Source organism: Staphylococcus sp. SM3655, from assembly GCF_016917315.1.
GTDB lineage: Bacteria > Bacillota > Bacilli > Staphylococcales > Staphylococcaceae > Staphylococcus > Staphylococcus aureus.
The window spans coordinates 115,344-173,014 of sequence record NZ_CP070305.1 but is presented as its reverse complement, the minus strand read 5'-3'; the positions used below and the strand labels follow the sequence as shown (position 1 = coordinate 173,014).

41 protein-coding genes, 7 tRNA genes, 3 rRNA genes and 1 pseudogene (2 of these 52 cut by a window edge) are annotated in these 57,671 nt (G+C 34.2%); 40 read left to right on the top strand and 12 right to left on the bottom strand.

The features are described 5' to 3' along the window. The 15 genes from JQN76_RS00885 to fmtB form a co-directional block, all read left to right on the top strand. Positions 1 to 1,142, top strand: a 16S ribosomal RNA gene (locus JQN76_RS00885); it begins 411 nt to the left of the window's first position. Positions 1,143 to 1,236: 94 nt separating this feature from the next. Further along, a tRNA-Ile gene (locus JQN76_RS00880) sits at positions 1,237 to 1,313 on the top strand. Between the two features lie 290 nt (positions 1,314 to 1,603). After that, positions 1,604 to 4,526 (top strand): 23S ribosomal RNA (locus tag JQN76_RS00875). Between the two features lie 72 nt (positions 4,527 to 4,598). Further along, positions 4,599 to 4,713: ribosomal RNA gene (rrf, locus tag JQN76_RS00870) — 5S ribosomal RNA — on the top strand. Together the 16S, 23S and 5S rRNA genes with 7 tRNA genes alongside form the textbook arrangement of a ribosomal RNA operon. 10 nt (positions 4,714 to 4,723) lie before the next feature. Continuing rightward, positions 4,724 to 4,798, top strand: a tRNA-Asn gene (locus JQN76_RS00865). 1 nt (position 4,799) lies between these two features. Continuing rightward, a tRNA-Glu gene (locus JQN76_RS00860) sits at positions 4,800 to 4,871 on the top strand. Between the two features lie 7 nt (positions 4,872 to 4,878). Next, positions 4,879 to 4,954: transfer RNA gene (locus tag JQN76_RS00855), tRNA-Val, on the top strand. A 29-nt stretch (positions 4,955 to 4,983) separates the two neighbouring features. Continuing rightward, positions 4,984 to 5,067 (top strand) — tRNA-Tyr (locus JQN76_RS00850). A 9-nt stretch (positions 5,068 to 5,076) separates the two neighbouring features. Beyond that, positions 5,077 to 5,151 (top strand) — tRNA-Gln (locus tag JQN76_RS00845). Positions 5,152 to 5,154: 3 nt separating this feature from the next. After that, positions 5,155 to 5,227: transfer RNA gene (locus JQN76_RS00840), tRNA-Lys, on the top strand. A 138-nt stretch (positions 5,228 to 5,365) separates the two neighbouring features. Next, the gene (gene rocF / locus JQN76_RS00835; protein WP_000167867.1) at positions 5,366 to 6,274 is read left to right on the top strand and encodes an arginase; all 909 of its coding nucleotides are present in this window, start codon (positions 5,366 to 5,368) and stop codon (positions 6,272 to 6,274) included. A 188-nt stretch (positions 6,275 to 6,462) separates the two neighbouring features. Continuing rightward, positions 6,463 to 7,272: a diadenylate cyclase CdaA gene (gene cdaA, locus JQN76_RS00830; protein WP_001836708.1), complete on the top strand. Its 810-nt coding sequence runs from the start codon at positions 6,463 to 6,465 to the stop codon at positions 7,270 to 7,272. A 1-nt stretch (position 7,273) separates the two neighbouring features. Then, positions 7,274 to 8,206: a CdaR family protein gene (locus tag JQN76_RS00825; RefSeq protein ID WP_000894032.1), complete on the top strand. Its 933-nt coding sequence runs from the start codon at positions 7,274 to 7,276 to the stop codon at positions 8,204 to 8,206. A gap of 26 nt (positions 8,207 to 8,232) precedes the next feature. Further along, complete coding sequence (gene glmM, locus JQN76_RS00820; protein ID WP_000521495.1) at positions 8,233 to 9,588, top strand: phosphoglucosamine mutase; 1,356 nt, start codon at positions 8,233 to 8,235, stop codon at positions 9,586 to 9,588. A gap of 277 nt (positions 9,589 to 9,865) precedes the next feature. Continuing rightward, positions 9,866 to 17,287 (top strand): LPXTG-anchored DUF1542 repeat protein FmtB, encoded by a 7,422-nt coding sequence (gene fmtB / locus JQN76_RS00815; RefSeq protein ID WP_001048298.1) that lies wholly within the window; start codon positions 9,866 to 9,868, stop codon positions 17,285 to 17,287. A 318-nt stretch (positions 17,288 to 17,605) separates the two neighbouring features. On the opposite strand, the gene JQN76_RS00810 is transcribed toward fmtB, so the two are convergent. The 4 genes from JQN76_RS00810 to JQN76_RS00795 are packed head-to-tail and all read right to left on the bottom strand — an operon-like array spanning position 17,606 to position 22,863. Further along, positions 17,606 to 18,712, bottom strand: a complete 1,107-nt coding sequence (locus JQN76_RS00810) for a mannitol-1-phosphate 5-dehydrogenase (RefSeq protein WP_000648723.1) — start codon at positions 18,710 to 18,712, stop codon at positions 17,606 to 17,608. Then, entirely contained in the window at positions 18,712 to 19,146 is a 435-nt protein-coding gene (locus JQN76_RS00805; RefSeq protein WP_001292149.1) for a PTS mannitol transporter subunit IIA, read from the bottom strand. Before JQN76_RS00805 ends, JQN76_RS00810 begins: the two co-directional genes overlap by 1 nt. 11 nt (positions 19,147 to 19,157) lie before the next feature. Continuing rightward, entirely contained in the window at positions 19,158 to 21,290 is a 2,133-nt protein-coding gene (locus JQN76_RS00800) for a BglG family transcription antiterminator (RefSeq protein WP_001836710.1), read from the bottom strand. 34 nt (positions 21,291 to 21,324) lie between these two features. Next, positions 21,325 to 22,863 (bottom strand): PTS mannitol transporter subunit IIBC, encoded by a 1,539-nt coding sequence (locus JQN76_RS00795; RefSeq protein WP_000083807.1) that lies wholly within the window; start codon positions 22,861 to 22,863, stop codon positions 21,325 to 21,327. Between the two features lie 680 nt (positions 22,864 to 23,543). Here JQN76_RS00795 and glmS point away from each other — a divergent pair. From glmS to JQN76_RS00765, 6 genes and pseudogenes are all read left to right on the top strand, one after another. Further along, positions 23,544 to 25,349 (top strand): glutamine--fructose-6-phosphate transaminase (isomerizing), encoded by a 1,806-nt coding sequence (gene glmS / locus JQN76_RS00790; protein ID WP_000334465.1) that lies wholly within the window; start codon positions 23,544 to 23,546, stop codon positions 25,347 to 25,349. 231 nt (positions 25,350 to 25,580) lie between these two features. Next, positions 25,581 to 26,363: an ABC transporter ATP-binding protein gene (locus tag JQN76_RS00785; protein ID WP_000908182.1), complete on the top strand. Its 783-nt coding sequence runs from the start codon at positions 25,581 to 25,583 to the stop codon at positions 26,361 to 26,363. 67 nt (positions 26,364 to 26,430) lie between these two features. Beyond that, positions 26,431 to 27,288, top strand: coding sequence for an HAD family hydrolase (locus JQN76_RS00780; RefSeq protein ID WP_000370945.1), 858 nt, complete (start codon positions 26,431 to 26,433; stop codon positions 27,286 to 27,288). A gap of 1,008 nt (positions 27,289 to 28,296) precedes the next feature. After that, on the top strand, positions 28,297 to 29,433 hold the full coding sequence (locus tag JQN76_RS00775; RefSeq protein WP_000115560.1) for an SAP domain-containing protein: 1,137 nt from the start codon (positions 28,297 to 28,299) through the stop codon (positions 29,431 to 29,433). A 99-nt stretch (positions 29,434 to 29,532) separates the two neighbouring features. Further along, a pseudogene (locus tag JQN76_RS00770) lies at positions 29,533 to 30,041 on the top strand (recombinase family protein). A gap of 97 nt (positions 30,042 to 30,138) precedes the next feature. Then, positions 30,139 to 30,216 carry a hypothetical protein gene (locus tag JQN76_RS00765; protein WP_031797709.1) on the top strand — a complete coding sequence of 26 codons (78 nt, stop codon included), beginning with the start codon at positions 30,139 to 30,141 and terminating at the stop codon, positions 30,214 to 30,216. 566 nt (positions 30,217 to 30,782) lie between these two features. Here JQN76_RS00765 and JQN76_RS00760 read toward each other — a convergent pair. The 4 genes from JQN76_RS00760 to czrA all read right to left on the bottom strand — a co-directional run bounded on the left by JQN76_RS00760 (position 30,783) and on the right by czrA (position 33,800). Further along, positions 30,783 to 30,875 (bottom strand): hypothetical protein, encoded by a 93-nt coding sequence (locus tag JQN76_RS00760; protein WP_000220900.1) that lies wholly within the window; start codon positions 30,873 to 30,875, stop codon positions 30,783 to 30,785. Positions 30,876 to 31,140: 265 nt separating this feature from the next. Then, entirely contained in the window at positions 31,141 to 32,232 is a 1,092-nt protein-coding gene (locus JQN76_RS00755) for a hypothetical protein (protein WP_000495669.1), read from the bottom strand. A 265-nt stretch (positions 32,233 to 32,497) separates the two neighbouring features. Next, the gene (gene czrB / locus JQN76_RS00750) at positions 32,498 to 33,478 is read right to left on the bottom strand and encodes a CDF family zinc efflux transporter CzrB (protein ID WP_000019744.1); all 981 of its coding nucleotides are present in this window, start codon (positions 33,476 to 33,478) and stop codon (positions 32,498 to 32,500) included. A 1-nt stretch (position 33,479) separates the two neighbouring features. After that, positions 33,480 to 33,800 carry a Zn(II)-responsive metalloregulatory transcriptional repressor CzrA gene (gene czrA, locus JQN76_RS00745; protein ID WP_000003759.1) on the bottom strand — a complete coding sequence of 107 codons (321 nt, stop codon included), beginning with the start codon at positions 33,798 to 33,800 and terminating at the stop codon, positions 33,480 to 33,482. 151 nt (positions 33,801 to 33,951) lie between these two features. On the opposite strand from czrA, the gene JQN76_RS00740 reads away from it, so the two are divergent. The 6 genes from JQN76_RS00740 to JQN76_RS00715 all read left to right on the top strand — a co-directional run bounded on the left by JQN76_RS00740 (position 33,952) and on the right by JQN76_RS00715 (position 39,812). Then, the gene (locus tag JQN76_RS00740; protein ID WP_001024095.1) at positions 33,952 to 34,617 is read left to right on the top strand and encodes an SDR family oxidoreductase; all 666 of its coding nucleotides are present in this window, start codon (positions 33,952 to 33,954) and stop codon (positions 34,615 to 34,617) included. A 435-nt stretch (positions 34,618 to 35,052) separates the two neighbouring features. Continuing rightward, a complete protein-coding gene (locus JQN76_RS00735; RefSeq protein WP_001127960.1) occupies positions 35,053 to 35,991 on the top strand; it encodes a type I phosphomannose isomerase catalytic subunit in 939 nt (312 codons plus the stop codon). Positions 35,992 to 36,021: 30 nt separating this feature from the next. Then, the gene (locus JQN76_RS00730; RefSeq protein ID WP_000808817.1) at positions 36,022 to 36,252 is read left to right on the top strand and encodes a hypothetical protein; all 231 of its coding nucleotides are present in this window, start codon (positions 36,022 to 36,024) and stop codon (positions 36,250 to 36,252) included. A 673-nt stretch (positions 36,253 to 36,925) separates the two neighbouring features. After that, a complete protein-coding gene (locus JQN76_RS00725) occupies positions 36,926 to 38,299 on the top strand; it encodes an EVE domain-containing protein (protein ID WP_000123402.1) in 1,374 nt (457 codons plus the stop codon). A gap of 456 nt (positions 38,300 to 38,755) precedes the next feature. Beyond that, on the top strand, positions 38,756 to 39,169 hold the full coding sequence (locus JQN76_RS00720; protein ID WP_001123303.1) for a thiol-disulfide oxidoreductase DCC family protein: 414 nt from the start codon (positions 38,756 to 38,758) through the stop codon (positions 39,167 to 39,169). A 199-nt stretch (positions 39,170 to 39,368) separates the two neighbouring features. Continuing rightward, positions 39,369 to 39,812 (top strand): Dps family protein, encoded by a 444-nt coding sequence (locus JQN76_RS00715; RefSeq protein WP_000070866.1) that lies wholly within the window; start codon positions 39,369 to 39,371, stop codon positions 39,810 to 39,812. A 120-nt stretch (positions 39,813 to 39,932) separates the two neighbouring features. On the opposite strand, the gene deoD is transcribed toward JQN76_RS00715, so the two are convergent. Beyond that, entirely contained in the window at positions 39,933 to 40,643 is a 711-nt protein-coding gene (gene deoD, locus JQN76_RS00710; RefSeq protein WP_000160304.1) for a purine-nucleoside phosphorylase, read from the bottom strand. A gap of 314 nt (positions 40,644 to 40,957) precedes the next feature. On the opposite strand from deoD, the gene deoC reads away from it, so the two are divergent. The 3 genes from deoC (at position 40,958) to JQN76_RS00695 (ending at position 43,565) form a co-directional block, all read left to right on the top strand. After that, on the top strand, positions 40,958 to 41,620 hold the full coding sequence (gene deoC, locus JQN76_RS00705) for a deoxyribose-phosphate aldolase (protein WP_001083324.1): 663 nt from the start codon (positions 40,958 to 40,960) through the stop codon (positions 41,618 to 41,620). Between the two features lie 279 nt (positions 41,621 to 41,899). Continuing rightward, on the top strand, positions 41,900 to 43,201 hold the full coding sequence (locus JQN76_RS00700; RefSeq protein WP_001836711.1) for a pyrimidine-nucleoside phosphorylase: 1,302 nt from the start codon (positions 41,900 to 41,902) through the stop codon (positions 43,199 to 43,201). A gap of 13 nt (positions 43,202 to 43,214) precedes the next feature. Beyond that, the gene (locus JQN76_RS00695; protein WP_001024035.1) at positions 43,215 to 43,565 is read left to right on the top strand and encodes a DoxX family protein; all 351 of its coding nucleotides are present in this window, start codon (positions 43,215 to 43,217) and stop codon (positions 43,563 to 43,565) included. Positions 43,566 to 43,716: 151 nt separating this feature from the next. Here JQN76_RS00695 and JQN76_RS00690 read toward each other — a convergent pair whose 3' ends face one another. Beyond that, positions 43,717 to 44,187, bottom strand: coding sequence for an S-ribosylhomocysteine lyase (locus JQN76_RS00690; RefSeq protein WP_000164421.1), 471 nt, complete (start codon positions 44,185 to 44,187; stop codon positions 43,717 to 43,719). Positions 44,188 to 44,497: 310 nt separating this feature from the next. Between JQN76_RS00690 and JQN76_RS00685 the strand changes: the two genes are divergently transcribed. The 3 genes from JQN76_RS00685 to JQN76_RS00675 all read left to right on the top strand — a co-directional run bounded on the left by JQN76_RS00685 (position 44,498) and on the right by JQN76_RS00675 (position 47,945). Continuing rightward, positions 44,498 to 45,682, top strand: a complete 1,185-nt coding sequence (locus JQN76_RS00685; protein ID WP_001291497.1) for a M20 family metallopeptidase — start codon at positions 44,498 to 44,500, stop codon at positions 45,680 to 45,682. Then, positions 45,682 to 46,875, top strand: coding sequence for an L-aspartate--L-methionine ligase LdmS (ldmS, locus tag JQN76_RS00680; protein ID WP_000183726.1), 1,194 nt, complete (start codon positions 45,682 to 45,684; stop codon positions 46,873 to 46,875). The genes JQN76_RS00685 and ldmS overlap by 1 nt, the downstream gene beginning before the upstream one ends. Positions 46,876 to 47,273: 398 nt before the next feature. After that, on the top strand, positions 47,274 to 47,945 hold the full coding sequence (locus JQN76_RS00675) for a DUF2750 domain-containing protein (RefSeq protein WP_000120550.1): 672 nt from the start codon (positions 47,274 to 47,276) through the stop codon (positions 47,943 to 47,945). Positions 47,946 to 48,074: 129 nt separating this feature from the next. On the opposite strand, the gene coaW is transcribed toward JQN76_RS00675, so the two are convergent. Next, the gene (coaW, locus tag JQN76_RS00670; RefSeq protein ID WP_000862727.1) at positions 48,075 to 48,878 is read right to left on the bottom strand and encodes a type II pantothenate kinase; all 804 of its coding nucleotides are present in this window, start codon (positions 48,876 to 48,878) and stop codon (positions 48,075 to 48,077) included. A 423-nt stretch (positions 48,879 to 49,301) separates the two neighbouring features. On the opposite strand from coaW, the gene JQN76_RS00665 reads away from it, so the two are divergent. The 3 genes from JQN76_RS00665 (at position 49,302) to JQN76_RS00655 (ending at position 52,750) form a co-directional block, all read left to right on the top strand. Next, complete coding sequence (locus tag JQN76_RS00665; RefSeq protein ID WP_001040736.1) at positions 49,302 to 50,162, top strand: GNAT family N-acetyltransferase; 861 nt, start codon at positions 49,302 to 49,304, stop codon at positions 50,160 to 50,162. Positions 50,163 to 50,273: 111 nt separating this feature from the next. Then, complete coding sequence (gene rpoE / locus JQN76_RS00660) at positions 50,274 to 50,804, top strand: DNA-directed RNA polymerase subunit delta (protein ID WP_000701483.1); 531 nt, start codon at positions 50,274 to 50,276, stop codon at positions 50,802 to 50,804. 335 nt (positions 50,805 to 51,139) lie between these two features. Continuing rightward, positions 51,140 to 52,750: a CTP synthase gene (locus tag JQN76_RS00655; protein WP_000159960.1), complete on the top strand. Its 1,611-nt coding sequence runs from the start codon at positions 51,140 to 51,142 to the stop codon at positions 52,748 to 52,750. 108 nt (positions 52,751 to 52,858) lie between these two features. Here JQN76_RS00655 and JQN76_RS00650 read toward each other — a convergent pair whose 3' ends face one another. Next, on the bottom strand, positions 52,859 to 53,380 hold the full coding sequence (locus JQN76_RS00650; protein ID WP_000036005.1) for a DUF2529 domain-containing protein: 522 nt from the start codon (positions 53,378 to 53,380) through the stop codon (positions 52,859 to 52,861). A 217-nt stretch (positions 53,381 to 53,597) separates the two neighbouring features. On the opposite strand from JQN76_RS00650, the gene fdaB reads away from it, so the two are divergent. The 4 genes from fdaB to JQN76_RS00630 form a co-directional block, all read left to right on the top strand. Next, positions 53,598 to 54,458: a class IIb fructose-bisphosphate aldolase FdaB gene (gene fdaB, locus JQN76_RS00645; RefSeq protein WP_001131841.1), complete on the top strand. Its 861-nt coding sequence runs from the start codon at positions 53,598 to 53,600 to the stop codon at positions 54,456 to 54,458. Positions 54,459 to 54,923: 465 nt separating this feature from the next. Further along, the gene (locus JQN76_RS00640) at positions 54,924 to 56,183 is read left to right on the top strand and encodes a UDP-N-acetylglucosamine 1-carboxyvinyltransferase (RefSeq protein ID WP_000046602.1); all 1,260 of its coding nucleotides are present in this window, start codon (positions 54,924 to 54,926) and stop codon (positions 56,181 to 56,183) included. A gap of 88 nt (positions 56,184 to 56,271) precedes the next feature. Continuing rightward, positions 56,272 to 56,607, top strand: coding sequence for a winged helix-turn-helix transcriptional regulator (locus JQN76_RS00635; protein WP_000451438.1), 336 nt, complete (start codon positions 56,272 to 56,274; stop codon positions 56,605 to 56,607). Between the two features lie 237 nt (positions 56,608 to 56,844). Then, positions 56,845 to 57,671, top strand: the 5' portion of a protein-coding gene (locus JQN76_RS00630) for an aldehyde dehydrogenase family protein (protein WP_001836714.1). It continues 601 nt past the right edge of the window; the window shows 827 of its 1,428 coding nt (coding positions 1-827); it begins with the start codon at positions 56,845 to 56,847; its stop codon lies beyond the right edge, outside the window.

The window sequence follows — 57,671 nt, the reverse complement described above, 5'->3', positions numbered from 1 at the left end:
TGAGTGATGAAGGTCTTCGGATCGTAAAACTCTGTTATTAGGGAAGAACATATGTGTAAGTAACTGTGCACATCTTGACGGTACCTAATCAGAAAGCCACGGCTAACTACGTGCCAGCAGCCGCGGTAATACGTAGGTGGCAAGCGTTATCCGGAATTATTGGGCGTAAAGCGCGCGTAGGCGGTTTTTTAAGTCTGATGTGAAAGCCCACGGCTCAACCGTGGAGGGTCATTGGAAACTGGAAAACTTGAGTGCAGAAGAGGAAAGTGGAATTCCATGTGTAGCGGTGAAATGCGCAGAGATATGGAGGAACACCAGTGGCGAAGGCGACTTTCTGGTCTGTAACTGACGCTGATGTGCGAAAGCGTGGGGATCAAACAGGATTAGATACCCTGGTAGTCCACGCCGTAAACGATGAGTGCTAAGTGTTAGGGGGGTTTCCGCCCCTTAGTGCTGCAGCTAACGCATTAAGCACTCCGCCTGGGGAGTACGACCGCAAGGTTGAAACTCAAAGGAATTGACGGGGACCCGCACAAGCGGTGGAGCATGTGGTTTAATTCGAAGCAACGCGAAGAACCTTACCAAATCTTGACATCCTTTGACAACTCTAGAGATAGAGCCTTCCCCTTCGGGGGACAAAGTGACAGGTGGTGCATGGTTGTCGTCAGCTCGTGTCGTGAGATGTTGGGTTAAGTCCCGCAACGAGCGCAACCCTTAAGCTTAGTTGCCATCATTAAGTTGGGCACTCTAAGTTGACTGCCGGTGACAAACCGGAGGAAGGTGGGGATGACGTCAAATCATCATGCCCCTTATGATTTGGGCTACACACGTGCTACAATGGACAATACAAAGGGCAGCGAAACCGCGAGGTCAAGCAAATCCCATAAAGTTGTTCTCAGTTCGGATTGTAGTCTGCAACTCGACTACATGAAGCTGGAATCGCTAGTAATCGTAGATCAGCATGCTACGGTGAATACGTTCCCGGGTCTTGTACACACCGCCCGTCACACCACGAGAGTTTGTAACACCCGAAGCCGGTGGAGTAACCTTTTAGGAGCTAGCCGTCGAAGGTGGGACAAATGATTGGGGTGAAGTCGTAACAAGGTAGCCGTATCGGAAGGTGCGGCTGGATCACCTCCTTTCTAAGGATATATTCGGAACATCTTCTTAAGAAGATGCGGAATAACGTGACATATTGTATTCAGTTTTGAATGTTTATTTAACATTCAAAAAAATGGGCCTATAGCTCAGCTGGTTAGAGCGCACGCCTGATAAGCGTGAGGTCGGTGGTTCGAGTCCACTTAGGCCCACCATTATTTGTACATTGAAAACTAGATAAGTAAGTAAAATATAGATTTTACCAAGCAAAACCGAGTGAATAAAGAGTTTTAAATAAGCTTGAATTCATAAGAAATAATCGCTAGTGTTCGAAAGAACACTCACAAGATTAATAACGCGTTTAAATCTTTTTATAAAAGAAAACGTTTAGCAGACAATGAGTTAAATTATTTTAAAGCAGAGTTTACTTATGTAAATGAGCATTTAAAATAATGAAAACGAAGCCGTATGTGAGCGTTTGACTTATAAAAATGGTGGAAACATAGATTAAGTTATTAAGGGCGCACGGTGGATGCCTTGGCACTAGAAGCCGATGAAGGACGTTACTAACGACGATATGCTTTGGGGAGCTGTAAGTAAGCTTTGATCCAGAGATTTCCGAATGGGGAAACCCAGCATGAGTTATGTCATGTTATCGATATGTGAATACATAGCATATCAGAAGGCACACCCGGAGAACTGAAACATCTTAGTACCCGGAGGAAGAGAAAGAAAATTCGATTCCCTTAGTAGCGGCGAGCGAAACGGGAAGAGCCCAAACCAACAAGCTTGCTTGTTGGGGTTGTAGGACACTCTATACGGAGTTACAAAGGACGACATTAGACGAATCATCTGGAAAGATGAATCAAAGAAGGTAATAATCCTGTAGTCGAAAATGTTGTCTCTCTTGAGTGGATCCTGAGTACGACGGAGCACGTGAAATTCCGTCGGAATCTGGGAGGACCATCTCCTAAGGCTAAATACTCTCTAGTGACCGATAGTGAACCAGTACCGTGAGGGAAAGGTGAAAAGCACCCCGGAAGGGGAGTGAAATAGAACCTGAAACCGTGTGCTTACAAGTAGTCAGAGCCCGTTAATGGGTGATGGCGTGCCTTTTGTAGAATGAACCGGCGAGTTACGATTTGATGCAAGGTTAAGCAGTAAATGTGGAGCCGTAGCGAAAGCGAGTCTGAATAGGGCGTTTAGTATTTGGTCGTAGACCCGAAACCAGGTGATCTACCCTTGGTCAGGTTGAAGTTCAGGTAACACTGAATGGAGGACCGAACCGACTTACGTTGAAAAGTGAGCGGATGAACTGAGGGTAGCGGAGAAATTCCAATCGAACCTGGAGATAGCTGGTTCTCTCCGAAATAGCTTTAGGGCTAGCCTCAAGTGATGATTATTGGAGGTAGAGCACTGTTTGGACGAGGGGCCCCTCTCGGGTTACCGAATTCAGACAAACTCCGAATGCCAATTAATTTAACTTGGGAGTCAGAACATGGGTGATAAGGTCCGTGTTCGAAAGGGAAACAGCCCAGACCACCAGCTAAGGTCCCAAAATATATGTTAAGTGGAAAAGGATGTGGCGTTGCCCAGACAACTAGGATGTTGGCTTAGAAGCAGCCATCATTTAAAGAGTGCGTAATAGCTCACTAGTCGAGTGACACTGCGCCGAAAATGTACCGGGGCTAAACATATTACCGAAGCTGTGGATTGTCCTTTGGACAATGGTAGGAGAGCGTTCTAAGGGCGTTGAAGCATGATCGTAAGGACATGTGGAGCGCTTAGAAGTGAGAATGCCGGTGTGAGTAGCGAAAGACGGGTGAGAATCCCGTCCACCGATTGACTAAGGTTTCCAGAGGAAGGCTCGTCCGCTCTGGGTTAGTCGGGTCCTAAGCTGAGGCCGACAGGCGTAGGCGATGGATAACAGGTTGATATTCCTGTACCACCTATAATCGTTTTAATCGATGGGGGGACGCAGTAGGATAGGCGAAGCGTGCGATTGGATTGCACGTCTAAGCAGTAAGGCTGAGTATTAGGCAAATCCGGTACTCGTTAAGGCTGAGCTGTGATGGGGAGAAGACATTGAGTCTTCGAGTCGTTGATTTCACACTGCCGAGAAAAGCCTCTAGATAGAAAATAGGTGCCCGTACCGCAAACCGACACAGGTAGTCAAGATGAGAATTCTAAGGTGAGCGAGCGAACTCTCGTTAAGGAACTCGGCAAAATGACCCCGTAACTTCGGGAGAAGGGGTGCTCTTTAGGGTTAACGCCCAGAAGAGCCGCAGTGAATAGGCCCAAGCGACTGTTTATCAAAAACACAGGTCTCTGCTAAACCGTAAGGTGATGTATAGGGGCTGACGCCTGCCCGGTGCTGGAAGGTTAAGAGGAGTGGTTAGCTTCTGCGAAGCTACGAATCGAAGCCCCAGTAAACGGCGGCCGTAACTATAACGGTCCTAAGGTAGCGAAATTCCTTGTCGGGTAAGTTCCGACCCGCACGAAAGGCGTAACGATTTGGGCACTGTCTCAACGAGAGACTCGGTGAAATCATAGTACCTGTGAAGATGCAGGTTACCCGCGACAGGACGGAAAGACCCCGTGGAGCTTTACTGTAGCCTGATATTGAAATTCGGCACAGCTTGTACAGGATAGGTAGGAGCCTTTGAAACGTGAGCGCTAGCTTACGTGGAGGCGCTGGTGGGATACTACCCTAGCTGTGTTGGCTTTCTAACCCGCACCACTTATCGTGGTGGGAGACAGTGTCAGGCGGGCAGTTTGACTGGGGCGGTCGCCTCCTAAAAGGTAACGGAGGCGCTCAAAGGTTCCCTCAGAATGGTTGGAAATCATTCATAGAGTGTAAAGGCATAAGGGAGCTTGACTGCGAGACCTACAAGTCGAGCAGGGTCGAAAGACGGACTTAGTGATCCGGTGGTTCCGCATGGAAGGGCCATCGCTCAACGGATAAAAGCTACCCCGGGGATAACAGGCTTATCTCCCCCAAGAGTTCACATCGACGGGGAGGTTTGGCACCTCGATGTCGGCTCATCGCATCCTGGGGCTGTAGTCGGTCCCAAGGGTTGGGCTGTTCGCCCATTAAAGCGGTACGCGAGCTGGGTTCAGAACGTCGTGAGACAGTTCGGTCCCTATCCGTCGTGGGCGTAGGAAATTTGAGAGGAGCTGTCCTTAGTACGAGAGGACCGGGATGGACATACCTCTGGTGTACCAGTTGTCGTGCCAACGGCATAGCTGGGTAGCTATGTGTGGACGGGATAAGTGCTGAAAGCATCTAAGCATGAAGCCCCCCTCAAGATGAGATTTCCCAACTTCGGTTATAAGATCCCTCAAAGATGATGAGGTTAATAGGTTCGAGGTGGAAGCATGGTGACATGTGGAGCTGACGAATACTAATCGATCGAAGACTTAATCAAAATAAATGTTTTGCGAAGCAAAATCACTTTTACTTACTATCTAGTTTTGAATGTATAAATTACATTCATATGTCTGGTGACTATAGCAAGGAGGTCACACCTGTTCCCATGCCGAACACAGAAGTTAAGCTCCTTAGCGTCGATGGTAGTCGAACTTACGTTCCGCTAGAGTAGAACGTTGCCAGGCATAATATTAATCCACAGTAGCTCAGTGGTAGAGCTATCGGCTGTTAACCGATCGGTCGTAGGTTCGAGTCCTACCTGTGGAGCCATGGCTCCTTGGTCAAGCGGTTAAGACACCGCCCTTTCACGGCGGTAACACGGGTTCGAGTCCCGTAGGAGTCATTATTTTGGAGAATTAGCTCAGCTGGGAGAGCATCTGCCTTACAAGCAGAGGGTCGGCGGTTCGAACCCGTCATTCTCCACCATTTTGATTATTAAATTATATGAATAAGCTGGAGGGGTAGCGAAGTGGCTAAACGCGGCGGACTGTAAATCCGCTCCTTCGGGTTCGGCAGTTCGAATCTGCCCCCCTCCACCATCTATATATTGGGCTATAGCCAAGCGGTAAGGCAACGGACTTTGACTCCGTCACTCGTTGGTTCGAATCCAGCTAGCCCAGCCATTAGAGCCATTAGCTCAGTTGGTAGAGCATCTGACTTTTAATCAGAGGGTCAGAGGTTCGAATCCTCTATGGCTCACTACTTGCACTTTCCATTTTTGGGAAGTGCTTTTTTTTTATGAAGTAATAAGATAAACAGATTATATGTGTAGCTATTGCTTGATAATGGTAAGCGCATACATTATTCTTTAATTACATAGAGCAAAGGGGGACGCTTATGACAAAGACAAAAGCAATTGATATTATAGGTGCACCATCAACATTTGGACAAAGAAAATTAGGTGTTGATTTAGGACCAACAGCAATTAGATATGCTGGATTAATTTCAAGATTAAAGCAATTAGACCTTGATGTATATGACAAGGGGGATATTAAGGTACCTGCTGTGAACATTGAAAAATTTCATAGTGAACAAAAAGGATTAAGAAATTATGATGAAATTATAGATGTTAATCAAAAATTAAATAAAGAAGTTTCAGCATCAATTGAAAATAACAGATTTCCTCTAGTTCTTGGTGGAGATCATTCTATTGCGGTAGGTTCAGTATCAGCAATAAGTAAACATTATAATAATTTAGGTGTTATTTGGTATGATGCACATGGTGATTTAAATATACCTGAAGAGTCACCAAGTGGAAATATTCATGGTATGCCTCTAAGGATTTTGACAGGCGAAGGTCCCAAAGAACTTTTAGAATTAAATAGTAATGTAATCAAGCCAGAAAACATCGTACTAATTGGTATGAGAGATTTAGATAAAGGTGAAAGACAATTTATCAAAGATCATAATATTAAAACATTTACTATGTCAGATATTGATAAATTGGGGATAAAGGAAGTAATTGAAAATACAATAGAATATTTGAAGTCACGCAATGTTGATGGCGTTCATTTATCTTTAGATGTTGATGCTTTAGATCCGCTTGAAACGCCAGGCACTGGTACTAGAGTTTTGGGTGGTCTTAGTTATAGAGAAAGCCATTTTGCATTGGAATTACTGCATCAATCACATTTAATTTCCTCAATGGATTTAGTTGAAGTAAATCCATTGATTGACAGTAATAATCATACTGCTGAACAAGCGGTTTCATTAGTTGGAACATTTTTTGGTGAAACTTTATTATAAATAAATGATTTGTAGTGTATAAAGTATATTTTGCTTTTTGCACTACTTTTTTTAATTCACTAAAATGATTAAGAGTAGTTATAATCTTTAAAATAAATTTTTTCTATTTAAATATATGTTCGTATGACAGTGATGTAAATGATTGGTATAATGGGTATTATGGAAAAATATTACCCGGAGGAGATGTTATGGATTTTTCCAACTTTTTTCAAAACTTCAGTACGTTAAAAATTGTAACGAGTATCCTTGATTTACTGATAGTTTGGTATGTACTTTATCTTCTCATCACAGTCTTTAAGGGAACTAAAGCGATACAATTACTTAAAGGGATATTAGTAATTGTTATTGGTCAGCAGATAAGTATGATATTGAACTTGACTGCAACATCTAAATTATTCGATATCGTTATTCAATGGGGGGTATTAGCTTTAATAGTAATATTCCAACCAGAAATTAGACGTGCGTTAGAACAACTTGGTAGAGGTAGCTTTTTAAAACGCTATACTTCTAATACGTATAGTAAAGATGAAGAGAAATTGATTCAATCGGTTTCAAAGGCTGTGCAATATATGGCTAAAAGACTTATAGGTGCATTAATTGTCTTTGAAAAAGAAACAGGTCTTCAAGATTATATTGAAACAGGTATTGCAATGGATTCAAATATTTCGCAAGAACTTTTAATTAATGTCTTTATACCTAACACACCTTTACATGATGGTGCAATGATTATTCAAGGCACGAAGATTGCAGCAGCAGCAAGTTATTTGCCATTGTCTGATAGTCCTAAGATATCTAAAAGTTTGGGTACAAGACATAGAGCTGCGGTTGGTATTTCAGAAGTATCTGATGCATTTACCGTTATTGTATCTGAAGAAACTGGTGATATTTCGGTAACATTTGATGGAAAATTACGACGAGACATTTCAAACGAAATTTTTGAAGAGTTGCTTGCTGAACATTGGTTTGGCACACGCTTTCAAAAGAAAGGTGTGAAATAATATGCTAGAAAGTAAATGGGGCTTGAGATTTATTGCCTTTCTTTTGGCATTGTTTTTCTTTTTATCTGTTAACAATGTTTTTGGAAATATCTTTAACACTGGTAATCTTGGTCAAAAGTCTAGTAAAACGATTCAAGATGTACCCGTTGAAATTCTTTATAACACTAAAGATTTGCATTTAACAAAAGCGCCTGAAACAGTTAATGTGACTATTTCAGGACCACAATCAAAGATAATAAAAATTGAAAATCCAGAAGATTTAAGAGTAGTGATTGATTTATCAAATGCTAAAGCTGGAAAATATCAAGAGAAGTATCAAGTTAAAGGGTTAGCTGATGACATTCATTATTCTGTAAAACCTAAATTAGCAAATATTACGCTTGAAAACAAAGTAACTAAAAAGATGACAGTTCAACCTGATGTAAGTCAGAGTGATATTGATCCACTTTATAAAATTACAAAGCAAGAAGTTTCACCACAAACAGTTAAAGTAACAGGTGGAGAAGAACAATTGAATGATATCGCTTATTTAAAAGCCACTTTTAAAACTAATAAAAAGATTAATGGTGACACAAAAGATGTCGCAGAAGTAACGGCTTTTGATAAAAAACTGAATAAATTAAATGTATCGATTCAACCTAATGAAGTGAATTTACAAGTTAAAGTAGAGCCTTTTAGCAAAAAGGTTAAAGTAAATGTTAAACAGAAAGGTAGTTTAGCAGATGATAAAGAGTTAAGTTCGATTGATTTAGAAGATAAAGAAATTGAAATCTTCGGTAGTCGAGATGACTTACAAAATATAAGCGAAGTTGATGCAGAAGTAGATTTAGATGGTATTTCAGAATCAACTGAAAAGACTGTAAAAATCAATTTACCAGAACATGTCACTAAAGCACAACCAAGTGAAACGAAGGCTTATATAAATGTAAAATAAATAGCTAAATTAAAGGAGAGTAAACAATGGGAAAATATTTTGGTACAGACGGAGTAAGAGGTGTCGCAAACCAAGAACTAACACCTGAATTGGCATTTAAATTAGGAAGATACGGTGGCTATGTTCTAGCACATAATAAAGGTGAAAAACACCCACGTGTACTTGTAGGTCGCGATACTAGAGTTTCAGGTGAAATGTTAGAATCAGCATTAATAGCTGGTTTGATTTCAATTGGTGCAGAAGTGATGCGATTAGGTATTATTTCAACACCAGGTGTTGCATATTTAACACGCGATATGGGTGCAGAGTTAGGTGTAATGATTTCAGCCTCTCATAATCCAGTTGCAGATAATGGTATTAAATTCTTTGGATCAGATGGTTTTAAACTATCAGATGAACAAGAAAATGAAATTGAAGCATTGTTGGATCAAGAAAACCCAGAATTACCAAGACCAGTTGGCAATGATATTGTACATTATTCAGATTACTTTGAAGGGGCACAAAAATATTTGAGCTATTTAAAATCAACAGTAGATGTTAACTTTGAAGGTTTGAAAATTGTTTTAGATGGTGCAAATGGTTCAACATCATCACTAGCGCCATTCTTATTTGGTGATTTAGAAGCAGATACTGAAACAATTGGATGTAGTCCTGATGGATATAATATCAATGAGAAATGTGGCTCTACACATCCTGAAAAATTAGCTGAAAAAGTAGTTGAAACTGAAAGTGATTTTGGGTTAGCATTTGACGGCGATGGAGACAGAATCATAGCAGTAGATGAGAATGGTCAAATCGTTGACGGTGACCAAATTATGTTTATTATTGGTCAAGAAATGCATAAAAATCAAGAATTGAATAATGACATGATTGTTTCTACTGTTATGAGTAATTTAGGTTTTTACAAAGCGCTTGAACAAGAAGGAATTAAATCTAATAAAACTAAAGTTGGAGACAGATATGTAGTAGAAGAAATGCGTCGCGGTAATTATAACTTAGGTGGGGAACAATCTGGGCATATCGTTATGATGGATTACAATACAACTGGTGATGGTTTATTAACTGGTATTCAATTAGCTTCTGTAATAAAAATGACTGGTAAATCACTAAGTGAATTAGCTGGACAAATGAAAAAATATCCACAATCATTAATTAACGTACGCGTAACAGATAAATATCGTGTTGAAGAAAATGTTGACGTTAAAGAAGTTATGACTAAAGTAGAAGTAGAAATGAATGGAGAAGGTCGAATTTTAGTAAGACCTTCTGGAACAGAACCATTAGTTCGTGTCATGGTTGAAGCAGCAACTGATGAAGATGCTGAAAGATTTGCACAACAAATAGCTGATGTGGTTCAAGATAAAATGGGATTAGATAAATAAATACTGTATTACAAATAAGCCGATGCGTATGCATCGGTTTTTTTGTGTTTCTAGAAATAATTTATAGTACAAACGTAAAATGATATAAACAAAATAAAAACAAAGTAATCAATATGTAATATAAAATACACTGGCACTCAATATATAATGATGATAAAATTAATTTTAATTAGATAGAGTTGCTTTGTGTTTTTAACGCAGATGCTACTACTTATCTTAACAGTTGATTAAGTGAAATCATTTAACAGCGAGAATAATCAACCAGGAGGATGACTTAATGAATTTATTCAGACAACAAAAATTTAGTATCAGAAAATTTAATGTCGGTATTTTTTCAGCTTTAATTGCCACTGTTACTTTTATATCTACTAACCCGACAACAGCGTCTGCAGCAGAGCAAAATCAGCCTGCACAAAATCAACCAGCACAACCAGCTGATGCCAATACACAGCCTAACGCAAATGCTGGTGCTCAAGCTAATCCTACAGCACAGCCAGCTGCACCTGCCAACCAAGGACAACCAGCAGTACAACCAGCAAACCAAGGTGGACAGGCTAATCCAGCAGGAGGAGCAGCACAACCAAATACACAACCAGCTGGACAAGGTAATCAAGCTGATCCGAATAACGCTGCACAAGCACAACCTGGAAATCAAGCAACACCGGCAAACCAAGCAGGTCAAGGAAATAACCAAGCAACACCTAATAATAATGCAACACCGGCAAATCAAACACAGCCAGCGAATGCTCCAGCAGCACCTGTAGCAGCAAACGCACAAACTCAAGATCCAAATGCTAGCAATACTGGTGAAGGCAGTATTAATACGACATTAACATTTGATGATCCTGCCATATCAACAGATGAGAATAGACAGGATCCAACTGTAACTGTTACAGATAAAGTAAATGGTTATACATTAATTAACAATGGTAAGATTGGTTTCGTTAACTCTGAATTAAGACGAAGCGATATGTTTGATAAGAATAACCCTCAAAACTACCAAGCTAGAGGGAATGTAGCTGCATTAGGTCGTGTGAATGCAAATGATTCTACAGATCATGGTAACTTTAACGGTATTTCAAAAACTGTAAATGTAAAACCAGATTCAGAATTAATTATTAACTTTACTACTATGCAAACGAATAGTAAGCAAGGTGCAACAAATTTAGTTATTAAAGATGCTAAGAAAAATACTGAATTAGCAACTGTAAATGTTGCTAAGACTGGTACTGCACATTTATTTAAAGTACCAACTGATGCTGATCGTTTAGATTTACAATTTATTCCTGACAATACAGCAGTTGCTGATGCTTCAAGAATTACAACAAATAAAGATGGTTATAAATACTATTCATTCATTGATAATGTAGGTCTATTCTCAGGATCACATTTATATGTCAAAAATAGAGATTTAGCACCGAAAGCAACTAACAATAAAGAATATACTATTAATACTGAAATCGGTAACAATGGTAATTTTGGTGCTTCATTAAAATCAGATCAATTTAAATATGAAGTAACATTACCACAAGGTGTAACTTACGTTAATGATTCATTAACTACAACATTCCCTAATGGTAATGAAGACAGTACAGTATTGAAAAATATGACTGTTAATTATGATCAAAATGCAAATAAAGTTACATTTACAAGCCAAGGTGTGACAACGGCACGTGGTACACACACTAAAGAAGTTTTATTCCCAGATAAATCTTTAAAATTATCATATAAAGTTAATGTTGCGAATATCGATACACCTAAAAATATTGATTTTAATGAAAAATTAACATATCGTACTGCTTCAGATGTTGTAATTAATAATGCGCAACCAGAAGTTACACTAACTGCAGATCCATTTTCAGTAGCGGTTGAAATGAACAAAGATGCGTTGCAACAACAAGTAAACTCACAAGTTGATAATAGTCATTACACAACAGCATCAATTGCAGAATACAATAAACTTAAACAACAAGCAGACACTATTTTAAATGAAGATGCGAATCACGTTGAAACTGCAAATCGTGCATCTCAAGCGGATATTGACGGTTTAGTAACTAAATTACAAGCTGCATTAATTGATAATCAAGCAGCAATTGCTGAATTAGATGCTAAAGCTCAAGAAAAGGTTACAGCAGCACAACAAAGTAAAAAAGTTACGCAAGATGAAGTTGCAGCGCTTGTGACTAAAATTAACAATGATAAAAATAATGCAATCGCAGAAATTAATAAACAAACAACATCACAAGGTGTCACAACTGAAAAAGATAATGGTATCGCAGTGTTAGAACAAGATGTGATTACACCAACAGTTAAACCTCAAGCGAAACAAGATATTATCCAAGCAGTTACAACTCGTAAACAACAAATTAAAAAGTCAAATGCATCATTACAAGATGAAAAAGATGTAGCAAATGATAAAATTGGTAAAATTGAAACAAAGGCAATTAAAGATATTGATGCAGCAACAACAAATGCACAAGTAGAAGCCATTAAAACAAAAGCAATCAATGATATTAATCAAACTGCACCTGCAACAACAGCCAAAGCAGCAGCTCTTGAAGAATTTGATGAAGTTGTACAAGCACAAATTGATCAAGCGCCTTTAAATCCTGATACAACAAATGAAGAGGTAGCGGAAGCAATTGAACGTATTAATGCAGCTAAAGTTTCAGGTGTTAAAGCGATAGAAGCGACAACGACTGCACAAGATTTAGAACGCGTTAAAAACGAAGAAATATTCAAAATTGAGAATATTACTGACTCAACTCAAACTAAAATGGATGCTTATAAAGAAGTTAAACAAGCTGCTACAGCTAGAAAAGCTCAAAATGCTACAGTTTCAAATGCAACTGATGAAGAAGTAGCAGAGGCAAATGCAGCAGTAGATGCAGCTCAAACAGAAGGTTTACATGACATCCAAGTTGTTAAATCACAACAAGAAGTGGCTGATACTAAAGCAAAAGTATTAGATAAAATCAATGCTATTCAAACACAAGCAAGAGTTAAACCTGCGGCTGATACAGAAGTAGAAAACGCATATAATACACGTAAACAAGAAATCCAAAATAGCAATGCTTCAACTACAGAAGAAAAAGAAGCTGCATATACAGAATTAGATGCTAAAAAACAAGAGGCAAGAACGAATCTTGATGCTGCAAATACAAACAGTGCTGTAACAACAGCTAAAGACAATAGTATTGCTGCAATTAATCAAGTTCAAGCTGCCACAACTAAGAAATCGGATGCTAAAGCAGAAATTGCTCAAAAAGCAAGTGAACGTAAAACAGCAATCGAAGCAATGAATGCTTCGACTACTGAAGAACAACAAGCAGCGAAAGAAAAAGTTGATCAAGCTGTTCTGTCTGCAAACGCTGATATAGATAATGCTGCAGCAAATACAGATGTAGATAATGTAAAAACTACAAATGAAGCTACAATCGCAGCCATTACACCTGATGCAAATGTTAAACCAACAGCGAAACAAGCAATTGCTGACAAAGTACAAGCACAAGAGACAGCAATTGATGCTAATAATGGTGCAACAACTGAAGAAAAAGCAGCTGCGAAACAACAAGTTCAAACTGAAAAAACAACAGCTGATACAGCAATTGATGGTGCACATTCAAATGCAGAAGTTGAAGCGGCTAAAAATGCAGAAATTGCTAAAATTGAAGCGATTCAGCCAGCGACAACAACGAAAGATGATGCGAAACAAGCCATCGCTACGAAAGCGAACGAACGTAAAACAGCCATTGCTCAAACGCAAGACATTACAGCAGAAGAAATTGCAGCGGCTAATGTGAATGTAGATAATGCTGTGACAGAAGCAAATAGCAACATTGAAGCTGCTAATAGTCAAAATGATGTAGACCAAGCGAAAACGACAGGTGAAAATAGTATTGATCAAGTAACACCAACAGTTAATAAAAAAGCAACTGCACGTAATGAAATCACAGCAATTTTAAATAACAAATTGCAAGAGATTCAAGCTACACCAGATGCAACAGATGAAGAAAAACAAGCAGCTGATGCAGAAGCAAATACTGAAAATGGTAAAGCAAATCAAGCCATTTCAGCAGCAACTACTAACGCACAAGTTGATGAAGCGAAAGCTAATGCAGAAGCAGCGATTAATGCGGTAACACCAAAAGTTGTGAAGAAAAAAGCGGCTAAAGATGAAATTGATCAATTACAAGCAACGCAAACAAATGTTATCAATAATGATCAGAATGCTACAACAGAAGAAAAAGAAGCAGCTATTCAACAATTAGCAACAGCAGTTACAGACGCGAAAAATAATATTACAGCTGCAACTGATGATAATGGTGTAGATCAGGCGAAAGACGCTGGAAAGAATTCAATTCAAAGCACACAACCAGCAACAGCGGTTAAATCAAATGCTAAAAATGATGTTGATCAAGCTGTGACAACTCAAAATCAAGCAATTGATAATACAACTGGTGCTACAACTGAAGAGAAAAATGCAGCAAAAGATTTAGTTTTAAAAGCTAAAGAAAAAGCGTATCAAGATATCTTAAATGCACAAACAACTAATGATGTTACGCAAATTAAAGATCAAGCAGTTGCTGATATTCAAGGTATTACTGCAGATACAACAATTAAAGATGTTGCGAAAGATGAATTAGCAACAAAAGCAAACGAACAAAAAGCGCTTATTGCACAAACTGCAGATGCGACTACTGAAGAAAAAGAACAAGCAAATCAACAAGTAGACGCACAATTAACACAAGGTAATCAAAATATTGAAAATGCACAGTCAATCGATGATGTAAACACTGCAAAAGATAATGCAATTCAAGCAATTGACCCAATTCAAGCATCAACAGATGTTAAAACGAATGCAAGAGCGGAATTGCTAACTGAAATGCAAAATAAAATAACTGAAATACTTAATAATAATGAGACTACTAATGAAGAAAAAGGTAACGATATTGGACCAGTTAGAGCAGCATATGAAGAAGGTTTAAATAATATTAATGCAGCAACTACTACAGGTGATGTAACTACTGCTAAAGATACAGCAGTACAAAAAGTTCAACAACTTCATGCAAATCCTGTTAAGAAACCAGCAGGTAAAAAAGAATTAGATCAAGCTGCAGCTGATAAGAAAACACAAATAGAACAAACACCAAATGCATCACAACAAGAAATTAATGATGCAAAACAAGAAGTTGATACTGAATTAAATCAAGCGAAAACAAATGTCGATCAATCATCAACAAATGAATATGTTGATAATGCAGTTAAAGAAGGAAAAGCTAAAATTAATGCAGTTAAAACATTTAGTGAGTACAAAAAAGATGCTTTAGCTAAAATTGCAGATGCATATAATGCTAAAGTAAACGAAGCGGATAACTCTAACGCATCGACTTCAAGTGAAATTGCTGAAGCGAAACAAAAACTTGCTGAATTAAAACAAACTGCGGATCAAAATGTTAATCAAGCTACTTCTAAAGATGACATTGAAGTTCAAATTCATAATGACTTAGATAATATTAACGATTACACAATTCCAACAGGTAAAAAAGAATCAGCTACAACAGATTTATATGCTTATGCAGATCAGAAGAAAAATAATATTTCAGCTGACACTAATGCAACACAAGATGAAAAGCAACAAGCAATTAAGCAAGTTGACCAAAATGTTCAAACTGCATTAGAAAGCATTAATAATGGTGTGGATAATGGTGACGTTGATGATGCATTAACACAAGGTAAAGCAGCAATTGATGCTATTCAAGTAGATGCTACTGTTAAACCTAAAGCGAACCAAGCTATTGAAGTTAAAGCAGAAGATACGAAAGAATCTATTGATCAAAGTGACCAGTTAACTGCTGAAGAAAAAACTGAAGCATTAGCAATGATTAAACAAATTACAGATCAAGCTAAACAAGGTATTACTGATGCAACAACAACTGCTGAAGTTGAAAAAGCGAAAGCTCAAGGACTTGAAGCATTTGATTACATTCAAATCGACTCAACAGAAAAACAAAAAGCTATCGAAGAATTAGAAACTGCACTAGACCAGATTGAAGCAGGTGTAAATGTCAACGCTGATGCTACAACTGAAGAAAAAGAAGCGTTTACGAATGCTTTAGAAGACATTTTATCAAAAGCAACTGAAGATATTTCTGATCAAACTACAAATGCAGAAATCGCTACTGTCAAAAATAGTGCGCTTGAACAACTTAAAGCACAACGTATTAATCCTGAAGTTAAGAAAAATGCTTTGGAAGCAATCAGAGAAGTGGTTAACAAGCAAATAGAAATAATTAAAAATGCAGATGCAGATGCATCGGCGAAAGAAATTGCACGTACGGATTTAGGTAGATATTTTGACAGATTTGCTGATAAATTAGATAAAACACAAACAAATGCAGAAGTTGCTGAATTACAAAATGTAACGATACCTGCAATTGAAGCGATTGTGCCTCAGAATGATCCAGATGCTAATGATACTAATAATGGTATAGATAATAATGATGCAACAGCAAATTCAAATGCTAATGCAACACCAGAAAATACTGGACAACCTAACGTATCTGAGACGACAGATAATGGCAAAGCAGACGCTTCTCCGACAACACCAAATAATAGTGATGCGGCAACAGGTGAAACAACAGCAACATCAGCAACTGATGATGCAAATGATAAACCGCAAGCTAATAACAATTCTAGTGTAGATGCATCAACAAACAGTCCGACAATGGATAACGATGTAACTAGTAAACCAGAAGTAGAATCAACTAATAACGGCACAACTGATAAACCTGTAACAGAAACTGATAATGCAACGCCAGCAGAAAGCACAACAAATAACAATAGTACAACTACAGCAACAAACGAGAATGCACCAACAGGATCAACAGCAACGGCTCCAACAACTGCGAGCACAGAAGCAGCATCATCTGCTGATAGCAAAGATAATGCATCTGTAAATGATTCAAAACAAAATGCTGAAGTAAATAATAGTGCTGAATCTCAATCAACTAATGACAAGGTTGCACAACCAAAATCTGAAAATAAAGCTAAGGCAGAAAAAGATGGTAGAGATTCAACAAATCAAAGTATGGTTGAATCAACAACTGAAACATTGCCTTCAGCAGACATAACAGAACCAAATGTACCTTCTAATACATCAAAAGATAAAGAAGAAAGTACGACAAATCAAACTGATGCAGGACAACTTAAGTCTGAAACTAACGTTGCATCTAACGAAGCAGATAAATCGCCAAGCAAAGCTGTTACTGAAGTTTCGAATAAACCATCAACATCTGCATCTTCTGAAGCAAAAGATAAAATGACTTCAACTAATGTTAGCCAAAAAGATGATACGGCAACAGCAGATACTAATGATACGCAAAAATCAGTTGGTTCAGCTGCAAACAATAAAGCTACGCAAAACGACGGTGCCAATGCATCTCCAGCAACAGTTTCAAATGGAAGCAATAGTGCTAATCAAGATATGCTTAATGTAACTAAGCCTGAAGAAAACAAAGCTAAGGCAAAATCAGCCCAACAAGGAAAAGTTAATAAGCCTAAACAACAAGCTAAAACTTTACCAGATACTGGTATGTCACATAATGACGATTTACCATATGCTGAATTAGCTCTAGGTGCAGGTATGGCATTCTTAATTAGAAGATTCACTAAGAAAGACCAACAAACTGAAGAATAAAATTTATTCAAGAATGTGAACATCTAGTTATTTCATAGGGAAATATTCCTTACTAAGTAACCAAGTCTAACAGTTAATATGAATTTGTTTTAGTAATGACCAATAGCCATCGAATAGGTGGCTGTGGCTCGAAAATAAAACAAGTTATTAACGCAAAAATACTCCTTTCATACATAACACAAGTTAAGTGTCTATGTTGAAGGGAGTATTTTTTATGTTCAGAAATTTAATATTGTTAATTCAACGGAACTACTACATTATTACTGATTGTTAACGAATAACGTTGGAAACTTCTTGTTTCAAACAAAGCTCAATAAATTATGAAAGTGAATTGTACGCTTCAATTATTTCATCGGCTAAGCCATCGTCAACTTTAGCATATTCGCTTAAAAACGCTTTTAAACCGTGTTCTTTAATGTAATTATTTTTCTCAACAGTTTCTTGGTCTGCTGTATCATCATACTTCAATAACAATGCAGCTGTATTTAATAAACCAGTGCGTTCTAAATCTTTATTATAAAGATATGTTAATGGTTTTATAATTCTATCTTTAGGGCCAATTTTACGTAACGTACCTCGTCCGACACGTGTCACTTCATCAGATAAATAAGAATTGTTGAAACGGTCTATTATTTTTTCAACATAACCAGCTTGTTCCGCTTCAGTAAAATCAAATTCATTAGTAATATATTGACTTGTTTCAGCTAAAACACGGCGTAAGCCAGCTTCAATTGAACTATCTTTTACAGCGTCTAATACGGTAGCTTTACCTGCAAATTTACCAGCATACGCTAAATATGCATGTCCTGTATTCACAGTTAATAATTTACGCTCAATATATGGTGTTAAATCATCAACATATTTAATATGATTTAGTTCTGGACCATACCATGCATCTTTTTCAACAACCCATTCGTAAAATGGCTCAACCATAACGTCTAATATATTTTCATTCTTTTGTAATGGTACAATTCTATCAACTGCTGAGTTAGCAAAATGAATATTGTTACCAAGAGGGCCAGTAATATCAAGTACTGCTTTTTTCAATGTATCAGTTGCCATAATAGCATTCTCACAAGCAACAATATTAACATGGTTTGTTTTTTCTTTTAAGAAAGGCGCAAAAGATTTAGCAATAATAGGTAGTATGTTAACACCAACAGCTGTTGTAATAATATCAGCTTCTAGAATTGCTTGTTTCAACGCTTCAGAAGGTTGCATTGAATTAATTGCATCAACATTATTCACGCGCGTCGTTGTTTTAGACTCATCAGCTAAAATAACATCGTATTGATGATCATGAGCTAAAGCATTAATGATTTCTTCATTGACGTCTGCAAATGTTACTTTAACATTGTTGTCTGCAAGAATATAACCAATGAAACCACGACCTATGTTACCAGCACCAAAGTGAACTGCTTTCATTATGCATCTGCCTCCTCGAATACTTGTTTAATTTCTTCTGCAGATTTTGCTTGAACGATACGATCCACATTTTCTTCTTCGCTAAATGTAATTGCAATTTTAGATAACAAGTCTAAATGTTCGCCATCTTTACCAGCGATTCCCACGACAACTTTAACTACTTCGCCATCCCAGTCAACGCCTTCAGGGATTTGTAATAATGTTAAACCTGAGTGAATCACATTTGTTTTAGCTTCATCTGTGCCATGAGGAATTGCTAAGCCATTTCCCATAAATGTTGATACGACTTGTTCACGATCTTTCATTGCTTGAATATAAGCATCTGTTACAGCACCACTATCAACTAAGGCTTTACCTGCTTTTTCAATTGCTTCATTTTGGCTGTTAACATTTACATTTAAAAAGATATTGTCATTACTAAATAATTCGCTCATTTTGTACACTCCTAAATAAATTGTTTTTTAATTCGTTCTAAAAATTTGCTTCTTAATAATGTTTCAAGTTCCTGTGGATTTTCCATAAAAGTATCAATAGATTCTAATTTCAAACTTAAAAATTCGGACAAGTCACTTACCAGTGATGCCATAAAATCATTGTCAGGAATAAACATGGAAATCATATATTTAATTGTTTGATTGTCATTTTGAATACTAGGCAATGTTAACGGTTCTTCTAAAACTGTGATTAGAATCATAGGGTGTTTAATCATATTGTCTCTTAGGTGTGGTATTGCAACAGGATATGGACTTAATATCCATCCTGGATTGTCAATCAATCGTTGCTCTAGTAGTTCAGCGAATGACGTTGGATCGTTTATTACATCGCATTGATATAGATAATCTGCGATATATGTTTGCCACTGTTTAACTTCGGTACTAACTATTTTCACTGAATCAAGCAAAGTTAAACCCGAACGCATATGATGCATTAATTGTTCTGATTTTTCGTCACTTAAATGTTTCTCGAAAACTGAAGTTAAGTTTGAAGTTTGTTCATTTTCAAAAGATGTGTTGCCATCAATATCTTTCGTTTCAACATGAACATCATCCTTATCAATCATGTTTGATGATTTATCATGTATCTCTTGGAACGTAGACTTTGTATTTAAAAACTGTGCGACATAACTGATATCACTATCTGGTAATAATGGGTTTACCGTTAAATAGGAGGAGTCGATGTCTAAATTCACAGTAGAAATAATGCCATCATATTGACTTAAATCTAGTGACTTCAAATCGCTGACTGATGCTTGTGTAATACGCTCAATCTCACTAAAAACTTGCTCTAGACGAGTTGATAATAGACGACTAGTTCCCATACCACTGCTGCAAACGACTAATATGTTTAAAAATCGATTACCTTGGTTTTTAATCGAGCCACCAAAGTGTAAAACTATAAAAGCAATTTCACTCTCTGGAAAAATCAAATCAGGCCAACAATCATTTAAAGCTAATCTTACATTTTCAAATAGTCTTGGATATTTGAACTTAATCATGTCTGTTAACGGATTATAGGTCTCGATATTAGCTTGCAAACGATTGATTGCAGGATTAAGGTGTAGCGTCAGTCCATCTACTAAAGTATCCAAATCTGCAAATGTCATACCGGAAATCATTTCTACTTTGTTAACAAACGCTTTAATTTTGTTTTCTTCACAACGATTATTTAATGATGTATCATTAAGATTTTTTCGTTTAGCTCCACGTAAATGGATAGTAATGAAAGCAATTTCTGCCTGATTAAACGTGACGTCATATATTTGACCAAGTTTATCAGCAAGTTCGCTTGCTACTTTGTGTTCAAATGTGTTTTGTACAGAATCATAAATATCATCGTTTAATGCGACATACTCTCCATTTTTTATACGTGAAATGGAGAGCACGATATGGACAGTTAAAGTTAAATAACTTGATTCGGTAAGTTGGTAGGGTAAGGCACTTAGGTAGTCCATTAATAGTCTTTCAACATTAAAAATACGCTCTAAGTCAACAAAGTCTTTGTGGATTTGATTTAATGAATGAAAGACAAAATGATTTTCAATTACTGAATAAACGCTAGTACTATTTAAGTTATTCACCATTAATTGACTTAAAAATTCACGTTTCTTTGATTCAGTACCTACCAAGTAAATGCCTTCGCCACGCTTTCGAGATAAAGATAGTTGGTACTTATTTAAATCAAGCTCTAAATCATCTAACATCTTTGCTAAAGTCTGGACAGAAACGCCAATTTCTTGCGCTAAACTATATTGTTTAACTGGCTCCTTGGCTTGTATCAAAGCGTATATAATAATTACTTTCTGCTCTTCAACAGATAAGTCAATGGTTTGATGTTGTGCAATCGATTGCTTCAAATCGTTTAAATCAGAATCTGCGCCAGCAATGCGTAGCCCTTTTTTGTTTGCGCGTTCTAAAGTTAATGAAAATGAAGTTAAATATGCTTCAACACCTTTTAATTCACGGTGAATAGTACGAGAGGACACCGCAAGTTGCTGAGCAATGTCGTGTATAGTGATATATTGACCGTGGTACTTAATCAATAGGGCTATCATTTCTTTTTCACGTGTACTCAATAACATGGCGGTATCCTCCATTTTTTAATTTATTTAATTATTATGCTTGATCATCTTTTTTTAGATTATTTAAAAGTTCTTCATATCTTGGTGAATTAAGGAAATTATCCACTGAAATATGGATGGCATTTGGTGTTTGTTTAATAGCACGATCAGTTAGTTTTTTCTGAGTGATAACTAATTGAGCATCTTTTGGCAATTGATTAATCGCAGTATTTGTAACTGTAATATCATTAATGCCCGCCTTTTTAAATTTATTACGTAACATGCTTGCACCCATTGCACTAGAACCCATACCCGCATCGCAGGCAAAAATAACATGATTTATATTATTGTAATTGTGTGCATCAACATCTTCAGTGTTGTAATTATCCAATAGCGCTTCAGGATCATCATCTGATGAAGATGTTTCACTAACATTACCACTAGCATTTTCTTCTGTGTTAACATTTTTATCAGAAGATACTAACTTAGAAGCAACGCTTGATTTTTTCCCTTTAGTATTTTCCATTTGAGCTGTCGCAGCTTCTAAATCCTGCTTTGGTTCTCTAGTGAACTTCATAATTAAAGCAGCTACAACGAATGATACAAGTGCAGCAAGGAAGACACCGAGTAACATGTGCAAGAATTCACCTCTAGGTGCATTTAAACAGTAAACTATAAATGAACCTGGTGACGCGGGACTTTTAAATCCAAATCCTGTTGCTTGATAAGTTGCAACACCAGTCATTCCACCTAAAATAACAGCGATAAATAATAAAGGACGCATTAATACATATGGGAAATAAATTTCATGAATACCACCTAAGAAGTGGATAATTCCAGCACCATATGACGTTGCTTTTGCAGTGCCTTTTCCAAAAATCATATAAGCAAGTAAGATACCTAAACCTGGTCCAGGGTTAGATTCAATTGTGTATAAAATTGATTGACCAGCTTTTGCAGCTTGATCTGCACCAAGCGGTGTGAATACACCATGGTTAATCGCATTGTTTAAAAATACAATTTTTGCAGGCTCTACTAAAATACTTACAAGTGGAAGTAGGTGTGCATGTACTAATGCTTCAACTGCCACTGATAAAATATGCATAATAAATTTCATAAGTGGTGCTAAAATTTTAAATCCTGCAATCGTCATGATAAATCCTAAAATACCAGCAGAAAAGTTATTAAATAACATTTCAAAACCTTGCGGCGTTCTAGGTTGAATCAATTGGTCGGTCTTCTTCATTAACCAACCAACAAGTGGACCCATAATCATTGCACCAAGTAACATTGGTGTATCAGGTAATGCAACGATGACCCCCATAGTTGCTGTTGCTGCGATGATACCACCACGTAAATCATAAATTAAACGACCACCACTAAATGCGATCAATAATGGGATTAAATAAGTAATCATTGGTCCTGCTAAAGTAGCTAAATCTTTGTTAGGTAACCATCCATTATCTATAAAAATGGCCGCGATAAAACCCCAAGCGATGAAAGCGCCAATGTTTGGCATGATCATACTACTTAAGAATGATCCAAATGCTTGAACACGACGACCAATTCCTTTTTTCTCTTCAGTTTGTGACATATTTACACCTCTTTTTTAATATATGTGACTATATATAGTGTATAGAGACGTTACTTGTTACTCAATATAAACAAAAATCAACTTTGTCAAAATAAATGTGACAAAATTAAATAAAGTGTCATCAATGTGACTGTATAGATATTTTGAAAAAGTAAAACAAAAAAATTGTTTTAGGATTTTTAAAATTTTATTGTGAAAATATTTGCAAAACAAAACAACACCGTTGTACAATAATGATTAATGGAAAGGGGGAAAGTTCGGCAGTACAGTTAAAGCGCCTGTGCAAATAAATATTTGTATTTGAAGATTAAAGGTTAATATATGAGTGGCCTTTATAGAGTGCAATATATGTATTTGTAGACGAGGAGGATAGTGATCGAATAGATCGGCGGATGCTATCCCGGATGTGGCTCATTCGTTAGCTTATTAAGTAAAACATTAGGGTGACTTAATGGACAAAGTTAATAAGATCGCCAGAAATTGAATATAAAAAATATTAATATGGAAAGTACAGTGTGAGCAATTTGTATAGTTGTAAAAATAACTATGCTTAATTTGTTATGGATGAATGCGATGATAGCATGTTCCTATTTATATTATGAAAGCAGATTGTCAATCTAAATTATCGGCAATAAATCATAATTTACGCGTACTATTCCAATATGGAGGAAAATGTCGTTATGTGTGGAATTGTTGGTTATATTGGCTATGATAATGCCAAAGAATTATTATTAAAAGGTTTAGAAAAATTAGAATACAGAGGTTATGACTCTGCAGGTATCGCAGTAGTAAATGATGATAATACAACTGTATTTAAAGAAAAAGGTCGTATTGCAGAATTACGTAAAGTTGCTGATAGTAGCGATTTTGATGGACCTGTTGGAATCGGTCACACACGTTGGGCAACACACGGTGTACCGAATCATGAAAACTCTCATCCACATCAATCATCAAATGGCCGTTTTACTCTAGTTCATAACGGTGTTATTGAAAACTATGAAGAGTTAAAAGGTGAATACTTACAAGGTGTATCATTCATTTCAGAAACAGATACAGAAGTTATCGTTCAATTAGTTGAATACTTTTCAAATCAAGGACTTTCAACTGAAGAAGCATTTACAAAAGTTGTGTCATTATTACATGGTTCATATGCATTAGGTTTATTAGATGCTGAAGACAAAGACACAATCTATGTTGCTAAAAATAAATCACCATTATTATTAGGTGTTGGTGAAGGTTTCAATGTTATCGCATCAGACGCACTTGCAATGTTACAAGTGACAAGCGAATATAAAGAAATCCATGACCATGAAATCGTTATTGTTAAAAAAGATGAAGTTATTATTAAAGATGCAGATGGAAACGTTGTAGAACGTGATTCTTATATTGCTGAAATTGATGCATCAGATGCTGAAAAAGGTGTTTATGCACACTACATGTTAAAAGAAATTCATGAACAACCAGCAGTAATGCGTCGTATTATTCAAGAGTACCAAGATGCTGAAGGTAACTTGAAAATTGATCAAGACATCATCAATGATGTTAAAGAAGCAGACCGCATTTACGTTATTGCAGCAGGTACAAGTTACCATGCAGGTTTAGTAGGTAAAGAATTTTTAGAAAAATGGGCTGGTGTACCAACTGAAGTACACGTTGCATCAGAGTTTGTCTACAACATGCCATTATTATCTGAAAAACCATTGTTCGTTTATATTTCTCAATCAGGTGAAACTGCAGATAGCCGCGCCGTATTAGTTGAAACTAATAAATTAGGTCATAAATCATTAACAATCACTAATGTTGCAGGTTCAACTTTATCACGTGAAGCAGACCACACATTGTTATTACACGCGGGTCCTGAAATCGCAGTTGCATCTACAAAAGCATATACTGCACAAATTGCAGTATTATCAATCTTGTCTCAAATCGTTGCAAAAGAGCACGGTCGTGAAGCAGATATTGATTTATTGAGAGAATTAGCAAAAGTAACAACAGCAATAGAAGCAATTGTTGACGATGCACCAATTATGGAACAAATTGCTACAGATTTCTTAGAAACAACACGCAATGCATTCTTTATCGGACGTACTATTGACTATAACGTAAGTTTAGAAGGTGCGTTAAAACTTAAAGAAATTTCTTACATTCAAGCAGAAGGTTTTGCTGGTGGCGAACTTAAACATGGTACAATTGCCTTAATCGAAGAAGGTACACCAGTTGTAGGTTTAGCAACACAAGAGAAAGTTAATTTATCAATTCGTGGTAACGTTAAAGAAGTAGTAGCACGTGGTGCACATCCATGTATTATTTCTATGGAGGGTCTTGAAAAAGAAGGCGACACTTATGTCATTCCTCATGTACATGAATTATTGACACCATTAGTTTCAGTAGTTGCATTACAATTGATTTCATATTATGCAGCATTACACAGAGATTTAGATGTGGATAAACCACGTAACCTTGCTAAATCAGTTACTGTAGAATAATTCACTTTTTTAGAATCAATCATGTATTAAAATTAAAGTATATGGCACCCTTTTAGATTAATCGACTAGAAGGGTGCTTTTTTAGGTCGACTTAGCTTTTACTTCATCTTAATTTGGCAGAAATGCGTAAAAAGGAAGTGTTTTATTTATTTAAATAGTCTGACAATTAAGGGTGTTATGTTAATATGATTTTATGAGAAGTATGGAGTAGCAATAAAGGGGTGACCTCGCATGTTAATTCAATTAGATCAAATTGGGCGAATGAAGCAAGGAAAAACAATTTTAAAAAATATTTCTTGGCAAATTGCTAAAGGTGATAAATGGATATTATATGGGTTGAATGGTGCTGGTAAGACAACGCTATTAAATATATTAAATGCATATGAGCCTGCGACAACTGGCGGTGTTAATCTATTTGGTAAAATGCCAGGCAAGGTAGGGTATTCTGCAGAGACTGTACGACAACATATAGGTTTTGTATCTCATAGTTTACTGGAAAAGTTTCAAGAGGGTGAAAGAGTAATCGATGTGGTGATAAGCGGTGCTTTTAAATCAATTGGTGTTTATCAAGATATTGATGATGAGGTACGTAATGAAGCACATCATTTACTTAAATTAGTTGGAATATCTGCTAAAGCGCAACAATATATTGGTTATTTATCTACAGGTGAAAAACAACGAGTGATGATTGCACGAGCTTTAATGGGGCAACCTCAGGTTTTAATTTTAGATGAGCCAGCAGCTGGTTTAGACTTTATTGCTCGTGAGTCACTATTGAATATACTTGACTCATTGTCAGATTCATATCCAACGCTTGCGATGATTTATGTGACGCACTTTATTGAAGAAATTACTGGTAACTTTACTAAAATTTTGCTATTAAAAGATGGGGAAAGTGTACAACAAGGATTAATAGATGATATTTTGACATCTGAAAACATGTCACGATTTTTCCAGAAAAATGTAGCAGTTCAAAGATGGAATAATCGATTTTCTATGGCAATGTTAGAGTAAATATTTTGCAAATAATAAGTAATAATGACAAAATTTAATTAAGATAAAATGGACAGTGGAGGGCAATATGGATAACGTAAAAGCAATATTTTTGGACATGGATGGAACAATTTTACATGAAAATAATCAAGCATCAACGTATACGAAAGATGTCATTAATCGATTGAGAGAGAAAGGATATAAAGTATTTTTGGCAACAGGACGTTCGCATTCTGAAATACATCAACTTGTACCTCAAGATTTTGCGGTTAATGGCATCATTAGTTCAAATGGAACAATTGGAGAAGTAGATGGAGAAATTATCTTCAAACATGGTTTATCATTGGCTCAAGTGCAACAAATTATTAATTTAGCTAAGCGCCAACAAATTTATTATGAGGTATTTCCTTTTGAAGGTAATAGAGTTTCTTTAAAAGAAGATGAAACATGGATGCGAGATATGATTCGTAGTCAAGATCCTATTAATGGCGTAAGTCATAGTGAATGGTCTTCAAGACAAGATGCGCTTGCTGGTAAGATAGATTGGGTAACTAAGTTTCCTGAAGGTGAATATTCAAAAATTTATCTATTCAGTTCTAATTTAGAAAAAATAACAGCATTTAGAGATGAATTAAAGCAAAATCATGTGCAACTACAGATTAGTGTTTCAAATTCATCAAGATTTAATGCGGAAACAATGGCTTATCAAACTGATAAAGGCACTGGTATTAAAGAAATGATTGAACACTTTGGCATTCATCAAGATGAAACTTTAGTTATTGGAGATAGTGATAACGACAGAGCAATGTTTGAATTTGGTCATTATACAGTTGCTATGAAAAATGCACGTCCTGAAATACAAGCATTAACTTCAGATGTAACGGCATACACGAATGAAGAAGATGGCGCAGCAAAATATTTAGCAAAACATTTTTTAGCTGATTAATAGATCTTAAGTATATTGAAATTAAATTTATACAAGATAAAGATTAGTATTGAAAAAGAGCAGTAAGGTTATTTTCTATTAGAAAATTTCTTACTGCTCTTTTGTATGATTATAAGTATTTGAATCGTCTACATTTAATTGGATAAACTCTATGAGAATAAATATTGTTAAAACTAATAAGGTAGGGAATTCATTGATCTTGAATAATATTTCTTGTTTTAAGGTCTAACTCTTGAATTGTAGGCTTCTTTTTTTAGTAGCAACAGAGCCGTCTTTGAAAACATTCACACCTATTGACTGTTTTAGTTCTTGTTTTTTCATGAAGTGTAACTCCACTATATAATCAACCAGTTCTTTTACCAATATCGCCAATGCAATTTACACCAAAGTATACTTCAAATATATCTACATTAAATTATCATCTCCATACTATTTACTGAATACAAGAAAATAAACATAAACGATGCTATAAAAGAACAAAGTAAATAAATAGTGTTATTTTTAAATATGACTAAACAGGATAATGTGGGTAAGGAAACAGTATATAAAATTAATATCATTCTTGATTTAGTGTTGTATAGGGCATCACGTAATTTGTGATAAATAATAATTAGTATTTGAAACTTTATTTCATTTTATCTATTTTTCTTAATTGTAATATTTATACATTCTAATGATTTAACATTATTATGAAAAAGAGTTTTAGATGTTATTAAAAAACACTTTGACATATAACCTCTTGCTGAAAGATAAAGAAAATATATTCTTGAATTTTAAGAGGGATAATTACAATCTTAATTCTTTTAACTGGTACTATTATCAATGAATCATAAAATTCAAAACGTACTAATTTTTATGCTATGAGAGGCGCATTTATTTGCATCAAGAATCATTTTTAAAGTGTATAATCTATATAAATCTAATTAGAATATAGAGATTTTGTTTGATCGGATGTTTTTTATTCATACTTAATAAATTTGAAAAGCAAAAATGAGGAGATGAAAGCTAGTGAGCGTAAATGCACGTGATTTATTAGTATTACACACTAATGTAAATAGATTGGTTGGAGAAGAGATATTTGCTAATAAATGCCTTGCTAATAATGATGTTCAAATTATGAATTCAATAAAAAAATTAATTGAAGCTGAGTTATTAACAACGACTAATGATTTTGAAGTTAGTATATTTAAAAAGACAAGACCTGAATTACAAAGTATTTTAAAAAGTTTTGGTATAAAAACAACAGGTAATAAACCTGACTTAATTAAACGTATTGACGACAATTTTCATATTATTAATAACTTAGATTTACCATATGTATATATACCAACTAAGAAAGGAGAAGAAATTTTAAAGAAAACAGAGTACTTAACCTCTTTTATCCAAAGTTATGGTGAAATTTCTCTTGAGCGTGCTTATTATTTGGTTGAAAACTATATAGATGAAAATTGCGATGATAAAGTTGCAGAAATATACAAGTTTGAATTTCAAAGAAAATATGACAATGGCGAGTTTGATTTTAATCATGGATATAATTTCGAATTGAATATGTTGATAGATCACTATAAAACAGATGTAAAAGACTACGATAATGCCAGAAAGTATTCAAATGTTTATCTTTACTTTGGTTTGAGAGATTTCTTAAAAAAATTAATGAGTAATTATTCATATTACGATAGTAAAGGGAATATAGATTTGAACGAAATACAAAATGATCTGAATAGATTTATCAACTCTAGCGCTTCTGATTTGTACGAACGATTAATATATAATAAAAATTTATCTAATAATATTATATTTGAATTATTTAAAAAGGATACACAAGATTATAGTGATTTGGAAGAACAATTGATTGAAAAGTTCATAAACTATGTAGTGTCATATGTAAAAAAAGAAGGTTGGAGCAATACGCTTTTAGAGTTATCAAAAATGTTGGAGAACGGATATACAATTGATAAAGAAGAATTTAAAAAAGAAGATGAATATCTTTCTAGGTATATAATTACTGACATAAATTATTTGAAAAATCTAGAATCAAAAATAGGTGTTGCCATTGATAGTCGAAATGGAGAAATTCATTTGGTATTAGATGATGATAGCCTTGATAAATTAATAAAAAATCAAAAAAACGACAATGAGGTTTGATTTATAACTAAATATAAAATGTTGAAAAGAGGTGTCATGTAAGTGGCTAAAATTGGTTATGCACGAGTATCAACGAAAGATCAAAATCTTGATGGATAAATTGATACACTTACAGAATTTGGGTGTGAGCCTATCTTTAGTAAAAAAATAAGTGGCCGGAAAGTCAAACATACAGAGCTTGATAAGTGTTTAGATTATTTACGAGAGAGCGACACATTAGTTGTCTATCAACTTGATCGGTTAGGTAGAACGACAAAACTAGTAATTGAATTATCACAATGGTTCGATGATAACGAGATTGACTTACAAATCATTGATATGAATATTTCAACGAAAGACGCAATGGGTAAAATGTTTTTCACAATGACGAGTGCATTTGCAGAGCTTGAAGTTAATTCACTGAACGAGCGTACAAAAAAAACTTAGCAGTAACAAGAGCGAGAGGCCGAAAAAGCGGGTGACCCTCTTTACCAGAGTATAAAAAATGAGTAATTAAATTCTTATATGATGAACAAAAGCTAACATATGAAGAAATAGGTAATCAGACAGGGGAAAGTCGCGCAACTATTTATCGAGTTGTTAAAGAAATGAAAAAACTAATATTATGAATTACTGTTTAAACATGCTCATTTTATAATATTTATTGAGCAAGTTGGATAGATGGTGGTTAATCTCTTAATAAAGGGGTGATGCCTATGGTTATAGTTGTTACTCCTAGAAAGGAGTAGCATGTCTGTTTTTGAAATGCTGATAATTGTATTAACAATTATTGGTTTAGTATAGATCAGTAATCAAGACCAAAAAATAACCTTCTATTCGCTTTGACCGGCATTTTTGAAGGCTATTGTTAAATAAAATATAAGGTCACTGCCTTTTTAACTGGCTCATTAGGGTAACATGTTTTCGAGTGTTGCCCTTTTTGTGTTTCAAGAGATAAAGATTTTCACCTTTTGCTTCTACTTACTACAAATATATTTTAACTCATTTTTCTTATGAATTGTAGTTCTGAACATAATCAGAATTAATAAAACCAACTTTCCATACAGCAGAAAATACAATTAAAAGTATAGAATGTAATCACGAATTATATAAAAAGTATTGGAGACCTCTTCATATATAGATTTTCGAGATAACATGAAATTAGCATCATGCTATTTCGGTTTCAGTTAATAAAGTCACTGTTTAATAATATTTATTCTAATAGAATATGCCCAACTATATATAGACAATTCAGTATTTTATAAATAGAGAACAGCAGTAAGATATTTTCTGATTGAAAAATATCTTACTGCTGTTTTTTAGGAATTAATGTCCCAGCCTCTTGTATACTAGAAATCCAGACGTTTGTGTTATTTCTTCTTTTTATTGTTCTTTTCCATATACGGTATAAAGAAGATTACAAATAGTGCACAAACGATAGCGATGATTGAACCATATGTCATCTTTACCTCTCCTTTTTATGTTGAGTGGATATAAGTTTAAACTAATATTAAAATATCATGTGACATCAACTATAGCTGTATTAAAATTAGGAACTTCTGCATAAGAGCCCCTAACAACTAAAGTTGAAAAGTAGGAGCGCCTGCGCTAAGCGCATGCATAAGAGCCCCTAACAACTAAAGTTGAAAAATAGAGGAATACAGTTGGATGCTACGCATCAACTGCATAAGAGCCCCTAACAACTAAAGTTGTAAGGGGCTCTAAAATTTATTTTGGTTGATTGTCTTCTGGTTTATCTGAAGTCATCGTTTTTGTTGTATTATCATTTAATGAATCTTGTGCTTTTTCTGTTTTTGTTTCAACAGATGTTGTCACTTTACCATTTTCTACTTTTGTATTTTTTGGTTCAGTGACAACTTTTTTATCCTTGTCAGCTGTTTTTACTTTATCTTTAGTAATTTTTTGACCACGTTTTAAGTAATATTGAACGATACCCATTAAAATGATTGCATGAATAACAACGAATAAAATGATTGTCATTACTGTATAAACTCTTATGATATTTTCTGCAACACTTTGAGAGAGTGATTGCGTATTAAATGAAATCAAGTAACCAACAGGTGTTTTAAATAAAATAATAATTAAGTTTAATAATAGTATTCCAATGAAAAATTTGAAAAATGTTTTTTGACCATTTTTCATTGCTTTAAATCCATTAGCTAAGTGTGTTTTTACTTTATCGTTAGTTGATTCAACGAAACTAGTCATAAAGTTGAAAATAGGTATTAACAATAACCAAGTAATAATTGCTTTAATCAATAAAACAACAATGATTATGATGCTTTGAGTTGTAATAGCAATACCAATCAGGTGTGTACTATCTGCATATGATGATTGTACTGAATTCATAATCATTTCTGATACTGGAGAAAATAATTTGTATAGTAATGATGTCAGAAGTGAAAGAACGATAATCATTGCTATAGATACAAGACCGATCAGAACGCTCTTTAAATAATTACCTTTTTTAAATGCAATAAATAAATCGGTAAATTTTACTTTTTCATGACTCATTGCTCGTTTCATAACATTTGTAATTCCGATAAAAATTTGAACTAAAACAAACAGTGAAACTACAGCTGCTATAAGTAATACAGCGATAACTTTTAAATATGCATCTACTGGTGGTTTTTGCCCAAATTGTGAATAAATTGCAATAGTTTGTGCATACTTAGCAAGCTGGAAATTAGCAAGTAAATATACAACTGCAATTACAGCAAATGCTATAAGTGCATATATCAATGTTATTAATAATTGTGGTTTAGCATTTTTAAATGCTGATTTAAAGTAAGTAAACAAAGTGGTGCCTCCTTTTCTTCATATAAATACAATAACAAAAAACACGTTATTTTCATATTAATATCTAATAAAAATTAATTAAAGTGACTAAAGTTAGAGAATTATAATAGTAAATTGTCAAAAATATGACTAATGTAAGAAATAATAGTTGAAAATTTGTTAATAAACATTGCATCATCAAAGACCAAACAAGTCGCCATAAAGACATAAAAAACCTACTGCCATTGAAAAGTTTAATCGATGCAATGGCAGTAGGTTAAAATTATTAATGTACATGCGCGTGATGATGAGCATGATGGTTATGTGAATGACTATGTGTTCCTGAACATATAATCGATTCATCATGTTTGTGATTAGGCGTTTCTAATTGAATAGTCATATGGTGAATATTTAAATGTAATAAATCATGCTCAATGTTTTCTAATAATAATTCACATTCTTTCATTGTCAATGTATGGTCTACAACAACATGACAACTTAATGCATTCATATCATTTGAAATTGTCCAAACATGGCAATCATGCACACTTTGTATTCGTGAATCCTTTTTAATAGTAGTTATAACTTCATCTATATCAACATCACTTGGTGTGCCTTCCATTAAAATGTTAATTGAAGATTTTGTGATACCCCAAGCACTTTTTAAAATAATAACGGAAACTAAAATACTTGCGATAGGATCGGCGATTGTCCATCCAAATGCCCAAATTAAAATAGCTGCAGTAATGGCGCCAACTGAACCTAATAAGTCTCCGATAACATGTAGAAAAGCACCACGCATATTTAAATTGTGTGAAGTGTCGCCGCCTTTAAACATAAAGAATGCAACAACGATATTGACAATTAAACCGATAATACTAATGATTAACATTTCTTTTGATTGAACTTCAGAAGGAACAAAGAAACGTTTAATCGCTTCAAAAACAATCAAAATACTTATTACAAAAAGCGTTACACCGTTAAATAACGCTGCGAGTACTTCGAAACGTTTATAACCAAATGTTTTTGTAGTTGTGGCATTCTTTTCAGCATAAATAAATGCGACAAGTGCAACACCTAATGAGAATGTGTCGCTAAACATATGGATACCGTCAGATAGTAATGCCAAGCTGTTAGCAAGGAGACCGCCGATGATTTCGATAAACATATATAGACCGATTATTAAAAACGATATAAACAATACTTTCTTATTATTTGTAGTTACATGACTATGCATATGGTCATGATGATGATGTGAATGAGACATATTATAACCCACTTTCTTTAGGATGATTCGCGTGATGTATGGCTTGCTTTAACATAGTTGCTACGTGGATGTCATCTAATGAATAAATCATTGATTGGCCTTGTCGTTTTGCTTTCACAAGATGCACACTTTTAAGTAATTTTAATTGGTGCGAGACATTTGATTGAGATAAATTCAATTGATGTGAAATGTGACCAACACTTGCTTCACTGACTGATAACAATTCCATGATACGTATTCGATTGTAATCGCCTAATGCCTTGAAAATTTCAGTTACGCGTTCTAATGTATCTGTATTTATTTCTGAATATTGTTCTGACATTATATGACAATCCTTTCATATGAATATTTGTTCATATATTAATTTAATACGTTCCCAGTAGTATGTCAATTGATTTTTATAGTTGTAACAAGTTTTACATATCTCATAAAGTGGTATGGCATAGAGAATAATAAATAGGAGAGTGTTGTAAATGAATATTTTGGTTATAGGTGCTAATGGCGGTGTAGGTTCGTTACTAGTGCAACAATTAGCAAAAGAAAATGTACCATTTACTGCTGGTGTTAGGCAATCAGATCAACTTAATGCGTTAAAATCACAAGGTATGAAAGCAATTCTTGTTGATGTTGAAAATGATTCAATAGAGACTTTAACTGAGACGTTTAAACCATTCGATAAAGTTATCTTTTCAGTAGGTTCTGGAGGGAACACGGGTGCAGATAAAACAATTATTGTCGATTTAGATGGTGCTGTTAAATCAATGATTGCGAGTAAAGAGGCTAATATTAAACACTATGTCATGGTTTCAACATATGATTCGAGACGTCAGGCTTTTGATGATAGCGGTGATTTAAAGCCTTATACAATAGCTAAACATTACGCTGATGACTATTTAAGACGTTCAGGTTTGAATTATACAATTTTACATCCAGGGGCACTTACAAATGCAGCAGGATCTGGAAAGATAGAAGCTGCACAATATTTTGATGGTAAAGGTGAAATTCCTAGAGAAGATGTTGCGACAGTATTAAAAGAAATTGTCACATCCAATCATTTTAATCACCAAGAGTTTCAAATTATTAGTGGTGAGCAGGACATTAAAGATGCTTTAACTCAATTTGAAATTGAAAAGGATTAATAAGGATAGTAAATATGATTTGAAGCGGGTTACGTTTTCGTAACTCGTTATTTTTTTGAAAATGATGAATTATAAGTATGAATAAGTACGTATTGTCTATGCATTTTACAAAGAATTTGAACAATGTATGGCACAACTATTAAAGTTGTTTATTAATTGGTATAATGAGCGAGTAAATTTAAAGGGAAATGTGTACAAATGTAAGAGAGATATAATCTCTATGCTATAAATTTTTAAAAATGTTAAAGTACTGTAAATTTAAGTGAAGCGCTTTAATTGGCAGTACTGCAATGTTAGTAAATATGGTACAATCACTAATAGTTAATTTGAAATGTGGAAGTTTATAATACGATGTAAATGAGAACAAAATCAAAATATAATGGAACAACAACATCAGAGTTCTATTGCTTACTTAATCACAATGGAGGTGCAACAATGCCATTATTTTTACAACCAATTTTAAAAACAAAATTATGGGGCGGTCAACGTCTAAGTGAGTTTGGATATCAATTAGACAATGATACAACTGGGGAATGTTGGTGTGTGTCAGCACATCCAAATGGTACGAGCGAGATTATTAATGGACCATATCAAGGTCAAACATTAGACCGTATTTGGTCAGAACATCGTGAATTGTTTGGTGATTTCCCAAGCAAAGATTTTCCGCTTCTAACTAAAATAGTGGATGCAAGAGAATCACTTTCTATTCATGTGCACCCTGATAATTCTTATGCTTATGAGCATGAAAACGGGCAATATGGCAAATCTGAATGTTGGTATATTATAGATGCAGAAGAAGATGCAGAAATAGTTATAGGGACATTAGCAGAGTCTAGAGAAGAAGTTGCGAATCATGTTCAACACGGAACGATAGAGTCGATACTTAGATATATTAAAGTAAAACCTGGAGAATTCTATTTTATTCCAGCAGGAACAGTACATACTATTTCTTCAGGAATATTAGCATACGAAACGATGCAATCGTCAGACATTACATATAGACTTTATGATTTCAATCGTCAAGATAATCAATATAATGATAGACCGTTAAATATTGAAAAAGCTTTAGACGTTATTCAGTACAATGCACCATTACCTAATATTTTGCCTGAAAGTGAAATTATTGAAAACCATAAGTGTACACACATTGTATCGAATGATTTCTTTACATTGGTTAAATGGGAAATTTCTGGCACGTTAAATTATATGAAGCCTAGAGAGTTCTGTTTAGTTACAGTGTTGGAAGGTGAAGGGCAAATGATTGTCGATGGTGAAATTTTCAAACTGACTACTGGTACAAACTTTATTTTGACTTCTGAAGATTTGGATAGTGTCTTTGAAGGCGATTTCACATTGATGATTAGCTATGTGTAATAGTGTAATAACAATTTAGGAGTGAATGATTTGAAGCAATTTCTATATATTGCGTTAGTATGTGGTGTGATAGCAGGTCTTGGTGCTTTCTTACATATACCGCAGTATCCGAGCATGACAATTCCACGTATAGTAGCTATTTTAGGAATTATCAGTGCTATGTTGACTTTTAAAGACAAGCAAATCAGCGCCTCATTAAAGTTTAGCGCATTGTTAATTAATGTGCTGCCATTATGCGGTACCTTTGTAGCTTCAAATTAATTGTCGATAGCGCGTTTGAATATAATACAGTGCATTAACAGAAGAAATATGATTGTGTTAATGACATTGATGGAAATAAAGCACATCAACATAACCTCTCACTTGCATAGTAGTGAGGGGGTTTTTGTTGGTTTATATAAAATGAAGTAATTAATATTTAATGAAAATTAAGACATGATAAAATTCTAACGGCAGTATAGATATTTAAAAATGTGTATCAATGGCGCTATAGAGATAAGCAAGCATAGTGGTATCATATATAAATTTGTAATTTTTATTGCATAGTGTATGCAAGCATGTTTTTTATATGCAAAATAGGTAGCTAAATATGTTAAACTGTTTGTAACAATTTTTATCATTATGACAGATATAATAAATAAAATATAGAAAACTGATTAAAAGGTATACAGTTGCTCGTATGTGTGTGTCCAACTGCATATAGAGTCGCACTTGTTGTAAAGCAAAATAGTTCGACTTACTTAAAAGTGAAAACGATAAGGGTCTGGGACGTAAATTAATGTCCTGGGCGCTACAATGTTATAGGAAATGCGATTAAAATCGCAGTGAACAAAGGGTATACAGTTGATCGCATACGCGTCCAACTGCATAAGAAACACTAAAAGAATGTAATTCATAGTGTTTCTAAAATTTATTCAGGTTAAGGAGTATTAAGATGACAGCAGAAACGAATTATTTTTGGTTGAATTGTGGATATAACCGTTGGAATCATAATGAACCGTTAGTAGGACAAACAGCTTTATTTGAATCAGGCGCACATTTTAACCCATCTCAAGGATTTAGAGCGTTTAAAAAGGCTAAAGTAGGAGATCAAGTCATCTTTTATCAAGTTCAGACGGATACTGGACTACTTGGATGTGGTGAAATTATTAGTGTTGAAACAGGTGCACAAAATAAAATACGTGTACAGTTTCGTTTTAATGAACAATTGAAACCATTAACAGCAGATTATTTAAAGCGTAGTGAAGCTTTGGAATTTCGTATGAGTAATATGAAAGAGACATTGTTCAATCAAATCACTGCAGAAGAGTTTGATTTAATAAGTGGTCTTGGTAAAGGCGAAATTAAGATACCACGTTATTTCTTTTTAGCTGAAACTGAAGAATTTGAACCTGGAAACCAATATACGATTTATACGCACACGTACAACGGTATTAAACGTAATGGTTATCATTTTTATACTCAGTTAGAAGAAGGCGACAATATTATTTTTTATAATCGAACGAAAAATCAATCTGTCGTTGGAATTGGAGAAGTATCAAAGCATATTCATGAAAAACCACCAATTCCTGGTAGAACAAATAGTACAGTGATTGAAGTGTCTTATGAGAAAGACATTACGCCGATTACATTAAGTACATTAAATAAGCATCCTAAATTGAAAAACTTATATTTCCTTCAAGAAAATGCAAAACAGGCTATTGCAAGTATGTCACAAGCACAGTATGATGCAATTATTGAAATGAGCGATAATAATGGATTGAAATCTCCATTTGAAATGGTTCAAAAACCAGATATGCTTGAAAGTGAAAAAGAAGAAGCGTTAAAGCCATTTATTTTACTTGTTGTAGATCGAAAAGAAGAGGGCTTAAAAGCGGCTAATGACTTATTGCAAAAAGCGAATGCAAATCCTGTTATAACAACAGGTCATCCTGATTTTTCAGAAGATATGCTTTATGGCAAGTATTTACCAAATGAAACAGGGGCATTATACTATCGTGAAGGGTTTATTACTCAATTAATGCCTAAAAAGGATAAAAGTTATTTAGTTATTGATAATTTTAATCGTATAGATACAGACATTTTCCAAACGTATATTAATGTGTTAGAAGGCTATGAAGTAACATTACCACGTTATAATAAAGACGGTAATATGATTAAATGGTCACGACAAAAAGATTCTTTCTATTATTTCAATCCTAATTGGCATATTGTAGGTATTACATATGACAGTTTAGAGGAAATTAAGGAGAAATATTCAGAGCAGTTTTTAAAATACACACGTATAGTCAAAGTCAAACATGACTAATGATATATGGTAGTTTTTGAAAAGAAGTAAGGATAGGATTAAAAATTGCATAATTGCATATTTGAATAACCGCATAAAGAAAAATGACGGGTAATCAACCATAAGAGCTAATTAAGAGCTTATGATAGATTACTCGTTTTTATTTTAATAAATAATAAAGACAGTATATGAATATAAATGAATTTATGTTACTGAATTAAAACTTTATATGAGTTTTCCAGTCGTATGTTGAATAAGACGAATGACCAAACGCTAAGTTAATAATAAGAAATAAGATTACACTGTAGATTGAGAAATTTAAAGTAAATAAAAAATACATTATACAATAAATATAAAACTGAAAAATAAATTTTATGGCAATTTCGTGTCGCGAGGACTTATCAAGTGACAACCTTGTTTAAATGTTTTTAAATTAGGAAAAATGACTATAAGTACTATTAAAGGAGCGAATAAATTATGCCAATCGTATATTATGATGGAAACTGTATATATTGTTATAACTATGTCATTTGGTTAATTCAACATGACCTACCAAGAAATTATCAATTTGCCACGTTAAAAGGTGAAGTTGGACAACAATTTTTTAAACAACATCCAGAAGCGGCAAATAAAAATAGTGTGATTTTACAGAAAGGTGATCGTATATATTTTGAATCGCAGGCGATTATTAAACTAATCACAGCACTACCTAATCGAACTAAATTATTGGGCGTAGGTTTATGGCTTGTACCTAAACCAGTCCGTAATTTCGGTTATCGAATGTTTGCTAATAATAGAAATAGAATGTGGAAAACAACATGGCACCAACCAAATGATTATGAAAAATCGTTCTTTTTAGATGATAATGCGAAAGTAAAACTTACTGATTGATAAAACATACTTGCTAATTGATAATGGATATATTAGATGATGAATTAAAATTTAGGCATTTAAAAAGCGGAACACTTTACGTTTAGATTAGAATAATTATAAAAAAGAGAGTAAAAACACTTTACAGATTAGAATTATTATAATATAATAATTAATATAAACAAGCAAGACGTAGACAATTTTAAGGAGTGTATTAAATATGAGTAATCAACAAGATGTTGTAAAAGAATTGAATCAACAAGTAGCAAACTGGACAGTAGCTTACACAAAGCTACACAATTTCCACTGGTATGTGAAAGGGCCTAACTTCTTCTCATTACACGTTAAATTTGAAGAATTATATAATGAAGCAAGCCAATATGTAGACGAATTAGCTGAAAGAATTTTAGCGGTAGGAGGAAACCCTGTAGGTACATTAACTGAATGCTTAGAGCAATCAATTGTTAAAGAAGCTGCGAAAGGTTACTCTGCAGAACAAATGGTTGAAGAATTATCACAAGACTTCACAAATATCTCAAAACAATTAGAAAACGCAATCGAAATTGCTGGTAATGCTGGCGATGATGTATCAGAAGATATGTTTATAGGTATGCAAACATCAGTAGATAAACATAATTGGATGTTTAAATCTTACTTAAGCTAATCTACAGATAAGTAATAATATAAATAAAAGCCAACACATAAATGGGGATACGCCCAGAATGTGTTGGCTTTTTGAGTTTAATCGCATTGTTAAAGAGCAATTAAAGTCAATTTAAATAAGTTACTCTGCGATTTCTAAAGCGATTTCCATCATTTGTGTAAATGAATTTTGACGTTCTTCAGGTGTAGTAGCTTCGTCACGTAAAATATGATCACTTACTGTGAAAATACCAAGTGCTTTTTTACCAGCATGAATCGCATTTAAATATAAACCAGCTGATTCCATTTCGATACCTAAAATACCCATTTTTTTCCAAGCATCATTGAATGTTGGATCGGCATTGTAAAATGTATCAGAAGATAATACGTTACCTACGTGTGTAGTAGCACCGATTTGGTCAGCGACATTTTTAGCTTTAGTTACTAACTCGAAGTCAGCGATAGGCGCGAAATGACCTGGAATATTGTATTGATCTACATAATTTGAATTAGTTGATGCAGCTTGTGCAATAATAACATCGTATAAGTTAACATTTTCTTGTAATGCGCCACAAGAACCGATACGAATGATTGTATCTACATCAAAGAAGTTGTATAACTCATATGAGTAAATACCAATACTTGGAATACCCATACCAGAACCCATTACAGAAACTTCTTTACCTTTATATGTACCAGTGTAACCAAACATGTTACGTACATCGTTAAATTGTTCAACATTTTCTAAAAAATTATCAGCAATATATTTTGCGCGTAGCGGATCGCCAGGCATTAATACTGTTTTAGCAATTTTTACTCCATTTGGTTGAATATGTGGTGTACCTTTTGTCATTTGTTATCTTCTCCTTAATATTCATTAATAATTTTAAGATAACATTTGTTTCCCTTTTTTGCGAATTTTTGTACTATAGAATTAAAGAATTATAAAAATATAATCCTGATTAGCTTGTTGTCAAGTCATCGTTCATAATGAAGATATCACGTTCAATTGTATTGTTTGTTTATGGGAAATGAATTAATGTAATAGTATATGTATGCGGTTACATAAAAAGCGAACATCTAACCTGATATTTAAATGAACCTGACGCTCAATCAACTAATTTACAACCGTATTTTTATAATCAACCATAAAGGAGGAGATAGAAAATGAATAGTGCAAAATTGATTGATCACACTTTATTGAAGCCTGAGTCAACACGTACGCAAATCGATCAAATCATCGATGAAGCGAAAGCATACAATTTTAAATCTGTATGTGTGAATCCAACGCATGTTAAATATGCAGCAGAGCGACTAGCTGATTCAGAGGTGTTAGTTTGTACGGTAATAGGATTCCCATTAGGTGCATCGACAACTGCGACGAAAGCATTTGAAACAGAAGATGCGATTCAAAATGGTGCAGATGAAATTGACATGGTCATCAACATCGGCGCATTAAAAGATGGACGTTTTGATGATGTACAACAAGACATTGAAGCAGTGGTTAAAGCTGCGAAAGGTCACACAGTAAAAGTGATTATTGAGACGGTATTGTTGGACCATGACGAAATCGTAAAAGCGAGTGAATTAACAAAAGCGGCTGGTGCGGACTTCGTTAAAACTTCAACAGGTTTTGCAGGTGGCGGTGCGACTGCAGAAGACGTTAAATTAATGAAAGATACAGTAGGTGCTGATATAGAAGTAAAAGCATCAGGTGGCGTACGTAATTTAGAAGATTTCAATAAAATGGTTGAAGCAGGTGCGACACGTATTGGTGCGAGCGCAGGCGTTCAAATTATGCAAGGTTTAGAAGCAGATTCAGATTACTAATTTTATAAAAAATATGTAAGCATGGGACATCGTAACCATATATAAGTATGTCGATATCAGTTTTAAGACATCATAAATGCCATGATGATTCTAAGATAATTTAATAGGGACTTTGACGTTATAACCAATCTATTTAAGAATAATAACATCGCATTGAAATTGTGATATTAAAAATGAAATCGATAGCTTGCTATACTAATTTTCGCTTGTGCTTTTAAAAATGGACTAGAGAAAGCGCAGATGCTTTGTCCTAAGCTTTTTAAGAAAAGGATGATAAAAATGAGAATGATAGACATTATTGAGAAAAAGCGTGACGGTCATACACTAACAACGGAAGAAATTAATTTCTTTATTGACGGCTATGTTAAAGGGGATATTCCTGATTACCAAGCATCAAGTTTAGCAATGGCGATTTATTTCCAAGATATGAATGATGATGAGCGTGCAGCATTAACGATGGCTATGGTTAATTCTGGTGATATGATAGATTTGAGTGATATTAAAGGTGTCAAAGTAGATAAGCACTCAACAGGTGGTGTAGGAGATACAACTACATTGGTTTTAGCACCATTAGTAGCAGCTGTAGATGTTCCTGTTGCAAAAATGAGTGGGCGTGGATTAGGTCATACAGGTGGTACGATTGATAAATTAGAAGCAATTGATGGTTTTCATGTTGAAATAGATGAAGCAACATTTGTGAAATTGGTTAATGAAAATAAAGTGGCAGTTGTAGGACAATCAGGAAATTTAACTCCTGCAGACAAAAAATTATATGCCTTAAGGGATGTTACTGGTACTGTCAATTCAATACCATTAATTGCCTCTTCAATTATGAGTAAAAAGATTGCTGCTGGTGCAGATGCAATTGTATTAGATGTAAAAACTGGTAGCGGTGCATTTATGAAAACATTAGAAGATGCTGAAGCATTAGCGCACGCAATGGTACGTATTGGTAATAATGTGGGACGTAATACGATGGCGATTATTTCTGATATGAATCAGCCACTTGGACGTGCGATTGGCAATGCGCTTGAGTTACAAGAAGCAATTGATACGTTGAAAGGACAAGGTCCGAAAGATTTAACAGAACTTGTATTAACATTAGGTTCTCAAATGGTTGTACTTGCAAACAAAGCTGAAACGCTTGAAGAAGCGAGAGCGTTGCTAATTGAGGCAATTAATTCAGGTGCAGCATTAGAAAAATTCAAAACATTTATTAAAAACCAAGGTGGCGACGAAACTGTTATTGACCATCCAGAGCGTTTGCCACAAGCCCAATATCAAATTGAATATAAAGCTAAAAAATCAGGTTATGTGACTGAATTAGTCTCTAACGATATAGGTGTCGCTTCGATGATGTTAGGAGCGGGACGTTTAACAAAAGAGGATGATATTGATTTAGCGGTTGGTATTGTTTTTAATAAAAAAATTGGTGATAAAGTAGAAGAAGGAGAATCATTATTAACGATTCACAGTAATCGCCAAGATGTAGACGATGTTGTTAAAAAATTAGATTCAAGCATAACAATTGCTGATCATGTTGTATCGCCTACATTAATTCATAAAATCATTACAGAATAGGAGTTGAAGCTGATTGAACATACTAAGATATTTATTAGGAATAGGTTTTAGTGTAATAGGTGTATTGCATTTTACACGAGAACGACAATTTAGAAATATCATACCGAAATGTTTGCCACTTCGAAAAACAGCGGTTCTTGTTACAGGAATCTTTGAGATATTATTTGGACTTGCACTTTTAATTAAAAGACCATCTCAATGCTTGAAAAATACAATCAATCTATTCTTGCTAGCTGTATTCCCAGCTAATATCTATATGGCAGTTAAAAAGTTACCTTTAGGAGATAAACAATTGCCAACATGGCAACTATATTTAAGGTTACCTATGCAGTTCGTGTTAATGGGACTAATTAAGAAATTATAGTGGTTCTCAAATAAATCGGACAAATGTTAAAGATTTTACTTTTTCATTTGTTCGATTTTTTGACTTTGAAGCATAATAAAAAGCAGTTGGACAATGGCGATTGTAACATCATTGTTCGACTGCTTTTCTGATTAACTTGATTGACTAAGATTTATTTTCCTGTACCGAAAACATCATGCCATTCGTTTCGTTTGTCTAGAAATGCTTGAGCGATAGTTTTAGCACCTTCTAATGAATGACTTGCTGCCCAGCCACATTGTACTTCATTACAAGCAGGCACTTCAGTAGCATTTAGCACATCATTTAAAGTTGCTTCAACAATATTTAATACATCATCATAATTATCATGATTAATAAATGATACATAGAAACCAGTTTGGCAACCCATAGGACTTAAATCAACAACTTTGTCACTATGATTTCTAATATTTTCAGCCATTAAATGTTCTAATGAATGTAGTCCGGGCATATCCATATGTTCTTTGTTTGGTTGTTTGAAACGAATGTCGTATTTGTGAATGACATCTCCGTTTAATCCTTCCATCGTTCCCGCTAATCTAATAAATGGGGCAACCACTTTAGTATGATCTAAATTGAAACTTTCAACATTCATTTTTGTCATTTTGAATTTCCTCCTATTAACTACTCAAAACTATAAAACGCTTATGATTTGTTGCATTATAAAACTTAAGTTTGTTGTAAGTTGTGTTTCTAACAATACTTAAATTGTAACAATAGGGCTTATGTTTTACAATTTGAAACTGTTTTATAAATTTATGAAAGGCTTTTAGTTATTAGAAAATTTTGTAAATAAAGAAAAACTAGATGACATCATGAGATAAAACCGATAGAATAAGTAATAATTCATTTTGAAAGAACAAAATATTGTGGATGATTAAAATGAGTGTAGGGTAAAAGGGAGATAGTAAAAAATGAGTGAAAAACAACAAATTCTCGATTATATAGAAACAAATAAATATAGTTATATCGAAATCAGTCATAGAATTCATGAACGTCCTGAACTTGGTAATGAAGAAATATTTGCGTCTCGAACTTTAATAGATCGTTTGAAAGAGCATGATTTTGAAATTGAAACCGAGATTGCTGGGCATGCAACTGGGTTTATAGCGACATATGATTCAGGTCTTGACGGGCCAGCTATAGGTTTTTTAGCAGAATACGATGCTTTGCCAGGGTTGGGTCATGCTTGTGGTCATAATATCATTGGAACTGCAAGTGTGCTTGGTGCAATTGGTTTGAAGCAAGTGATTGACCAAATTGGTGGTAAAGTAGTCGTTCTTGGATGTCCAGCTGAAGAAGGTGGGGAAAATGGTAGCGCTAAAGCTTCTTATGTCAAGGCTGGTGTGATTGATCAAATAGACATTGCCTTAATGATTCATCCGGGAAATGAAACTTATAAAACGATTGATACTTTGGCAGTGGATGTTTTAGATGTTAAATTTTACGGAAAAAGTGCTCATGCCTCTGAAAATGCAGATGAAGCGTTAAATGCATTAGACGCTATGATTAGTTATTTTAATGGTGTAGCACAACTACGACAACATATTAAAAAAGATCAACGTGTGCATGGTGTGATTTTAGATGGCGGGAAAGCAGCTAATATTATTCCAGACTATACACATGCTCGTTTTTATACTAGAGCAATGACGCGTAAAGAATTGGATATATTAACAGAAAAAGTAAATCAAATCGCACGTGGAGCTGCGATACAGACTGGTTGTGATTATGAATTTGGTCCAATTCAAAACGGTGTGAATGAATTCATTAAAACGCCGAAATTAGATGATTTATTTGCTAAATATGCTGAAGAAGTTGGTGAAGCAGTTATTGATGATGATTTTGGTTATGGCTCTACGGATACAGGGAACGTAAGTCATGTTGTGCCAACAATACATCCTCATATTAAAATAGGATCACGTAATTTAGTAGGACATACGCATAGATTTAGAGAAGCGGCTGCGAGTGTACATGGTGATGAAGCATTAATTAAAGGTGCTAAAATAATGGCGTTGATGGGGTTAGAGTTAATTACAAATCAAGACGTTTATCAAGACATTATTGAAGAGCATGCGCATTTGAAAGGGAATGGGAAGTAATGACAAATAATGGTAATGAGCCGAACTTAACGTTAAGTGATTTATATGACAAAGATGTTGTCTATACGTCAAGACCTTCGTATATATCGAATCCATGGTTGAAACCGGACGAACATCAATCTAATTTTTTAACTGGTAGGGAGTTATTAATAGCAAATCAATTACCTGTTATTGTTCACGAAGCTAGTGCGACAGACAAATTGCATCAGCTATTTCAAGTTATTGGTAAGGAAGTACCGAACTCAATTTATACATTTAACAATCAGCAATCTTACGAAAACTTGATCAAACAATTGGCACATAAGGAAAATAAAAAGATTTATTTTCAATATATTCATGATGAAACAATCTTGAATCAGCAATATTATGCATTAGATAAAACGTTATTTGTTGCTTTAAATAATAAAGCAAGAATACCTGAATGGACAAATGGGAAGTTTTTACCAAAAAGAAAAGTTGTAAAAATTGAGCAATTCGAAAACGAGATTAAGAATTGGGAATTCCCGTTAGTAATTAAGCCGGGAGATGATCTTCCGACAGCAGGTGGCTATGGCGTTATGATTTGTTATCATGATGCAGATTTACAAAAAGCGATAACGCGTATTAAAGAGGCAACTGCTGAAACGAATTCGCTTATTATCGAACAGAAGATTGAAGAAAAAGCGAATTATTGCGTTCAGTTTGCATACTCGGAATCGCTAGGCATTCAATATCTTGGTGCGGCAACGCAATTAACGGATAAGTACGGATTTTATAACGGAAATGAAAATACTACTAATGTACCAGAGCACGTTATAGAAGCAGGTAGACAAATTATGGAAAACGGTGTGAATCAAGGATTCTTTGGTGTAGCTGGTTTTGACCTACTCGTCGATGAGGATGATAACGTTTATGCGATTGATTTAAACTTTAGACAAAATGGTTCAACGAGCATGTTATTACTTGCTAACGAGTTGAATTCAGGATATCAAAAGTTTTATAGTTATCATTCAAAAGGTGATAACACACATTTCTTCAATACGATTTTGAAATATGTCAAAGAAGGTAGTTTATACCCGTTATCTTATTATGATGGTGATTGGTACGGTGAAGATAAAGTTAAATCAAGGTTTGGCTGTATTTGGCATGGTGATTCAAAAGAAACAGTACTGGAGAATGAACGCGCATTTTTAGCTGAACTTGAACACTATTAGAGTTCGGAACATAAGGCGCTACAATGTTGTGTTGCCAGTAGTTGACTGAATATGCGTTTGTAACAAGCTTTTTTCGATTCTAGTCAACAGTAATTAAATTTATGATATGGCAATACTTTGTAATACTAATATTAAATGGCGACTTTTATTTCACTATGTTATAAGAGTTGCCATTTTGTTGATAAAGGTATACTAAAGGTTATCGTTTTGAAATTTTTAGTAACTAGATATGTTTCGTGTTATAGACCGAATTTGTGTATACGTAAAATTTAATGCTATTGAATTTTTAAAATGAAAAACATGACATTAAATTGAATTCATAATATGTCTAATTGACTAACTTGTTGGAGTCATTTACTATTTTATGTATGACATATTTTAAAAAGTGAGGGTCAAGCATGTCTTATAAAGCATATCCATTCTTTAGAGATATATTAATAAATGAATGTATTTATTTCGCCTCTAAAAATAAAAAACTAGTACGCCTAAATTATAAAAGTGAAGCGTATGTAGGCGTTTGGACAGAAGAAAGTGTGGCCGTATCATTTTTAACAAGTCGTAATATTCCATTTGATAAAGTTGTAAAAATGGACGTTGATCGTTTTGCTACTTATGAATTAGATGAATTGTTTGATGAACAAGACCATATTATTATGAATCAAACAATGGAAGAAGAAGGGCATCTACTAAACGTTGTAGCTGTTACACAAGAAGTGATGACGGAATTAGATAAAATTAGAATCAAAGAATTTGTCCAAGATGTAGCAAAATATGATGAAGTATACGGCTTAACTAAAAAAGGTAGTAAGCAGTTTATTCTCATTAGTGAAAATGATAGCGACGAAAAAAAGCCGCATATTATGCCTGTATGGAGTATTAAAAACAGAGCGTTAAAAGTTCGAGATGAAGATTTTGAAGAGTGTGATTTAATTACGATTGAAGGTTCTGTTTTCGGAGAATGGCTAGATGAACTTAGAGATGATCATAAAGCCGTTGCGATAGATTTAAAAACTGGCGTGGTTGGTACAATTGTTTCAGCGCAAAAATTGTCTAATGAACTTACATTTTAATTGAATTGAGTTGTAATTAATTAAGTGATAATAAATGGAACAATACGTATTCAAAACACTTAGACCATAAAATAAAAGGCCATTTATATAGCGTTTATTTAAAACAACGCGCATATAAATGGTCTTTTTCTATTTTTCTAAATATAATGCACCAATAGCACCTGAAAATGCGCCGTTTTCAACATAGTACGGTTTGCAACCGCGTAACACAGTATAATCTTCCACAACTTTGCGTAATAAAGCGTTATTATGAAATGAAGAACCGATATAAACGATATTTTCAGTTTTAAATTCACGTGCAACAGTAATGGCCATTGTCGTAACAACTTCGCCAACGACACCAATAACGGCTGCTAATTTATTGCTAGGTGTAAAATCAGCATCTAAATGATGTAGTACATGACCAAAATTAGCTGCTGTTAAATCACCGGGAATGGGTGGTTCGGTATCTTTATAAATATGTCTAACCTTTAAATCGATAGTGTTACGATCACCGTGTTGTGCCATGTCAGTTAACTGTTTATAATCAGTGATTTGACTTAGTAAATAACCGAGTCCTTGAATCATGCCTCCACCTGTACCGATACCACCTACACGACGTTGTGATTGGCCGTCGAAATAATGTAGTGACGTACCGGTACCAACATTTGCAAAAATATAATCTGCTAAGTCATGGCCTTGCTCTTTTAACAAAATACCTAGTCCTTGAGATGCAGCATCAAACTCTACAAAAATTTGTGCAGGAATGTTGATGTTTTCAGCAATGACACCTGCATTACCTCCAGTTAAGCATAATTTTTCAATTTGCTGTTGGTTTAACCATTCCACAACTTGATCAATATTTTTAGTTAATTCAGTTTTAAAAGTACGTTGGTTATCTTGCTCTTGAACGATTTTAATTAGTGTACCGCCAGCGTCAATGCCAACTTTCATAAGATTCCCACCTCATTATTAATGTCTATCCTTAAATAATAGTATAGTAAAATGACTAAAAAACAAGTAATAATAGTAATTATTAACAAATTTGATGCCATTGTATTTCAACATTGTAAGCGTATCGCAATTAATGTATTACAAACGTAGACGTTAAGTTATATATATTATTTTCTAGGAATTTTGAAGTTGTATAGGATTGTTAGTTAGTGACGCAATATTAAAAGTAGTTCGTACGCAGTGTATTTGTAAGTCTCTGATTAAAATGATAAGTAATGAGGAGTAGCACATTAATTTTGAAATTTAAAAAATATAAATAAGTAATTTATTTAACTTAGAGCAAATAATGGTATCGTAGTGAAATAATAGGTAAAATAATATGGGGATTCATGCTTCATATATAAAAAGATAGGGGTTAAATATATGGCTAAAGAACTTTGTTTTGAAGGTATCACTTTAAAAGCATTTGATGAACAATATCGTTCAGCAATTAATGATTTTGACTTGAATGAAAGACAACAAATATATTCATCTTTACCTAAAGAAGTTATTGATGATGCAATTAATGATGCTGATAGGATTGCTAACGTAGCAATAAACGATAAAAATGAAGTGGTGGGCTTTTTTGTATTACATCGTTACTATCAGCATGAAGGTTATGATACACCTGAAAATGTCGTTTATATTCGTTCATTATCGATTAATGAAAAATATCAAGGTTTTGGATATGGCACGAAAATAATGATGTCATTGCCGCAATATGTTCAAGGTGTATTTCCTGATTTTAATCATCTATATCTAGTAGTAGATGCGGAAAATGACAATGCTTGGAACCTATACGAACGTGCTGGATTCATGCATACAGCGACTAAAGAAGAAGGACCAATTGGCAAAGAACGACTATATTACTTGGACTTAGATTCAAAACATGTTTCGTCATTAAAGCTTGAAGAAGAAAGTCGTTCAGAAGTGACCAATGTACATATCATTAATTTAATGATTGATGGCCAAAAGGTTGGCTTTATCGCATTGGAGCAGATTGGTGAACGCATGAACATTGCTGCTATTGAAGTGGATAAATCATATCGCTTTAATGGTATTGGTTCAAGTGCTCTGCGACAATTGCCAACTTACTTAAGAAAAAACTATGACAACCTTAATGTGATTACGATGATTCTGTTTGGAGAGAATAATGATTTTAAACCATTATGTTTAAATAGTAATTTCGTTGAAATCGAACAAACTGATGATTATGTCGTTTTCGAAAAATATTTAAATTACTAACAGTGATTGCGAAATATGATATTGTCATTTATAATTTAGTTTTGTTACTATATATAAATGAATTCAGACGTATAAATTTAGATTATATCCTTCGAAAGGAAGTATTGGGCAATGAAAATTCAAGATTATACAAAACAAATGGTTGATGAAAAATCATTTATTGATATGGCTTATACATTATTGAATGATAAAGGCGAAACTATGAACTTATATGATATCATCGATGAGTTTAGAGCGTTAGGTGATTATGAGTACGAAGAAATTGAAAATCGCGTTGTACAATTTTACACAGATTTAAACACAGATGGTCGTTTTTTAAATGTTGGAGAAAATTTATGGGGATTACGTGATTGGTATTCGGTAGATGATATTGAAGAGAAAATCGCACCAACTATTCAAAAATTCGATATTCTGGATGCAGATGATGAAGAAGATCAAAACTTAAAATTATTGGGCGAAGATGAAATGGATGACGACGATGATATTCCAGCTCAAACAGATGATCAAGAAGAACTAAATGATCCAGAAGATGAGCAGGTTGAAGAAGAAATCAATCATTCGGATATAGTCATTGAAGAAGATGAAGATGAACTAGACGAAGACGAAGAAGTGTTTGAAGACGAAGAAGACTTCAACGATTAATTTTTTGTTTGACTTTTAGTTGAAAGATGATAAAATTTTATTCGGGCTCCTTTAAATAGGACACGTGTATAAAATTTATACGCTCCCCTTACAGAATTTGTGAGAGGGAGCGTTTTTTTATTTAATTGAGTAAATCAAGAAATGATAACGCAAAAATCAAAGTTGTAAATGATATACATAGTGACATAGCAGTATGGAAACGGTAAGTAAACAGAATTTAATTTTGTCGAATTCGACAAATAAACAACTTGAATGAGCTTGCTTTAATGTTATGTTTTACGTGATTTTTACAATTGATGAGGAAGCATTCCCTTTAATAATTAGGAGGTCAAGACATGACAAAATTTATTTTTGTAACAGGTGGCGTAGTTTCATCATTAGGGAAGGGTATTACAGCATCTTCTCTAGGTAGATTATTAAAAGATAGAGGTCTAAATGTAACAATTCAAAAATTCGATCCATACTTAAATGTTGACCCAGGTACAATGAGTCCTTATCAACATGGTGAAGTATTCGTAACGGATGATGGTGCAGAAACTGACCTAGACTTAGGACATTACGAAAGATTTATTGATATTAATTTAAACAAGTTTTCAAATGTGACAGCCGGTAAAGTGTATTCACACGTATTGAAAAAAGAACGTCGTGGTGATTACTTAGGCGGAACAGTTCAAGTTATTCCGCATATTACAAATGAAATTAAAGAACGTTTATTACTTGCAGGGGAAAGTACGAATGCAGACGTTGTTATCACTGAAATTGGCGGTACAACAGGTGATATTGAGTCATTACCGTTTATTGAAGCGATTCGTCAAATTCGTAGCGATTTAGGTAGAGAAAATGTTATGTATGTTCACTGTACATTACTGCCTTATATTAAAGCTGCTGGAGAAATGAAAACGAAGCCAACACAACATAGTGTTAAAGAATTACGAGGCTTAGGTATTCAACCAGACTTAATCGTTGTAAGAACTGAATATGAAATGACACAAGATTTAAAAGATAAAATTGCATTATTCTGTGACATTAATAAAGAAAGTGTTATTGAATGTCGTGATGCAGACTCTTTATACGAAATTCCATTACAATTAAGCCAACAAAATATGGATGATATCGTTATTAAACGTTTACAATTAAACGCGAAATATGAAACACAGCTTGATGAATGGAAACAGTTGTTAGATATCGTTAATAATTTAGATGGTAAAATTACAATTGGTTTAGTAGGTAAATATGTTAGCTTACAAGATGCATATTTATCAGTTGTTGAATCATTGAAACATGCTGGATATCCTTTTGCCAAAGATATTGACATTAGATGGATTGATTCAAGTGAAGTAACAGATGAAAATGCAGCCGAATACCTTGCAGATGTCGACGGTATTTTAGTACCAGGTGGATTTGGTTTCCGTGCAAGTGAAGGTAAAATTAGTGCAATTAAGTATGCTAGAGAAAACAATGTACCATTCTTTGGTATTTGTTTAGGAATGCAACTTGCAACAGTTGAATTTTCAAGAAACGTATTAGGCCTTGAAGGCGCACATTCAGCTGAATTAGACCCAGCAACACCATACCCAATTATAGATTTATTACCAGAACAAAAAGATATCGAAGATTTAGGTGGTACATTACGCTTAGGCTTATATCCATGTTCAATTAAAGAAGGCACATTGGCACAAGATGTTTATGGTAAAGCGGAAATTGAAGAAAGACATCGTCATCGTTATGAATTTAATAATGACTATAGAGAACAATTAGAGGCAAATGGTATGGTAATTTCTGGTACAAGTCCAGATGGACGTTTAGTAGAAATGGTAGAGATTCCGACAAATGATTTCTTTATTGCTTGTCAATTCCACCCAGAATTCTTATCTAGACCAAATCGTCCGCACCCGATTTTTAAATCATTTATTGAAGCTTCATTAAAATATCAACAAAATAAATAAATTTGCTAATAAAACCGGTACTTTCATTGTTAAACATTGAAAGTACCGGTTTTTCGTATAATTTTAATATTATGTTAGTGACAAGGTATGAAATAACAATAGTGACTTTTATAATTCTAAGTCTCTTGTCATTTCAATCATTTGTGTATAAATGTCATAGTATACATAATTCAATGCCATCGCATGTGGTTGGACAATCTTATCGTAATCTTCAGTGTAGACTATAGGTCTTGGTGTAGATAAATCGATAAAATGTACGAGATGATCAGGGAAATCATCTGTTTTAGGTTTGTTGCTTATTAAGACCACATCGATATCTAAGTCGATAAGTTTTTGAATATCTAATGCAACTTGATCATTATAAAATGGTGCGAATAATAATACACGATCAGTTGAGTCAATTTCTTTAAAGTCTTTAATAGCGTCAAGTTTTCGGCTAGATTTTAAACGCTCATCACTATGTAGAATGAAACTTTCGAAAAACTGTAAATCATCATAACCTTTTACATAAACATAACCTTCGCCACCAATTGCTTGAATTAAACATTGGGCGGCCATTTGAATTTCTAAAGATTGTTTTTCTAGCCTATTAAAGATACCTATTAGTTGTGTGTTTAAGATTTTTGACATCTTTATCCTCCAATCTACTTATAAAATATTGTAATTAATGACTACATATTATGCAACGGCTTAAATTGTATAAAAATGTATACGTTTGCATTTAGTATAACTATCGCATTTTTCAAAAAATACACATTTAATCTGCAGTATTTCAATGCATTGACGCTATTTTTTTGATATAATTACTTTGAAAAATACGTGCGTAAGCACTCAAGGAGGAACTTTCATGCCTTTAGTTTCAATGAAAGAAATGTTAATTGATGCAAAAGAAAATGGTTATGCGGTAGGTCAATACAATATTAATAACCTAGAATTCACTCAAGCAATTTTAGAAGCGTCACAAGAAGAAAACGCACCTGTAATTTTAGGTGTTTCTGAAGGTGCTGCTCGTTACATGAGCGGTTTCTACACAATTGTTAAAATGGTTGAAGGGTTAATGCATGACTTAAACATCACTATTCCTGTAGCAATCCATTTAGACCATGGTTCAAGCTTTGAAAAATGTAAAGAAGCTATCGATGCTGGTTTCACATCAGTAATGATCGATGCTTCACACAGCCCATTCGAAGAAAACGTAGCAACAACTAAAAAAGTTGTTGAATACGCTCATGAAAAAGGTGTTTCTGTAGAAGCTGAATTAGGTACTGTTGGTGGACAAGAAGATGATGTTGTAGCAGACGGCATCATTTATGCTGATCCTAAAGAATGTCAAGAACTAGTTGAAAAAACTGGTATCGATGCATTAGCGCCAGCATTAGGTTCAGTTCATGGTCCATACAAAGGTGAACCAAAATTAGGATTCAAAGAAATGGAAGAAATCGGTTTATCAACTGGTTTACCATTAGTATTACACGGTGGTACTGGTATCCCAACTAAAGATATCCAAAAAGCAATTCCATTTGGTACAGCTAAAATTAACGTAAACACTGAAAACCAAATCGCTTCAGCAAAAGCAGTTCGTGACGTTTTAAATAACGACAAAGAAGTTTACGATCCTCGTAAATACTTAGGACCTGCACGTGAAGCTATCAAAGAAACAGTTAAAGGTAAAATTAAAGAGTTCGGTACTTCAAACCGCGCTAAATAATTAATATTTAGTCTTTAAGTTATTAATAACGTAGGGATATTAATTTTAAAAGAAGCAGACAAAATGGTGTTTGCTTCTTTTTTATGTTGTATAAGTAATAAATAAAACAGTTTGATTTTAAAATGAAAGCGTAAAAATGGTAAAATATATCAAAATTGATTGTGATATAATTATAAGGAAAATGAGCAATTTATGAAAAAAGTTTACGTGAAAACCGTAGAATTAAAACTAAATAATTGTCAAAACAACGTCAATATTTAGTTGAATAATCAGACTTTAGACCATGGTCAAGTGGGGAAGAACAGCATATATTAGTAAAGGTGAATGATTTGTTATTAATCAATCGAAAATAGAAAGACAAGATTTTAACGATTAAAATAAACTATTTTACAAATAAAGTAAAATTAATTTATAATGCTAATAATGCAAAAAATTAAAAAGTAATGGACAAAGGAGATAAATGATATGGCTCAAGAGGTAATAAAAATAAGAGGTGGACGCACACTAAATGGGGAAGTTAATATCAGTGGCGCGAAAAACAGTGCTGTAGCTATCATTCCTGCAACATTATTAGCTCAAGGACATGTGAAATTAGAAGGGTTACCGCAAATCTCTGATGTTAAAACTTTAGTGAGTTTATTAGAAGATTTAAATATTAAGGCATCACTAAATGGTACGGAATTAGAAGTTGATACAACTGAAATACAAAATGCTGCATTACCAAATAATAAAGTTGAATCATTACGTGCTTCATACTATATGATGGGTGCCATGTTAGGTAGATTTAAAAAATGTGTGATTGGTTTACCGGGAGGATGTCCACTTGGGCCACGTCCAATTGATCAACATATTAAAGGATTTAAAGCTTTAGGTGCTGAAATTGATGAATCAAGCACGACATCAATGAAAATTGAAGCTAAAGAATTAAAAGGTGCGCATATTTTTCTAGATATGGTTAGCGTAGGTGCAACAATTAACATTATGCTAGCTGCAGTTTATGCAACAGGACAAACTGTAATTGAAAATGCTGCTAAAGAACCGGAAGTAGTTGATGTTGCTAACTTCTTAACAAGTATGGGAGCTAATATTAAGGGAGCGGGTACATCAACAATTAAAATCAATGGTGTCAAAGAATTACATGGTTCTGAGTATCAAGTTATACCTGATAGAATTGAAGCAGGCACATATATGTGTATCGCTGCAGCATGTGGAGAAAATGTTATATTAAATAATATTGTTCCGAAACATGTAGAAACATTAACTGCTAAATTTAGTGAATTAGGTGTGAATGTTGATGTAAGAGACGAAAGAATTCGCATCAATAATAATGCGCCATATCAATTTGTTGATATTAAAACACTAGTATATCCAGGTTTTGCTACTGATTTGCAACAGCCTATTACACCATTATTATTTATGGCAAATGGTCCTTCATTTGTAACTGATACGATTTATCCGGAGCGTTTTAAACATGTTGAAGAATTAAAGCGCATGGGTGCAAATATTGAAGTTGACGAAGGCACAGCAACGATAAAGCCATCAACATTACATGGTGCTGAAGTTTATGCTAGCGATTTAAGAGCAGGAGCTTGTTTAATTATTGCTGGTTTAATTGCTGAGGGTGTAACTACAATTTACAATGTAAAACATATTTATAGAGGTTATACAGATATTGTAGAACACTTAAAAGCTTTAGGTGCAGATATTTGGACGGAAACTGTATAGATTTATCTTGTTTTGTGGTATAATAATTATACTGATTAAAAAAGGGTGTTCGTTTACATTCTAAATTTATTGATGAGAGGTGAAGATGATGGAAGTATGTCCGTATCTCGAAGAAACTTTTAAAATACTTGGTAGAAGTTGGAATGGATTAATCATTAATTATCTCTCAAGATGTAATGACTGTTCAGCACACTTTTCCGATATGAAAAGAGATTTGAAAACAATAACACCACGTGCTTTAAGTCTTAAGTTGTCAGAGCTTGCACAATGGGAGTTAGTTGAGAAGCAAATCATTTCTACGAGTCCAGTACAAATTATTTATGTGCTAACTGAAAAAGGTAAAGCGTTAGCAGAGGCTTTACATCCAATTGAAGCATGGGCGCAATCATATGTCGATTTAACAGATCAACGTACTGCTAAATAATTACATGACGTTTAAACATAGCATTGATTATAACTATTTCTAAGTCTTCGCATTATTTGCGATGATGTGGGAATAGTTATTTTTATTTAAAAATATAAAAAAATAGATGCAGCAAAATTTTAAAGCATTTTATTTTGAACATATTAAAAGGGAGCGTATCATAATGGAATGTAATGTTTATATCGTATGCATTACGGATAAATAATATATAAATCATTCTTGAGGAGTGAAAGAATAATGAGAGACTACACAAAGCAATACATTAATGGCGAATGGGTAGAAAATAATAGTAATGAAACGATAGAAGTTATAAATCCAGCAACCGAAGAAGTAATCGGGAAAGTTGCTAAAGGCAATAAAGCTGATGTTGATAAAGCTGTCGAGGCGGCAGACAATGTTTATTTAGAGTTCCGTCATACATCTGTGAAAGAAAGACAAGCGTTATTAGATAAAATTGTAAAAGAATATGAAAACAGAAAAGACGATATTGTACAAGCTATTACGGATGAATTAGGTGCTCCTTTATCATTATCTGAGCGTGTCCATTATCAAATGGGACTAAACCATTTTGTTGCAGCGAGAGACGCATTAGATAACTACGAATTTGAAGAACGCCGCGGAGATGATTTAGTTGTTAAAGAAGCAATCGGTGTATCTGGCTTAATTACACCGTGGAACTTCCCTACAAACCAAACATCATTAAAATTAGCAGCAGCATTTGCGGCTGGTAGTCCAGTTGTACTTAAACCATCTGAAGAAACACCATTTGCAGCTGTTATTTTAGCTGAGATTTTTGATAAAGTCGGTGTTCCTAAAGGTGTATTTAACCTTGTTAATGGTGATGGTGCTGGCGTTGGGAATCCTTTATCTGAGCATCCTAAAGTACGCATGATGTCATTTACAGGATCAGGCCCTACTGGTTCTAAAATTATGGAAAAAGCTGCTAAAGATTTTAAAAAGGTATCATTAGAGCTTGGTGGCAAATCACCATACATCGTCCTAGATGACGTAGATATTAAAGAAGCGGCTAAAGCAACAACAGGCAAAGTTGTTAATAATACTGG

Coding starts and splice junctions, on each gene's coding strand:
- JQN76_RS00760 (WP_000220900.1), bottom strand. CDS start 30,875: ATGACATATGGTTCAATCATCGCTATCGTTTGTGCACTATTTGTAATC.
- JQN76_RS00740 (WP_001024095.1), top strand. CDS start 33,952: ATGAATATTTTGGTTATAGGTGCTAATGGCGGTGTAGGTTCGTTACTA.
- glmM (WP_000521495.1), top strand. CDS start 8,233: ATGGGAAAATATTTTGGTACAGACGGAGTAAGAGGTGTCGCAAACCAA.
- JQN76_RS00785 (WP_000908182.1), top strand. CDS start 25,581: ATGTTAATTCAATTAGATCAAATTGGGCGAATGAAGCAAGGAAAAACA.
- JQN76_RS00825 (WP_000894032.1), top strand. CDS start 7,274: ATGCTAGAAAGTAAATGGGGCTTGAGATTTATTGCCTTTCTTTTGGCA.
- ldmS (WP_000183726.1), top strand. CDS start 45,682: ATGACAAATAATGGTAATGAGCCGAACTTAACGTTAAGTGATTTATAT.
- JQN76_RS00780 (WP_000370945.1), top strand. CDS start 26,431: ATGGATAACGTAAAAGCAATATTTTTGGACATGGATGGAACAATTTTA.
- JQN76_RS00715 (WP_000070866.1), top strand. CDS start 39,369: ATGAGTAATCAACAAGATGTTGTAAAAGAATTGAATCAACAAGTAGCA.
- JQN76_RS00725 (WP_000123402.1), top strand. CDS start 36,926: ATGACAGCAGAAACGAATTATTTTTGGTTGAATTGTGGATATAACCGT.
- JQN76_RS00635 (WP_000451438.1), top strand. CDS start 56,272: ATGGAAGTATGTCCGTATCTCGAAGAAACTTTTAAAATACTTGGTAGA.
- fdaB (WP_001131841.1), top strand. CDS start 53,598: ATGCCTTTAGTTTCAATGAAAGAAATGTTAATTGATGCAAAAGAAAAT.
- JQN76_RS00810 (WP_000648723.1), bottom strand. CDS start 18,712: ATGAAAGCAGTTCACTTTGGTGCTGGTAACATAGGTCGTGGTTTCATT.
- glmS (WP_000334465.1), top strand. CDS start 23,544: ATGTGTGGAATTGTTGGTTATATTGGCTATGATAATGCCAAAGAATTA.
- JQN76_RS00690 (WP_000164421.1), bottom strand. CDS start 44,187: ATGACAAAAATGAATGTTGAAAGTTTCAATTTAGATCATACTAAAGTG.
- fmtB (WP_001048298.1), top strand. CDS start 9,866: ATGAATTTATTCAGACAACAAAAATTTAGTATCAGAAAATTTAATGTC.
- JQN76_RS00700 (WP_001836711.1), top strand. CDS start 41,900: ATGAGAATGATAGACATTATTGAGAAAAAGCGTGACGGTCATACACTA.
- czrA (WP_000003759.1), bottom strand. CDS start 33,800: ATGTCAGAACAATATTCAGAAATAAATACAGATACATTAGAACGCGTA.
- JQN76_RS00640 (WP_000046602.1), top strand. CDS start 54,924: ATGGCTCAAGAGGTAATAAAAATAAGAGGTGGACGCACACTAAATGGG.
- rocF (WP_000167867.1), top strand. CDS start 5,366: ATGACAAAGACAAAAGCAATTGATATTATAGGTGCACCATCAACATTT.
- JQN76_RS00735 (WP_001127960.1), top strand. CDS start 35,053: ATGCCATTATTTTTACAACCAATTTTAAAAACAAAATTATGGGGCGGT.
- JQN76_RS00650 (WP_000036005.1), bottom strand. CDS start 53,380: ATGTCAAAAATCTTAAACACACAACTAATAGGTATCTTTAATAGGCTA.
- JQN76_RS00800 (WP_001836710.1), bottom strand. CDS start 21,290: ATGTTATTGAGTACACGTGAAAAAGAAATGATAGCCCTATTGATTAAG.
- JQN76_RS00675 (WP_000120550.1), top strand. CDS start 47,274: ATGTCTTATAAAGCATATCCATTCTTTAGAGATATATTAATAAATGAA.
- czrB (WP_000019744.1), bottom strand. CDS start 33,478: ATGTCTCATTCACATCATCATCATGACCATATGCATAGTCATGTAACT.
- rpoE (WP_000701483.1), top strand. CDS start 50,274: ATGAAAATTCAAGATTATACAAAACAAATGGTTGATGAAAAATCATTT.
- JQN76_RS00795 (WP_000083807.1), bottom strand. CDS start 22,863: ATGTCACAAACTGAAGAGAAAAAAGGAATTGGTCGTCGTGTTCAAGCA.
- JQN76_RS00665 (WP_001040736.1), top strand. CDS start 49,302: ATGGCTAAAGAACTTTGTTTTGAAGGTATCACTTTAAAAGCATTTGAT.
- JQN76_RS00805 (WP_001292149.1), bottom strand. CDS start 19,146: ATGAGCGAATTATTTAGTAATGACAATATCTTTTTAAATGTAAATGTT.
- JQN76_RS00720 (WP_001123303.1), top strand. CDS start 38,756: ATGCCAATCGTATATTATGATGGAAACTGTATATATTGTTATAACTAT.
- coaW (WP_000862727.1), bottom strand. CDS start 48,878: ATGAAAGTTGGCATTGACGCTGGCGGTACACTAATTAAAATCGTTCAA.
- deoC (WP_001083324.1), top strand. CDS start 40,958: ATGAATAGTGCAAAATTGATTGATCACACTTTATTGAAGCCTGAGTCA.
- JQN76_RS00655 (WP_000159960.1), top strand. CDS start 51,140: ATGACAAAATTTATTTTTGTAACAGGTGGCGTAGTTTCATCATTAGGG.
- JQN76_RS00685 (WP_001291497.1), top strand. CDS start 44,498: ATGAGTGAAAAACAACAAATTCTCGATTATATAGAAACAAATAAATAT.
- deoD (WP_000160304.1), bottom strand. CDS start 40,643: ATGACAAAAGGTACACCACATATTCAACCAAATGGAGTAAAAATTGCT.
- cdaA (WP_001836708.1), top strand. CDS start 6,463: ATGGATTTTTCCAACTTTTTTCAAAACTTCAGTACGTTAAAAATTGTA.